Origin of the sequence: Streptomyces sp. NPDC094147, from assembly GCF_044764265.1 — a bacterium.
GTDB lineage: Bacteria > Actinomycetota > Actinomycetes > Streptomycetales > Streptomycetaceae > Streptomyces.
Genome location: NZ_JBIWHT010000005.1, coordinates 237,151 through 293,882, shown reverse-complemented (window position 1 = coordinate 293,882; position 56,732 = coordinate 237,151). Strand labels below are relative to the sequence as shown.

Genomic DNA, 56,732 nt, shown 5'->3' with positions numbered 1-56,732 from the left:
GCCGTCGTCAACACCTGTGGATTCGTCGAAGCCGCCAAGAAGGACTCCGTCGACGCCCTCCTGGAAGCCAACGATCTGAAGGATCACGGCAGGACCCAGGCCGTCGTCGCGGTCGGCTGCATGGCCGAGCGGTACGGCAAGGATCTCGCCGAGGCGCTCCCCGAGGCCGACGGCGTGCTCGGATTCGACGACTACGCCGACATCTCCGACCGCCTCCAGACCATCCTCAACGGCGGCATCCACGCCTCGCACACCCCGCGCGACCGGCGCAAGCTGCTGCCGATCAGCCCGGCCGAGCGACAGTCCGCCCCCGACGTGGCGCTGCCGGGGCACGCGCAGGACACCGCACCCGAGGACCTCCCCGACGGCCTCGCGCCCGCGTCCGGGCCGCGCGCCCCGCTGCGGCGCCGCCTCGACACCAGCCCGGTCGCCTCCGTGAAGCTGGCCTCCGGCTGCGACCGCCGCTGCTCGTTCTGCGCCATCCCGTCCTTCCGCGGCTCGTTCATCTCGCGCCGCCCCAGCGACGTGCTGGGCGAGACCCGCTGGCTGGCCGAGCAGGGCGTCAAGGAGGTCATGCTGGTCTCCGAGAACAACACCTCGTACGGCAAGGACCTCGGCGACATCCGACTCCTTGAGACGCTGCTGCCGGAGCTCGCGGCGATCGAGGGCATCGAGCGGGTCCGGGTCAGCTACCTCCAGCCCGCCGAGATGCGCCCCGGCCTCATCGACGTACTGACGTCCACCGACAAGGTCGTCCCGTACTTCGACCTCTCCTTCCAGCACTCGGCGCCCGGTGTGCTGCGCGCGATGCGGCGCTTCGGCGACACCGAGCGGTTCCTCGAACTGCTCGACACCATCCGCGCCAAGGCGCCGACGGCCGGTGTGCGGTCCAACTTCATCGTCGGCTTCCCCGGTGAGACCGAGGAGGACTTCAAGGAGCTGGAACGCTTCCTCACGGCCGCCCGCCTCGATGCCATCGGCGTCTTCGGCTACTCCGACGAGGAGGGCACCGAAGCGGTCGGCTACGAGCACAAGCTGGACGCCGACACCATCGCCGAGCGGCTCGCCCATCTGTCGCGCCTCGCCGAGGAGCTCACCGCGCAGCGCGCCGAGGAGCGTCTCGGCGAGACCGTGCGGGTCCTGGTCGAGACGGTCGACGACGAGGACGGCGCCGTCGGCCGCGCCGAGCACCAGGCGCCCGAGACCGACGGCCAGGTGATCTTCACGCAGAGCGCGGGGCTCGTGCCCGGCCGTATGGTCGAGGCCAAGGTCGTCGGCACCGAAGGCGTCGACCTCGTGGTCGAGGTGCTTGGCGGGGTTGAGGAGGCGGGCAGATGACCGGAGTCCCGGCATCGGCGCCGGGCGGAGCCGGCCGGGCGCCGGCGCCCGGCGGCAAGCTGGGTGCTGCGGCCGTCAACCAGGCCAGCCTCTGGAACATCGCCAACATCCTCACCATGATCCGGCTCGTGCTCGTGCCGGGCTTCGTCATGCTGCTGCTCGCGGACGGCGGGTACGACCCGGGGATGCGGGCCTGGGCGTGGGCGGCCTTCGCCGTGGCCATGATCACCGACATCTTCGACGGTCACCTGGCGCGCACGTACAACCTGGTCACCGACTTCGGGAAGATCGCCGACCCGATCGCCGACAAGGCGATCATGGGAGCAGCGCTGATCTGCCTCTCCCTGCTGGGCGATCTGCCGTGGTGGGTGACCGGCGTCATCCTGTTCCGGGAACTCGGCATCACGCTCATGCGTTTCTGGGTCATCAGGCACGGAGTGATTCCGGCCAGCCGGGGCGGAAAGCTCAAGACGCTGGCCCAGGGCACCGCGACGGGGATGTACGTGCTGGCGCTGACGGGTCCACTGGCCACCCTGCGCTTCTGGGTGATGGCCGTCGCGGTGGTGCTGACGGTGCTCACGGGGCTCGACTACGTGCGCCAGGCGATCGTCCTGAGGCGCAAGGGACTTGCCGCTCAGCGCGCCGTGGAGGGATCCGCGTTGTGAGCGAGGCGGCCCGGCTCCTGCGCATCCTCACCGAGCGTGACCAGACGCTTGCGGTGGCGGAGTCGCTGACAGGCGGTCTGGTGGCCGCCGAGCTGACCGCGGTGCCCGGTGCCTCGCGGGTTTTCCGCGGTTCCGTGACGGCGTACGCGACCGAGCTGAAGCGGGACGTCCTGCGGGTGGACGGGGCCCTTCTGGCCGAGCGCGGGGCGGTCGATCCCGAGGTCGCGTCGCAGATGGCGGCGGGGGTGCGCGAGCTCCTCGGGGCGAGCTGGGGGATCGCGACCACGGGTGTCGCGGGGCCCGATCCGCAGGACGGGCAACCGGTCGGCACGGTATACGTTTCGGCCGTTGGTCCGGCCGGAGCCAAGAAAACCGCCGCTTTGCGGTTGAACGGCGACCGGGCGGAAATTCGTAGGGAGAGTGTACGCAGCGTGCTCGAACTGCTCTCCAGTGAACTCCGCAAGGCTGGGCGGGCACAGGATACGGAACAGAACGGGGGGATTTGATGTTTGCAGCCCTGAGTGAACACGACATCGCTCCCCGCACGGCCGCGGCGCGAGGCGGTACGGTGGGGCGAGAAGGATGCGGCTACGCGGTCCGAGGAGGGAGCCACCGATGATTCTGCTCCGTCGCCTGCTGGGTGACGTGCTGCGTCGGCAGCGCCAGCGCCAGGGCCGTACTCTGCGCGAAGTCTCCTCGTCCGCCCGAGTCTCACTCGGCTATCTCTCCGAGGTGGAGCGGGGGCAGAAGGAGGCTTCCTCCGAGTTGCTCTCCGCGATCTGCGACGCGCTTGACGTACGGATGTCCGAGCTCATGCGGGAAGTGAGCGATGAGCTGGCACTGGCCGAGCTTGCTGCGTCTGCGGCAGCGAGCGATCCGGTGCGTGCGCCGGTACGTCCGATGCTCAATTCGATCTCCGTGACGTCGGTGACTGGTGTGCCGACGGAGCGGGTGACGATCAAGGCGCCCGCGGAAGCGGTGGACGTCGTCGCGGCCTGATCTTCCAGGCGCGCACCCAGGCTTGTACTGAGCCCCGGTTGGTCACTTGTGACCGGCCGGGGCTCAGCGCTTTTCCGCCGCGCCCCATTTGGGCCTTCTGTGGCAGGGTAGGGGGAGATCGCGCATACATCCGCATATGGGAACAGGCGTTCCCGCGGACGTTCCGTCCGGAATGGAGGAAGTGCATGTCCTACATCAAGAGCCCGCTGTCGCAGCCGGATCTGAAGGTGGTGGGCGACGCCCTGCAGGGCGCGCTGGTCGATCTCGTGGATCTGTCGCTGGTCGCCAAACAGGTGCACTGGAACGTGGTCGGGCCGCGCTTCAGGTCCGTGCACCTCCAGCTCGACGAGGTCGTCGCCACCGCGCGGCTGCACTCGGACGCCGTGGCCGAGCGGGCCTCGGCCGTCGGGGTCAGCCCGGACGGGCGCTCCGAGACCGTGGCGAAGTCGAGCGCGATCGGCGCCGTCCCGGACGGCTGGATCAAGGACACCGAAGCCGTACGGACCCTGGTGGCCGCGCTGGGCGTGGTGATCGACCGTATGCGCGAACGCATCAAGGCGACCGGCGACCCGGACCCGATCACCCAGGACATCCTGATCGGACTCACCGCCGACCTCGAAAAGCATGCGTGGATGTTCCAGGCGGAGACGGTCTGAACCGCGGTACGCGGCCGTGCGCCGCCGCGCACGGGTGCATGGCGTACTGGTGGGGTCGTACGAGATGAAGCGCGTGGGACATGGAGCGCGCCGGGCCCGCACCCGGTGCGCCCTCCCGGCGGGTTGTCCGGCCCTCTAGCGTCGGCCCGAGGAGGCGGCCCATGGCGGTGGCGGTGCGTTGGGTGCCCGCGCTCGTGGTCGCGGCGCTGTGGTGGTGGGCGGTGCTGCGGCTCGTGCTCGTGCCCGGTCAGACGGGGTTCGTGGAGGGGGCGATGGTCGCGGGCGGCTGGGGGCTGAGTCTGCTGCCGGTCCATGTGGCCTCGGTGTCGACCGCGCGGTCCGCAGCTACCAGGGCATCGAGACGCCGCCGTTCGGACGGAGGATCTGACCCGTCGTGAACGCCGAGGCGTCCGAGGCGAGATACAGCACGCTGTGGGCGATGTCCTCGGGCTCGCCGAGTCTGCCGAGCGGGGAGAGCCGGATCACCGCCGACTCCATCTGCGCCTGCTGCTCCGCGGCGTGATGGGTGGTCATGGGGGTGCGGACCCAGCCGGGGGCCACCGCGTTGACGCGGATCCCGTGCGGGCCCAGCTCCGAGGCGAGCGTCTTGGTGAGCTGGACGACCGCCGCCTTGGAGACGCTGTAGCAGAACAGGCCCGGCCGGGAGGAGTCGACGGCGCCGGAGGCCATCGTGATGACCGAGCCCCGGACGCCGTGGGCGATCATCGTGCGGGCCGCCTCCTGGCAGGCGTGGAGCACGCCCTTGAAGTTGACGGAGAGCACCCGGTCGAGGTCTCCGTCCTCGGTGTCCAGGACGGAGCTGGTGTGCATGACGCCCGCGATCGCGGCCAGGACATGGACCGGGCCGGCCGCTTCGATCGCCGCCTTGACCTCGCTGCGGTCCGAGACGTCCAGGGGGTGGACGTGGGCGGTGCCGCCCGCCTTGGTGATCAGCGCCCGGGTCTCGTCCAGGCCCGGCTCGTCGCGGTCCGCGCAGTGCACCGTGGCACCCGCTTCCGCGAGCAGTACGGCACTGGCGCGGCCGATCCCGCTGGCTGCGCCGGTGATGAAGGCGGTGCGGTCGGTGAGGTCGTACGCCGTGAGGGGCATGCGGGGACGGTACGACCGGACCTGACGGGTCGTCAATAAGCGTGCCGGGGTGTCAAGGAGAGGGCTCCGGCTGGCACTTGGGGCACCAGTAGGTGGGGCGTTCGCGGCCGGAGGGGTCGCGCTGGACGGTGGTGCGGATCGGGGTGCGGCAGCGCGGACAGGGCCGGCCGGCCCTGCCGTAGACGTAGGCCTGGCGGACCGGGCGGTCCTTGTTCGCCTCCAGGAGCTGCTTCGCGGCGGTCACCAGGCGTTCGGGAGCCGGGAGTTCGCCGATGGGCAGCCAGGGGACGGCCCGGACCGCGAAGCAGATCTCCGACTTGTAGACGTTGCCGACCCCGGCGAGATTGCGCTGGTCGAGCAGGGCCTCGCCGATGGTGCGGGCGGGGTCCTGGAGAAGGTTGCGCAGGGCCGCTTCCGCGTCCCAGTCCGGGCCGAGGAGATCGGGGCCCAGGTGCCCGACCGCCTTGAACTCGTCCTGGGTGCGGAGCAGTTCGAGCACGGGCAGCCGGTAGCCGACGGCTGTGTGCTCGGTGTTGCCGAGGATCGCGCGGATCTGGTGGGCGGGCCCGCCGCGCCAGGGCTCGCCGGGCCCGTAGATCCGCCAGGACCCGTCCATCCGCAGGTGGGAGTGGAGGGTCAGCCCGCCCTCGATCCGGGTGAGGAGGTGCTTGCCGCGCGGAGTCACATCCAGCACGCTCCGGCCGGTCAGATCCGCCGTGGCGAACCGCGGCACCCGCAGATCGGACCGGGTCAGTACCTGCCCGGCCAGCGCCGCGTGCAGCCGCCGCGCGGCCTGATGAACGGTGTCGCCTTCGGGCATGGGTCAATTCTGCCGGGAGTGGGGGCGCGGGGCTTGTCGTGAGGCGGAGTGGCGTGTGTGGGTGTGCGGGCTGACTCGATGTGTCGGGGGCGTGGGGGCGGGCGCCCCGGCGTGACCGTGGTTGGTGGGTTGGTGGGTTGGTGGGTTGGTGGGTTGGTGGGTTGGTGGGTTGGTGGGTTGGTGGGTCGGAAGGACGGAAGGACGGAAGGCCTGCGGCTCGGCGGGTGCGTGACGGATGCGTCAGGGTCTCAGGCGCAGCCCCCTCGGGGTCGGGATGAAGCCCGCTGTCTCCAGGGCCCGCGCGAGTGGTGACGTCAGGGCGGGGTCGCCGTTGGCCCGCTCCACGGTGACCGTGCCGAGCCGACCGGCCCGTGCCGCCCCCGCCAGGGCGCCCGCGGCGGCCGTCAGCGCCGGATCGTCCGGCTCGGCCGCCCAGGCCAGCAGGGACTTGCCCCCGCGTTCCAGATACAGCGTGAGCTCGCCGTCGACCAGGACGACCATGGAGCCGGCCTTGCGGCCCGGCTTGTGCCCGGCCCCGGTGGGCGGCTCGGGCCAGGGCAGCGCCGCACCGTACGCATTGGCCGGGTCGGCGGCCGCGAGCACGACCGCCTGCGGGGCGGTGTGCGCATCGGCGCCCCGGTCCCGGGCGGTGGCGGCCGCTCGCAGCCGGTCCACCGCGCCGTCCATCGCGAACTGGGCGGCGCCCAGCCCCTCGACCACATACCCGCGCCGCGCCTGCCCGCTGTCCTCGAACGCGGCGAGGATCCGGTACGTCGCCGAGAAGCCGCCCTCCACCCCTTCGGCCTGCACCGCACCCCGGGTGACCACGCCGTGCCGGTCCAGGAGGGTGCGGGCCAGGGCGTGGGCGCGATGGGTGGGGTCGGGCTCGCGGGGCGGGAGCAGGGACCAGCGGCCCGAGACGGTCGGCGGCCCGGTGCGCGAGACCGGGCGGGCCGCGGCGGTCAGGGTGCCGTACCGACCGCGCGGAACGGCCCGCCGGGCGCGGTGGGCGGTGGAACCCGCGGTGCGCCCGGAGCCGAGCAGCGAGCGCAGCGGCGCCAGGGTGTCGTTGGTCAGCCGCCCGGACCAGGCCAAATCCCAGATGGCATCGGCGAGTTGGGGGTCGGTCGCCTCGGGGTGGGTGGTGGCGCGGACCTGGTCGGCGAGCTGGCGGAAGAACAGGCCGTAGCCGGGGGCCAGCGCGGTGAGCACCGACTCGTGCAGCGCGGTCAGTTCGAGCGGCTGCGGGGGCGGCAGCAGCAGCGGGGCGGTGTCCGCGACGTACAGGGAGATCCAGCCGTCCTTGCCGGGCAGGGCGCCCGCGCCCGCCCAGACGACCTCGCCGGTCGTGGTGAGCTCGTCGAGGAGCGCCGTGCTGTAGTCGGCGACCCGGGACGGCAGGATCAGCTTTTCCAGGGCGGAGGCCGGGACGGCGGCACCCTGCAACTGCTCGACGGCGCGGGCGAGTCCGTCGATGCCGCGCAGGCCGTTGCCGCCGAGGTGCTGCCACTGGGGGAGGAAGGCGGCGAGCGCGGCGGGCGGCACCGGCTCCAGCTCCTGGCGCAGCGCGGCGAGCGAGCGGCGGCGCAGCCTGCGCAGGATCGTCGCGTCGCACCACTCCTGGCCGATGCCCGCCGGATGGAACTCGCCCTGGACGACCCTGCCCGAGGCCGCGAGGCGTTGCAGCGCCCCGTCCGTGACCGCGGCGCCCAGGCCGAGCCGGGCCGCCGCGGTGGCCGAGGTGAACGGGCCGTGCGTACGCGCGTACCGGGACAGGAGGTCGCCGAGGGGGTCCTTGACCGGCTCGGTGAACGCCTCGGGCACGCCGACCGGGAGCGCCGTACCGAGCGCGTCGCGCAGGCGGCCCGCGTCCTCGATCGCCGCCCAGTGGTCGGCGCCCGCGATCCGGACCCGGATGGCGCGGCGCGCCGCCGCCAGCTCCGGGGCCCAGCCGGGCTCGGCGCCGCGCGCCGCCAACTCGGCGTCGGTGAGCGGCCCGAGGACCCGCAGCAGGTCGGCGACGCCCTCGGCGTCCTTGACGCGGCGGTCCTCGGTGAGCCACTGGAGCTCCTGCTCCAGCTCGGTCAGCACGTCCGCGTCGAGCAGCTCGCGCAACTCTGCCTGGCCGAGCAGCTCGGCCAGGAGCCGGGAGTCGAGGGAGAGGGCCGCGGCCCGCCGTTCGGCGAGCGGCGAATCGCCCTCGTAGAGGAACTGCGCGACGTACCCGAACAGGAGGGAGCGGGCGAACGGGGACGGCTCGGGGGTGGTGACCTCGACCAGGCGCACCCGGCGGGTCTCCAGATCGCCCATCAGCTCGGTGAGGCCGGGGACGTCGAAGACGTCCTGGAGGCATTCGCGGACGGCTTCGAGGACGATCGGGAAGGACCCGAACTCGCTGGCCACCTGGAGCAGTTGGGCGGCTCGCTGGCGCTGCTGCCACAGCGGGGTGCGCTTTCCCGGGGTGCGCCGGGGCAGCAGCAGGGCGCGCGCGGCGCATTCGCGGAAGCGGGAGGCGAACAGCGCGGAGCTGCCGACCTGGTCGGTGACGATCTGCTCGATCTCGCCCTTGTCGAAGACCGTGTCGGCGGCGCCCACGGGGGCCTGTTCGCTGTCGTAGGTCGCGTCGAGGTGCTGGGGGTCCTGGTCGAGGAGGTCGAGGCCCATCAGGTCGGCGTCGGGCAGCCGCAGCACGATGCCGTCGTCGGCGTGCATCACCTGGGCGTCCATGCCGTAGCGCTCGGCGAGGCGGGCGCCGAGCGCCAGCGCCCAGGGGGCGTGCACCTGGGCGCCGAAGGGGGAGTGGATGACCACGCGCCAGTCGCCGAGCTCGTCGCGGAACCGCTCGACCAGGATCGTGCGGTCGTCCGGGATGTGACCGCAGGCGCGGCGCTGCTCGTCGAGATAGCCGATCACATTGTCCGCGGCCCAGGCGTCGAGGCCCGCGCTCAGCAGCCGCAGCCGGGCGTCGTCGGGGGTGAGCGAGCCGACCTCGCGCAGGAACGCGCCCAGGGCACGCCCCAGTTCGAGCGGACGGCCCAGCTGGTCGCCCTTCCAGAAGGGCAGCCTGCCCGGCACCCCGGGCGCGGGGGAGACCAGCACGCGGTCGCGGGTGATGTCCTCGATCCGCCACGAGGTGGTGCCCAGGGTGAAGACATCGCCCACCCGGGACTCGTACACCATCTCCTCGTCGAGCTCGCCGACCCGGCCGCCGCCCTTCTTCGGGTCGGCCCCGGCCAGGAAGACGCCGAACAGACCGCGGTCGGGGATGGTGCCGCCGGAGGTGACGGCGAGGCGCTGGGCGCCGGGGCGGCCGGTGACCGTGCCCGCCACCCGGTCCCACACCACGCGCGGCCGCAGCTCCGCGAAGGCGTCGGACGGATAGCGGCCCGCCAGCATGTCCAGGACCGCCGTGAACGCCGATTCGGGCAGCGCGGCGAACGGCGCGGCCCGGCGCACCAGCGCCAGCAGGTCGTCCACCTGCCAGGTGTCCAGCGCGGTCATCGCGACCAATTGCTGCGCCAGCACATCCAGCGGGTTGGAGGGGATGCGCAGCGACTCGATCGCCCCCGTGCGCATCCGCTCGGTGACCACCGCCGACTGGACCAGATCCCCGCGGTACTTGGGGAACACGACCCCGGTGGAGACCGCGCCCACCTGGTGTCCCGCCCGGCCCACGCGCTGCAGCCCGGAGGCGACGGACGGCGGGGACTCGACCTGGACCACCAGGTCCACCGCGCCCATGTCGATGCCCAGTTCAAGACTGGAGGTGGCCACCACGGCCGGCAGCCGGCCCGCCTTCAGGTCCTCCTCCACGAGCGCCCGCTGCTCCTTGGAGACCGAACCGTGGTGCGCCTTGGCGAGGAGCGGCGGGGCGCCGACCGCCGCGCCCGAACCGCCCATCAGCTGCGCCGGGGAGTGCGCCTCGGGAAGGGCGGCGCCCATGGCGCGCTCGTACGCGATCTCGTTGAGCCGGTTGCACAGACGCTCCGCCAGGCGGCGGGAGTTGGCGAAGACGATCGTCGAACGGTGGGCCTGCACCAGGTCGACGATGCGCTCCTCGACATGGGGCCAGATCGACGGCTTCTCGGCCCCCTCCTGGACGTCGGCCGCCGGTGATCCCGCCAACTCGCCCAGATCCTCCACCGGCACGACCACCGACAGGTCGAACTCCTTGGCGGAGGGCGGCTGGACGATCTCGACCTTGCGCTGCGGCGAGAGGTAGCGGGCCACCTCGTCCACCGGACGCACCGTCGCCGACAGGCCGATCCGGCGGGCCGGTTTCGGGAGCAGCTCGTCCAACCGCTCCAGGGAGAGCGCCAGATGGGCGCCGCGCTTGGTGCCCGCGACCGCGTGCACCTCGTCCAGGATCACCGTCTCGATGCCGGCGAGCGCCTCGCGCGCGGCGGACGTGAGCATCAGGAACAGCGACTCGGGCGTGGTGATCAGGATGTCCGGTGGCCGGGTGGTGAGGGCCCGGCGCTCCGCGGGCGGGGTGTCGCCGGAACGGATGCCGACCCGGACCTCCGGCTCGGGCAGCCCGAGCCGCACCGACTCCTGGCGGATCCCGGTCAGCGGGGAGCGCAGATTGCGCTCCACATCGACCGCGAGGGCCTTGAGGGGGGACACGTAGAGCACCCGGCAGCGCTTCTTCGCCTCGGCGGGCGCAGGCGTGGCCGCGAGCCGGTCGAGCGCGGCCAGGAAGGCGGCGAGGGTCTTGCCGGAGCCGGTCGGGGCGACGACCAGCACGTCCGAACCCTCCGCGATCGCCCGCCAGGCGCCTTCCTGCGCCGCGGTGGGCGCGGTGAAGGCCCCCGTGAACCAGCCGCGCGTCGCGGGGGAGAAGGATTCCAGTGCTGTCCCTGCCATGGTCCCCATCGTGCACCCAGCCACTGACAATGGCCCGGAGCTGCGAGAATGGGGGTGTGGACGAGGCCGGGGAATGGGCGCGGCACTGGCAGTACCCGGAGCTGCCGGGCCTCGATCTGTTGCGCGCCCGCTATGTGAGCCACTCCTTCGCGCGCCACGCGCACGAGGGGTTCGTCCTCGGCGCGGTGCGCACCGGGATCGAGGACGTGGTGATGCCCGGCGAGACGATACGGGCCCGCCCCGGCACCGTCGTCATGATCAACCCCGAGGTTCCGCACGCGGCCCACGCCGGGGTGCCCGAAGGATGGACGTACGCCACGCTCTACCCCTCGGCGGGGCTGGTGGCCGACATCGCGGCGGAGACCACCACGCTGCGCGGCACCGCCGGATTCGCCGAGACCATCGTCGAGGACCCGGACACCGCACTGCTCATCCAGGAAGTGCACCGCGCCGCCGAGCAGGGCAACGCGCTGGCCGCCGACAGCGTGTTCCGTATCGCCATCGCCCGGCTGCTGGTCCGGCACGGCCGCTCCCTGCCCGCCCGGACTGCCGGATCGGCGGGCTCCCGCGCCGCGGCCGCCGCGAGGGGACTCCTGACGGAGCGGCTGACCGCGCCGCCCTCCCTGGAACAACTGGCGCGGGAACTGGGCACGAGCCCGTTCGCGCTGCTGCGCGCCTTCAAGGCGGAGTACGGGCTGCCGCCGCACTCCTGGCTCACCGGCGAGCGCGTGCGCCGGGCCCGCCGCCTCCTGGACGAGGGAACGCCGCCGGCCGAGGCGGCCGTAGCCGTCGGCTTCACCGACCAGCCGCACCTCAACCGCCACTTCACCCGGATCGTCGGCGTCACGCCCGGCGCCTACCGCCGCGAGCGCGCAAGAACGTACAAGAACGACGGCACCGCCCTCTTTTAACGTCACGGGTGTGGCAGCAGAACAGACAGCACCCCCAGAGATACGCCCCCGGGCCGAGGACAAACCAGATGCGGCGGTCGTTCGCGACGCCCTGGGCGTCGGCGTCGCCGTAGGGCTCTCCGGCTTCGCCTTCGGAGTGACCTCGGCCGGATCGGGACTCACCGTCCTTCAGACCTGCGCGCTCAGCCTGCTGGTCTTCACCGGCGCCTCGCAGTTCGCGCTGGTCGGCGCGCTCGCGGCCGGGGGCAACCCGTTCACCGCGGCCGCCGGCGCCTTCTTCCTCGGCGTACGGAACGCCTTCTACGGGCTGCGCCTCTCCCAACTGCTCGCGCTGCCACGGGCGTTGCGCCCCTTGGCCGCGCAGTGGGTCATCGACGAGACCACCGCGGTCACCCTCGCCCAGCCGACCCGGCGGGCCGCACGCATCGGCTTCACCGTCACCGGACTCACCCTCTACGTGCTGTGGAACCTGACCACCCTCGCCGGGGCGCTGGGGGCCGAGGCCCTCGGCGACACCGACGCCTGGGGGCTCGACGCCGCGAGCCCCGCCGTCTTCCTCGCACTCCTCGCCCCGATGCTCAAGACCTCCACCGAGCGGATCACCGCCGCCTTCGCCGTCGTACTCGTCCTGGGCCTGCTTCCGGTGCTGCCCGCGGGGGTGCCCGTCCTGACAGCGGCACTCGCGGCACCTGTCGTGCTCTTCCTCAAGGGACGGAGCGGTCGCGGGGCGAGCGATGCCGGAGCCTGTGACGAAGCCGGGAACTCCCCGAAGGGGCAAGCGCGTTGAACATCTGGATCGCCATCGCAGCCACCGCCGTCGGCTGCTACCTCGTCAAGCTCCTCGGCCTGCTGGTCCCCGCCGGAGCCCTGGAGCGACCGCTGGTCAAGCGGCTGGCCGCGCTGCTGCCGGTGGCGCTGCTGGCCGCGCTCACCGCCCAGCAGACCTTCAGCACCGGCCACCAGGTGCTGCTCGACGCCCGGGGCGCGGGGCTCGCGGCGGCGGCCGTCGCGTTGGTGCTGCGTGCCCCGTTCCTGGTCATCGTCGGGGCCGCCGTACTCGTCACGGCGGGGGTGCGGGCTCTGGGCGGCTGAGCCCGGCGCCCGGGGCGGTGCGGAACGTACGCCGTGGGTAGTGTGACGCGTCACAACGATCCCTTCGGCCGTCCGGGGAGACGCCATGGCACTGTCCGACGCCGCCCGGTCCCTCGCGCTGCGCTGCGAGCCGCGCGTCAACGAACTGGCCCGGCGCATGGCCCGCGAGGCCTTCGAGGAACTGCCCGGCTACGCCCAGCTCCCGGGCGACGTGAAGGACCTGGAGATGGCCGCGACAGCCCGGCACGGGATGCGGCTGTTCCTGCGCCGCGTCAGTGAGCCCGACCCGGCCCCCGAAAGCTACCGGCTGTTCCGCGAGCGCGCCGCCCAGCGGGCCGAGGAGGGCCTCCCGCTGCACCTCCTGCTGCGTACCCACGCCCTGGGTCTGTACGTCCTGTGGCAGGCCCTCAGGGAGGCTGCCGGGCCGGGTGACGAGGCAGCCCTGGTCGAACTCGTCGACCTGCTGCTCCAGTCCCACCACGGCGTCGTCGGGGCCGTCGCCGAGACCTACCTGGACGAGCGCTCCGCTCTGGAGGCCGAGCAGCGCGCCACCCGGCGCTCACTGGTACGCGGGTTCCTCGACGGCATGCTGCCGCCCGGCCACGTACTCCTCGACCAGCTGAACCTCGAAGGGCCCGCGCTGGTCCTCGCCGTGGGGATCGGGCCGCTCGCCGGTGAGGGCTCGGTGGCGCTGCGCCGGCGGCTGCGGCGCATTCAGACCGTCCTGGACCACACCTTCGGTGTGGAGGTGCTCGCGCTGCTCGACTCGGACCTGGGCCGGGCCGTCGTACCGAAGGGCTGCGAGCCGCCGGACGACCTCGCCCGGCGCCTCTCCAGGGCCTGCGGTCTGGAAGTGCGGGTCGCGGCCGTACCGGCCGGGGAACCGGCCGCGGTGCCCGCCGCCTCGCGCACCGCCGGAGAGATCCTGCGCGTCAGCCGGGCCTGCGGACTGCCCGCCGCGGTGCACCGTCTCGACGACGTCCTGCTCGAATACCACCTCTCGCGGCCGAGCGAGACCAGCCACAAGATCGCCGCACTGCTCGACCCGGTCGCCGGCCGGCCCGAGCTCATCGAGACCCTGCGCACCCACCTCGCCCGCGGACAGGACCGCCGCGCCACCGCGCAGGCGCTCGGGCTGCACCCCAACACCGTCGACAACCGGCTGGCCAAGCTCGCCGAACGGACCGGGCTCGACCTCTCGTCGCCACGCGGTACGACGCTGGCGGTCGCGGCGCTGCTGCTGCGCGACGCCGCCTGACCGCCATGGTCAGCCGATGGCGCGGCCGTGGGCGCGCAGCGTCCTGAGCGCCTCGATCGTCACGATGGGGCGCCCCTCCAAGGACGTGCCGGGCGCCCATGCCCGCCACTGGATGGGCCAGCCGCCGTCCTCCTGCTGCGCCGCCTCCAGATGGTCGAGCGAACGCCGCATCTCCTCGTCGGTGAACCAGCGGCGGGCCAGCGACTCGGGCACCCGCGCGTAGTCGTGCGGAAAGTGGTGCTCGCCGGGGGCGTACCCCTCGGCGACGGGGAAGTCGGCGATCCGCGCGGGATCGAGCACCGCGAGCCGCTGCTCCCGGACGAGGCGGCCGAGCCGGTCCGCGGCCGCCTCGGCCCGGGAACGGTCGGGGGCGCCGTCCAGGAAGGTGACCGCGGCCTCGACCTCGTACGGATGCGACGTCTCCAGGGAGTCGACCGCGGCCCAGCAGAAGTCGGTGGCCCGGAACAGCCAGGCGTGCCACACCCGGTTGCGGTGCAGCAGCCCGACCACGGGGCCGGTGGCCAGCAGGGCGCTGGGCGGGTCGTCGACGATCGGGATGAACGGCGCCGCCGGATAGCCGCGCTGCGAAGGGTGGAGCGCGGGCAGCGCGCCGTCCTTGGTGGAGACGTCCGTCAGATAGCGGCACATCCGCTCCACCCGCTGCCCTGCGAGCCGCCCGATCGAGTCCAGGACCCGCAGCGCGTGCGCGGTGTGCAGGGGCTGGCTGACGGGGCCGCGCAGATCGGGTTCGAGGGCGTGGCCGTAGCCGCCGTCCTCGCCCTGGTAGGCGGAGAGTGCCACCTCGACGGGGTCGGCTTCCTTGCCGAGGAAGTGGTGGGCGAACCGGCGCTGCTCAAGCACCCGGGCCGTCAGCCAGATGAAGTGCTCGGCGCGCGCCAGCGGAGAGTCGGGGGAGTGGGGGGATGCTCCGGAACCAGCCATGTTCCAGACGGTAGGCCCCGCAGAGCCGCGGGCAAGCCCGATGGCCGGGGCTGCACTCTCAGGGGCGCGATACTTGCGTCATGCGGTTGACGATTTTCTGGGAGCGGATGGCCGACCACTTCGGCGCCGGGTACGCCGACTCCTTCGCGCGTGACCATGTGATGACGGAACTGGGCGGGCGCACCGTGCACGAGGCGCTCGACGCCGGCTGGGAGGCGAAGGACGTCTGGCGGGCGGTCTGCGCCGCCATGGACGTGCCCGCGCACCGACGGTGACGAAGGCCGCCTCCGGGGGACGTCCCCCTGGCGAGGCGGTGGTGGCGGCAGCCTCCGTATACCGGACGCCCCCTGAGCGCCCGGCACAGGGGAAGAGTCGTGCATCTCGATCCAGACGGCACGATCCGGCGCTCCTACGGGTCTCGGGGAGCATGACCCCGAGAGTCGGGTCAGGGGGTTGTCCCCCGGGAAGGTGTCGGGCCGGCCCCAGCGCGCCCGGGGCGCCTCGCGCGTGACGATCTTCTCAACAGCGCTTGACACCAAGCACGTTGAGGAGTGATCACACATGATCGGCAATGGGAAGCGGCTCGCGGCGGTGGCTGTTGCTCTGGCCGCGACGCTGGCCCCAGCGGCGGCCGCGTACGCAGCACCGGCGGCGTCCGCGTCGGCCCCCGTCGGCGCGCTGGACCGGATCGCCCATCCGCTGCGGTCGACGGAGCCGGGCACCGGCACGGCCGATCTGCGCGCTCTGGGGGTGATGGTCGGCGACGCCAAGGTGGTCGGCGTGGGCGAGGCCACGCACGGCTCGCACGAGTTCTTCGCCCTGAAGGACCGGGTCTTCCGCCACCTCGTCGAGCAGAAGGGATTCACCACCTTCGCCCTGGAGATCAGCTGGTCGGCGGGTCTGCGGATCGACGACTACCTCCAGCACGGCGACGGCGACCGCGACGCGCGGCAGGTCGTGCACGACGTGATGGCCGGATCTCCCTGGGACCGCGAGGAGTTCGTGACCCTCGTCGGGTGGATGCGCGACCACAACCTCCGACACCCCGATCGCCCGGTGCACTTCCTGGGCGACGACGTCGGCGCGCCCAGGCTCGACGAGCGGGTCTTCGACAGCGTCACCGACTACGTCCGGCGGACGCATCCGGAGTCCCTGCCGCGCCTGAACGAGCTCCTCACCGGCCTGCGCCCGCTCGACGACGCCATCGCCTACCTGGGGCGGCCGCTCGCGGATCGGCAGCACAATGCGGCCAAGGCGCAGCAGGTGCTGGAACTTGTACAAGGCCAGGGGCCAAGGGGCGGCGAGGACTTCGAGTTCGCTCTGCAGAACGCCCGCAACATCGCCCAGACCTACACCTTCCTGACCGTCGACCCCGGCGACCAGGAATCGTTGACCGCCATGGAGCGCTACCGCGACCAGGTGATGGCCGAGACCACGGCATGGTGGCAGCGGCGCACCGGCGGCAGGATCCTGCTGTCGGCCCACGACGACCACGTCGGCTACGCGGCCTCCGACCCCACGACGTACCCGAAGACCCAGGGCTCGTTCCTCCGCGACACCCTGGGCGCGGACTACCTCGCCATCGGCACCACCTTCGACCGGGGCTCCTTCCTCTCCAAGGGCGAGGCGCTCGGCGGCGAGTGGAAGAAGTTCACCGTCGGCCCGGCCGGTCCCGGCACGAACGAGTACACGCTCGACCAGGTCCGGTACCGCGACTACTACGCCGACCTGCGCAAAGCCCCTGCCGCCGCCCGCAGTTGGCTGGACATCTCGCGCCCGACGTACAACGTCGGCACGCAGTATCCGAACGACAAGACGCCCGAGACCGCCATCGGCAGGGCATACGACGTCCTGGTCCACCTCCACACCGTTCGGGAGGCGGGCAAGCTCTAGGGGGTGTCCGGTGGATCATGGCCGGGGCGCGACTCGGGGCCGGATCAGCCACGGCGGGACGCGCGGGGTGCGCTTGACATCAAAATCGAACATCCTTTCTCATGGGGTTCCGGCCCTGTGTTCGCACGGGTTCCACCGCGTTTCCGGTGGAGTTATCCACAGGCTGGAAGGACGTCGGGGCCCATTGTCAGTGGCAGGGGTTAGCGTCTTTGACGTGAAGCGATCGACTCAAGCAAATCGGGTGGAACCCATGGCAGGAACTGACCGCGAGAAGGCGCTCGACGCCGCGCTCGCACAGATTGAACGGCAATTCGGCAAGGGCGCGGTGATGCGCCTGGGCGAGCGGCCGAATGAGCCCATCGAGGTCATCCCCACCGGGTCGACCGCGCTCGACGTGGCGCTCGGCGTCGGCGGTCTGCCGCGCGGCCGTGTGGTGGAGGTGTACGGCCCGGAGTCCTCCGGCAAGACGACCCTGACGCTGCACGCGGTGGCGAACGCGCAGAAGCTCGGCGGCTCGGTGGCCTTCATCGACGCCGAGCACGCCCTTGACCCCGAGTACGCGAAGAAGCTCGGCGTCGACATCGACAACCTGATCCTGTCGCAGCCGGACAACGGTGAGCAGGCGCTGGAAATCGTCGACATGCTGGTCCGCTCCGGCGCGCTCGACCTGATCGTCATCGACTCCGTGGCGGCCCTGGTGCCGCGCGCGGAAATCGAGGGCGAGATGGGTGACTCGCACGTGGGCCTCCAGGCCCGTCTGATGAGCCAGGCGCTCCGGAAGATCACCAGCGCGCTCAACCAGTCGAAGACCACCGCGATCTTCATCAACCAGCTCCGCGAGAAGATCGGTGTGATGTTCGGCTCCCCGGAGACCACGACCGGTGGCCGGGCGCTGAAGTTCTACGCGTCGGTACGTCTCGACATCCGCCGGATCGAGACGCTCAAGGACGGCACCGACGCGGTCGGCAACCGCACCCGCGTCAAGGTCGTCAAGAACAAGGTCGCGCCGCCCTTCAAGCAGGCCGAGTTCGACATCCTCTACGGCCAGGGCATCAGCCGCGAGGGCGGCCTGATCGACATGGGCGTCGAGCACGGCTTCGTCCGCAAGGCCGGCGCCTGGTACACGTACGAGGGCGACCAGCTGGGCCAGGGCAAGGAGAACGCCCGCAACTTCCTGAAGGACAATCCCGATCTCGCCAACGAGATCGAGAAGAAGATCCTGGAGAAGCTGGGTGTCGGTGTCCGGCCGGAGGAGCCGGCCGCCGAGCCCGGCAAGGACGCTTCGGGTGCGACCGCCCCGGCGGCGGACGCGGCCGCGGTGCCGGCCCCGGCCACCAAGGCCAAGACGGCCAAGGCCGCCGCTGCCAAGAGCTAGCGGTGACCCGCAGGACCGAGTGGGCCGATCCCGAGGAGCCCGGCCCGAAGCGGGCCGGCTCCCGGCGGGCCGGCCCGGATGGAGCGGGCGACGGCACCGACTCGTCGAGGGCCGAGAAGGAGCCGCCGCCGCAGGACCCGGCTGAGCGGGCGCGGGCGATCTGTCTGCGCCTGCTCACCGGGACCCCCCGGACCCGCAAGCAACTCGCCGACGCCCTGAAGAAGCGGGAGATCCCCGACGAGGTCTCCGAAGAGGTCCTCTCCCGCTTCGAAGAGGTCGGACTGATCAACGACGCGGCGTTCGCCGACGCCTGGGTGGAGTCCCGCCACCACGGCCGCGGGCTCGCCCGTCGTGCACTGGCACGCGAACTGCGCACCAAGGGCGTGGACTCCTCGGTCATCGACGAGGCCGTCGCCCAGCTCGACTCCGACCGGGAGGAGGAGACCGCGCGCGAACTGGTGGCGCGCAAACTCCGCTCCACCCGCGGCCTGGACCGCGACCGCCGCCTGCGCCGCCTCGCAGGCATGCTCGCCCGCAAGGGCTACCCGGAAGGCATGGCCCTGAGAGTGGTCCGCCAAGCCTTGGAGCAAGAGGGCGAGAACGCGGACGACCTGTACGAGACCTGAGCTGCACCGAGTCGTACTGAGCTGTACGGGCGCGCTCGCCCCTGGCCGTCCGGCCAGGGGCGCCGCTGTTTCCTGGGGCACGCGCGGCCTGCCGCCAACTCCGGCGTGCTGAATCACTGCCCGCCCCCGGCGGAACAGCCCGTCACTCGGCGGGAGCCGTGACCGGCAGCCCCTCCGCGCGCCAGGCCTGGAAGCCGCCGATCAGATCAGTCGCCCGATGCAGCCCCAGCCGCCGCAGCGAGACTGCCGCGAGGGACGAGGCGTACCCCTCGTTGCAGATCACCACCACCCGCAGATCGTGGCTGGTCGCCTCGGCCGCGCGATGGCTGCCCTGCGGATCGAGCCGCCACTCCAGCTCGTTGCGCTCGACCACCAGGGCGCCGGGAATCAGCCCGTCCCGGTCGCGCAGCGCCGCGTACCGGATGTCCACCAGGAGCGCCCCTTCGGCAGCCTCGGCGAAGGCCTCCGTCGCCGTCACCCGGTTCAGGTCCGCCCTGACCCGGTCGAGGAATTCATCGATTCCCACCGGCCGCGTACGCTCAGTGCCCCCGCTCACTGCCAGTCCTCCGGACGCTCGACCTGCTCGATGCGGAGCACCGCGCCCGCCCGGCTGTAACGCCGGATGAGGGGCAGCGGGGGGTAGTAGGCGTGCACCGAGACGGCGTGCTCGGTCTCCGACTCGTTCCTGACCTCGTGCACATGATGCTGCCCGAAGGCCCGACCGCTGCCCGCCCCCAACTCCCTTGAACGGTCGACCCCTTCGGCGAGTTCCAGAGTCCTCCAGCCCTCGGTGGGCAGCCGGACCGCAAGGGAGTCCTCGCGCAGTGCGCCGGCCGCGGTGGCGAAGGCTCCGTGGGAACCGCCGTGGTCGTGCCAGCCCGTACCGGTGCCGGGCGGCCAGCTGATCAGCCAGGCTTCACTGCCCCCCGGGCCGTCGAGCCGGATCCAGGTGCGGCCCTCGGCATCGAGAGGCAACGAGGCGATCAACGCCGCGTTCGCTGCGGTACGGCGGGCGAAGTCGAGCAGCTCCGCCTCGGTCGGCGCGGCGTCGGAGCCGGACGTGGAGGCGGGAGCGGGCACAGAGGTGCTTACGGAGAGTGACACGGCAGACCGTCCTGAGGGAGTTCGCGAATACGCGCGTACGGCCGACGGCGGCACAAGGGCACGGCGGCAGGGCGCGAAGGGAAGGGCGAATCAGCAGGACGGGCGACACACGCAGCCCGCATAGCGGACCAGGTCCATATGGACCCTCCGCCACAGGCGCACATCGGTGTCGGTCACGTTCCGGAGTAGACCATGTGCGCCTGCGTCGGTCAATCGGCGTTCGGATGGCGGATGACGGTTCGAAGACGCCAGATGATGACGGATATCAGCGAGCAGACATCAATTGATGTCAGCCGTCCGCCCTTCCTCCGCCGCGGCCCGTTCCCCCTCCACAGCCCTCGGCACGCCCCCCTCACCCCTGCCCGGCCCCCCTCGCACCGCATCGGCCGCGTGGTACAGCTCCTCCGGCTGCACGCCGTTGAACGCGGCGACCAGGTGGCCGTCGGGGCGTACGAGGAGGACGGTGTGGGCCGGGGCGCCGGGGTAGTCCTCGGCGACCAGCAACTCGGCGTCCATGGGCAGAGCCGCCACCGCGGAGGCCAGACGGGGCATGACACCCGCGGTGAGCCAGTGGCGGCGGTCCCAGACCCCGGTGCCCGGGGCGATCAGGACGACCAGGAGAGCGCCCCGGCCGAGCCGGTCCCGCAGGGACACGGTCGAGCCGTCGGGGGCGGTGACACCGATGTCGGTGGCAGGCGCACCCAACTGGGTGCCGACGGGAGTGTGCGACTCGGCGTATTGGGGTGAGAGAGGGGAGTGCGGGTACGCGGGGGGCGCGCCGAGTGGGCCGCGTCCCACGTGGCCGTCGGTCACGAGGGCGTCGTGACCCCGTGCGGTGCCCGGGATCCAGCCGCGCAGCCCCGCGCCGCCGCGCAGGATCGGCAGCGACTGGTCGGCCGCCCGCAGCCGGGCGGCGACCGCCGGCCGGCGTTCCGTCTGGTAGCTGTCCAGGAGCACGTCGGAGGCGCCGTGGTGCCAGGCCTGGGCCAGTTTCCAGGCGAGGTTCTGGGCGTCCCGCAGACCCTCGTCCAGGGACTGGGTGCCCAGCGCGCCCAACAGGTGTGCGGCGTCACCGGCGAGGAAGGCGCGGTGCACCCGCCAGCGGCGGGCGAGACGGTGGTGCAGGGTGTAGACGCCGGTGTCGAGGAGTTCGTACGGCGGTGTCTGGCCGCACCAGCCCGCCAGTGTGTCGCGGATGCGGCCCACCAGGGCGTCCGGCGTGACGAGTTCGGCGCGGGGCGGCAGCAGCCAGTCCAGCCGCCAGACGCCGTCCTGAAGGGGACGGGCCGTCACCTCGTCGCCGCCGGCCCGCCACGGGGGCAGCCTGTGCAGCAACGCCTCGCCGGGCCACGGGAGTTCGGTCCGCAGGGCCACAACGGCCTGGCGTTCCACGGCAGTACGGCCGGCGAAGCGGATGTCCAGGAGTTTGCGGACGGTCGAGCGGGCACCGTCGCAGCCGACCGCGTAGCTGCCGCGCCACCAGGTTCCGCCGGGTCCCGAGGTGTGTACGGAGACGCCGTCCGCGTCCTGTTCCAGTGTGTCGAGGCGGCTCTGCGGGACCACCCGCACGAGACCGGAGGCGGCAATGGCGTCGCGCAGACCGCGCGCAAGGGCGTGTTGCGGCAGGTGGACCGGGGGCGGGCCGGCGTCGGAGCCCTCACCGAACCTGACGTGGCGCAGCAGTTGACCGCGCCTCATGGACCGCCAGGCAACCCAGTGGGCGCCCTCGTCACGCAGAGTCGTACATCCGAGGCCCGCCACGAACGCAGCGGTGTCCGGGCGCAGTACGGCCGTGCGGACCTGGCGGGGCTCGTCCCTGCCCGGCCCCTCGTCGAGCACCACGGAAGGCACGCCCTGGGCGGCGAGCGAGAGCGCGAGCGCCAGACCCACCGGGCCGGCGCCGACGACGATCACCGGGTCCACGGCGTGGCTCCCGACACGGGTCGGGACGGCTTGCAGGTGGCGCTGGGAACCCGGTGCACGATCACAGAACGTATGCAACCCACTGCGCGTGCTTGCGTCAAGTGACGGAGGCAGCGACGCGAACGCCACTGCCTCATATGCCGTCAGTTCGTCGTGCCGGGCGCCCCATCGGGCCCAACGGTCCCCTCGGGGGCCATGACGGCGGCCGGTCCTGCGGCCGTGATCGGCGCGGCCGCCGAGCCCATGGAGATGCCGGTCTTGGCCCGGCGCCCGCGCTTCTCGATCCAGGTGGCGAGGGCGGAGAGCACCAGACACATCGCGACATAGATGGTGCCGATGACAACAATGGTCGAGACGTACGGGTACTGGCCGTTGACCTGGGTGTTGCTCGCGATCAGACGGGCGGTCTGGAGCAGCTCCGGGTACAGGATGATAAAGCCGAGCGACGTGTCCTTGAGGGTGACGACGAGTTGGCTGATGATCGTCGGCAGCATCGCCCGTACCGCCTGCGGCATGAGGACGCTGGTCATGACCTGCGTCTTGCTCATGCCGAGGGCGTAGGCGGCCTCGCGCTGGCCCTTGGGCACGGAGTTGACGCCGGCTCGCAGCACCTCCGCCTGGACGCAGCCGTTGTAGATCGACAGGCCGAGCGCCAGCGCCCACATCGAGTAGTCGGTGAGGAAACCGATCCAGACCGCGTAGATCGTGATGAGCAGCGGGATGGAACGGAACAGCTCGATGAACGTGGTCGCCGCCCAGCGGACCGGCTTGTGGTCGGAGAGCCGGGCGACGGCCAGGAGCACGCCGAGCACCAGCGAGCCTACGGCGGCGAGACCGAAGGCCTTGAGGGTGGCGAGGACGGCATCGGCGATGTTCTGCCGGATACCGGCGTAGTTGAAGATGTCCCACATCGCGTAGTCGAGGTCGCCCTTGTCCGAGAGCCGGACGATCGCGACGGCGGCCAGGGCGAGCAGCGCGAGCGAGCCGAGGACGGCGTAGATCCTGTTGCGTACGACGGCCTTGGGACCGGGGGCGTCGTAGAGAACGCTGGCACTCATCGGGCGACCTCCATGCGGCGCTCAAGGAGACGGAAGAGACCGCTGATCGCGAAGGTGACGATCAGATAGCCTAGGGCGACCCAGATGAAGACGGGGACGATGTCGTACCCGTCCTCGCTCATCAGCTTCTGCCAGCCGAACAGTTCGGTGACGCTGAAGGCGCCGGCGATCGCCGAGTTCTTGGTGAGCGCGATGAAGATGGAGCTCAGCGGCGGGATCACCGTCCGGGTGGCCTGCGGCAGCACGATCAGCCGCAGGGTCTGCGTGAAGCTCATGCCGATCGAGCGGGCGGCCTCGGCCTGGCCCAGCGGGACCGTGCTGATGCCCGACCGGACGGCCTCGCAGACGAACGACGCGGTGTAGAAGCCCAGCGCGAGCGAACCCAGCAGGAACGGGCTCATCCCGGGGAAGAAGATCTCCGGTACGACGAAGAACGAGACCAGGAAGAGCAGCGTCAGCGGGGTGTTGCGCAGCAGCGTCACCCAGGCGGTGCCGAAGAAGCGCAGCGGCGGAACGGGGGAGACCCGGAAACCGGCGAGCAGCAGTCCCAGCACCAGGGCGATGACCGAACTGACGGCGGTGATCTCCACGGTGCCTATGAAGCCGTCGCGGAAGGCCGCGAAATGGTCGAGCAGTACGTTCATGGGGTCTCCGCGTCGGCGGGCAGCGGCTGGGTCATCGGGCGGGGGCAGGGCCGTGGCGCCCCGTACTACGTACGGGGCGCTTCAAGCGGCGTCGATCAGTAGCGGACGACGGCCGGCGGGGCCTGGTAGGTGGAGCCGGACAGGCCGAGCGTCGCGTCGTAGATCTTCTTGTAGGTGCCGTCCTGCTCGTGCTTCTCCAGCGAGGAGTTGATGAAGTCGCGCAGCGCCTTGTCGTCCTTGTTCATGCCGACGCCGTACGGCTCCTCGGTGAACGGCTTGCCGACCACGCGGAGCTTGCCGGAGTTCTTGGCGGCGTAGCCCTTGAGAATCGCGTCGTCGGTGGTCACCGCGTCGACCTGGTTGGTCAGGAGCTGCTGGACGCAGTCCGAGTACTTGGAGAGCTCCACGACGGAGGCGCCGTACTCGGGCTTCTTGATCTCCTGCAGGGGAGTGGAGCCGACGATCGAGCAGACCTTCTTGCCCTTGACGGAGTCCTTGCCGGTGATCGAGGTGTCGTCCTTGCGGACGAGCAGGTCGGCGCCGGCCTTGTAGTACGGGCCCGCGAAGCCGACGAGCTTCTTGCGCTTGTCGTTGATCGTGTAGGTGCCGACGTAGTAGTCGACCTGGCCCTTGGAGATCGCGGTCTCGCGCACGCCGGAGTCGACGGTCTTCCACTCGATCTGGTCGGCCTTGAAGCCCAGGTCGGCGGCGATCATCTTGGCGATCTCGACGTCGAAGCCGGACCGCTCCTTGGTCGACTGGTCCTCGAAGCCGAGGTAGGGCTGGTCGGCCTTGGAGCCGATGACGAGCTTGCCGCGCGCCTTTGCCGCCTTGAGGGTCGGCGAGTCAAGGGTGACGTTCGAGGCGACGGTGTACGTCGGCAGCTGGGGCGCGTCGCTGGAGCCCGGCTGGGCGGACTGCTTGTCGCCGGCGGAGCCGGACTTGCCGCCACAGGCGGTCGCGGACAGGGCGAGCACAGCGATCGCCGCGACGGCGGCGGACTTGCGGAGCATCATGCGAGCATTCCTTGCGTCGTTGGTCGTTGGTCGTCATTGGTCAGCCGACAATTGCCAGGCGTCGACGGTCAGTTGACATCGGCTGTCTGCCGTCTGTCATCTGGAATCCGCTATCCGTCAGTTGTCATCTGTCAGCCGACTGTCGTCAGTGGTGCAGGATCTTCGACAGGAAGTCCTTGGCCCGGTCGCTGCGCGGATTGCTGAAGAACTGGTCCGGCGTGGCCTCTTCGACGATCTTGCCGTCGGCCATGAAGACGACGCGGTTGGCGGCGGAGCGGGCGAAGCCCATCTCGTGGGTGACGACGACCATCGTCATCCCGTCGCGCGCCAGCTGCTGCATGACTTCGAGGACCTCATTGATCATCTCCGGGTCGAGCGCCGAGGTGGGCTCGTCGAAGAGCATCACCTTGGGGTCCATCGCCAACGCCCGCGCGATCGCCACGCGCTGCTGCTGACCGCCGGAGAGCTGCGCCGGGTACTTGTCGGCCTGGGTGCCGACGCCGACCCGGTCGAGCAGGTCCCGAGCCTTCTGCTCGGCGGCCTGCTTCTCGGTCTTGCGGACCTTCACCTGGCCCAGCATGACGTTCTCCAGCACCGTCTTGTGCGCGAAGAGGTTGAACGACTGGAAGACCATGCCGACGTCGGCACGCAGCCGCGCCAGTTCCCTGCCCTCCTGGGGCAGCGGCCTGCCGTCGATCGATATCGCCCCGGAATCGATCGTCTCCAGGCGGTTGATGGTGCGGCACAGCGTGGACTTCCCGGACCCGGAGGGTCCGATGACGACGACGACCTCGCCACGGGCGATGGTCAGGTCGATGTCCTGGAGCACATGCAGCGCGCCGAAGTGCTTGTTGACGTTGTTCAGCACGACCAGGTCACCCGACGCGGGTACGGCGTCCTCGGTCCCCTTGGCCACTGATACTCCGCTCATCGGCTTCTTGCTCCGTCCTCCTCGGTTGGGGAGGACCGTAGTGGGGAGCCACGACCAGCGTCATTACATCTGAGCGGAACTTGAGCATAACGATCCGGTTGCGCGGTGACACTCTGGGTGAGCGGGCACCCCGGGCGGAATACCGGCTCCGTAACGGATGATGCGCAGGGGCGAGCGCCCCCTTGACCGAAGTGGCGAACATGGGCGTGGATGCGGGGGTACATGCCGTGATGCGGCCGGTGAACATTCAGGGAGGGGGGCCATGAGACTGCTGCTGGTCGAGGACGACGACCACGTCGCCGCCGCCCTGTCTGCCGTGCTCGCCAAGCACGGCTTCGAGGTGAAGCACGCCCGCAACGGTGAAGAGGCGTTGCAGGCCCTTCTTCCTGACGACCGCTGCGCCAAACCACCCTTCGGAGTGGTCCTGCTCGACCTCGGGCTGCCGGACCAGGACGGTTACGAGGTGTGCGGCAAGATCCGCAAGCGGACCGCCATCCCGGTGATCATGGTGACGGCGCGCGCCGATGTCCGCTCGCGCATCCACGGGCTGAACCTGGGCGCCGACGACTACGTGGTCAAGCCGTATGACACCGGCGAGCTCATCGCCCGTATCCACGCGGTCATCAGGCGGCCCCCGCCGGGCGCGCAGCCCGACTCGGCCGAGAGCGAGCTGCGGCTCGGCCGGGTGCAGATAGAACTGCCCACCCGCCGGGTCAGCGTCGACGGCCAGAGCGTGCAGCTCACCCGCAAGGAGTTCGATCTGCTCGCGCTGCTGGCCCAGCGCCCCGGGGTCGTCTTCCGTCGGGAGCAGATCATCAGCGAGGTGTGGCGCACCAGTTGGGAAGGAACAGGCCGCACTCTCGAAGTGCACGTGGCCTCCCTGCGTTCCAAACTGGGCATGCCCGCACTGATCGAGACGGTGCGCGGCGTCGGCTACCGGCTCGTCGCGCCGGCCGCGCTCTGAGCGCCGAGAACCCGCGGTGCGCACCCGACTTCTCCCGCTCCTCATCTTCCTGCTCGCCCTCGTCCTGGTCGCGTTCGGCTTTCCGCTCGCCCTGAGCGTGGCCGGCGCGCAGCAGCAGAGGGTGGTCGTCGACCGCATCGACGACACCGCGCGCTTCGCCGCGCTGGCCCAGTTCGTCACCGCCGCCGACGGCAACGACACCAACAGCGCGGAACGGCTCACCACTTTGGAGGAGGAGCTCGCTCGCTATTCGAACCTGTACGGCATCAACGCGGGCGTCTTCTTCCGCAACGGCAGCGCCATGGCGAGCGCCCCCCAGGGCTGGCACGTGCCCGCCAAGGGAGAGGGGTACGTGGCCTTCAACGAGGCCCTCGCCGGGCGCCGCAGCCACGACCCGGCCCAGGTGTATCCGTGGCAGCGAGGGCGCCTGGTCGTGGCCTCACCCGTCGTGCGCGAGGGCGATGTGATCGCGGTCGTGGTCACCGACTCGCCCACCGGGCGCATGCGGTCCGACACCCTGCACGGCTGGCTCCTCATCGCGGCGGGCGAGCTCGCCGCGATGCTGCTCGCGGTGGGCGCGGCGTTCCGGCTGACCGGTTGGGTGCTCAGACCCGTACGCGTCCTGGACGCCGTCACCCACGACATCGCGACCGGGCGCATGAAATCACGCGTCGCGGCCGCCGGCGGGCCCCCGGAACTCAGAAGGCTGGCCCGCTCGTTCAACGAGATGGCGGACAACGTCGAAGAAGTGCTGGAGCAGCAGCGCGCCTTCGTCGCCGACGCCTCGCACCAACTGCGCAACCCGCTGTCCGCCCTGCTCCTGCGCATCGAGCTCCTCGCGCTCGAACTCCCCGACGGGAACGAGGAGATCGCCTCCGTGCGCACCGAGGGCAAGCGCCTGGCTCAGGTCCTCGACGACCTCCTGGGCCTGGCGCTGGCCGAGCATGCCGCCGCCGACCTTCAGCTCACCGACATCGGCGCGCTCGCGGGGGAGCGGGTCGCAGCGTGGCGGCCGCTCGCCGAGGACAAGGGCGTACGGCTGATCGCGGACGGTTCGGGCGCCGCCACCGGCTGGGCGGACCCGGTGGCGCTCTCCAGCGCCTTGGACGCCGTCGTCGACAACGCGCTGAAGTTCACCCCCCAAGGCGAGGAGGTACGGGTCACCGTCGCCGCCGACGGCTCCAGGACCACCGTGACCGTGACCGACCACGGCCCCGGTCTGTCCGATGAGGAACTGGCCCGGATCGGCGACCGCTTCTGGCGGGCGAGCCGCCACCAGAACGTCAAGGGCTCCGGCCTCGGCCTCTCCATCTCGCGCGCCCTGCTCGCGGCGGGCGGCGGCACGATCGCGTACGCCCATCACGACCCGCACGGTCTGCGCGTGACCGTGACGGTGCCGCGCACGCAGCCGGGCGCGTGAGGCCGGAGGCTGACGACTCCGGTCCGACGCCGCGCGTCCTGCCTCACGGCTTGACCGAGAGGTAGTAATCACGTGCCCCCTCATGCAGCGGCAGCGGATCCGTGTAGATCGCCGTCCGCAGATCCACCAGTTGCGCCGCATGCACCTCGCGCCCGATGCGGTCGCGGCTGTTTATCACCGTGCGGGTGAAGCCCTCGGTCAGCGCCGCGTTCGTGCGATCCGTGGTGACGAGTAGGTTCGCCACGGCGATCGTCGGCACGGGGACGCCCTGCTGAGCCTTGGGGTAGGCGTCGGCCGGCATGGTCGCCGCCCGGTAGTAGCCGGTGCTGCCGTCCGCCTTGTGCAGGGCCGACACCAGATCGGCGAGCGGGATCAGCCGGATCGCGTATTCCTCGGACAGCTTCAGAACAGCGGTGGTCGGCAGCCCGCCGGACCAGAAGAAGGCGTCGATCCGCTTGTTCCGCAGCAGGTCGGGCATGGTGTCGATGCCGGCGGGAACGGGGGTGATGTCCTTCGCGGGGTTCAGTCCCGCGGCTGTGAGCAGCCGCCCGGCGAGCAGCCGAACCCCGGAACCCTCCTGCCCGACGGCGACCCGCTCGCCCCGCAGATCCGCGACCGACCGCACCGGGGAGTCCCTGGGCACCACCAGCTGCACGTAGTCGTCGTAGAGCCGTGCGCAGCCGCGCAGCCGGTCCGCGCCCGCCGCGTTGTCCTTGCGGAACTTGTCGACGGAGTCCGCCGTGGCGATGGTGAAGTCGGAGGTGCCGTCGGCCAGGCGCTGGAGGTTCTGCGCCGAACCCTGGCTCGTCCTGAGGCCGACCCGGACGTCCGGCAGGTCACTGGCCAGCGCCTGCTGCAGCAGCTCGCCGTAACGCTGGTAGACCCCGGTGCGTACGCCCGTACTGAAGTCGATCGTGCCCGACGGCGACTGGCTGCCGAACGGAAACAGCCACCACAGCAGCAGCCCGAAGGCGACCACGGCGGCCGCGGCGCCTTGGACGGCGCGGTTGCGGCCGAGTCGGGACAGGGCGGGGAGCATGGCTGGATCCTGCCAGTTCATTCCCCGCGAGGACCAGGGGTCGCCGGGCCCCGTACCCTGGTGTACGAGATGAGCGCGAAGACTTACGAGGTGCGCACCTACGGGTGCCAGATGAACGTCCACGACTCCGAGCGGCTGTCCGGCCTCCTTGAGGGGGCCGGCTACGTCCGTGCGCCCGAGGGTGCCGATGGTGATGCCGATGTCGTCGTCTTCAACACCTGCGCGGTGCGGGAGAACGCCGACAACAAGCTGTACGGCAACCTCGGCCGGCTCGCGCCGATGAAGACGAAGCGGCCCGGCATGCAGATCGCCGTCGGCGGCTGCCTCGCCCAGAAGGACCGCGACACCATCGTGCAGCGGGCCCCCTGGGTCGATGTCGTCTTCGGCACGCACAACATCGGCAAGCTGCCGGTCCTGCTGGAGCGCGCCCGCATCCAGGAGGAGGCGCAGGTCGAGATCGCCGAATCCCTGGAGGCGTTCCCGTCCACGCTGCCGACCCGGCGCGAGTCCGCGTACGCGGCCTGGGTCTCCATCTCCGTGGGCTGCAACAACACCTGCACCTTCTGCATCGTTCCGGCCCTGCGCGGCAAGGAGAAGGACCGCCGTCCCGGCGACATCCTCGCCGAGATCGAGGCGCTGGTCGCCGAGGGCGTCTCCGAGATCACCCTGCTCGGGCAGAACGTCAACGCGTACGGCTCGGACATCGGTGACCGCGAGGCCTTCAGCAAGCTGCTGCGTGCCTGCGGGAACATCGAGGGTCTGGAGCGGGTCCGGTTCACCTCGCCGCACCCGCGCGACTTCACGGACGACGTGATCGCCGCCATGGCCGAGACCCCGAACGTGATGCCGCAGCTCCACATGCCGCTGCAGTCCGGTTCGGACACGGTCCTCAAGGCGATGCGCCGCTCGTACCGGCAGGAGCGTTTCCTCGGGATCATCGAGAAGGTGCGCGCCGCCATTCCGCACGCCGCCATCTCCACCGACATCATCGTGGGCTTCCCCGGCGAGACCGAGGAAGACTTCGAGCAGACCATGCACACCGTCCGCGAGGCCCGCTTCGCGAACGCGTTCACCTTCCAGTACTCCAAGCGCCCCGGAACTCCGGCGGCAACCATGGACGGACAGATTTCCAAGGATGTCGTTCAGGATCGCTACATGCGCCTGTCCGCCCTCCAGGAAGAGATCTCCTGGGAAGAGAACAAGAAGCAGGTCGGCCGCGTTCTCGAGGTCATGGTCGCCGAGGGCGAGGGCCGCAAGGACGGCTCCACCCAGCGGCTCTCCGGCCGTGCCCCCGACAACCGCCTCGTCCACTTCACGAAGCCGGACGAGGAAGTGCGCCCGGGTGACGTGGTGACCGTCGAGATCACCTACGCGGCCCCGCACCACCTGCTCGCCGAAGGGCCGACGACCGGTGTACGCCGCACCCGTGCGGGAGACGCCTGGGAGAAGCGGAACGCGGCCCCGGCCCAGAAGCCCGCGGGCGTCATGCTCGGCCTGCCGTCGATCGGCGCCCCGGCCCCCCTTCCGGAGCCCACGGGCGGCTGCTCGGTGCTCTAGGGGTGTCAGGGCGGATCATGTCCGGCCCTGAAGAACTGGACACCGCCTGGCCCGGACCCCAGGGCCGGTGTGCCGGAACGGGACTAGGCTGCGGATCATGCTCGTAGCCGCCGCCGTCTGCCCCTGCCCGCCCCTCCTCGTGCCCGAGGTCGCCGCCGGCGCCGCGCCGGAACTCGACGTGGCGCGCGACGCCTGCGCCGATGCCGTCGGGGTGCTCGCCGCGTCCCGGCCCGACCTCCTCGTAGTGGTGGGACCGGGACAGGGCGGCGGGTCCTACCGGCAGGGGGCGGTGGGGTCGTTCGCCGGGTTCGGCGTGGACCTTTCCGTACGCCTCGGTCCTGGCGAGCCCACGGAGTCCGAACTCCCGATGTCCCTGGCGGTCGGCGCCTGGCTCCTGGAGCGGGCGGGATGGGCGGATGCGCCCATGGAGGGGCTCGCCGTCGATCAGGAACTGGCTCCCCAGCTGTGCGTCGGCGCGGGAGAGGAACTCGCCGCTCGGGCCGCCCGAGTCGCCCTGCTCGTCATGGGCGACGGCAGCGCCTGCCGCACCCTCAAGGCGCCCGGCTACCTCGACGAGCGCGCCGCGAGCTTCGACGAACTCGCGTCCGCGGCCCTGGGCGCCGCCGACATCCGCACCCTGACGGGCCTCGACGACCGGCTGGCGTACGACCTGAAAGTGGCCGGACGCGCTCCCTGGCAGGTGCTCGCGGGCGCGGCACGGGACGCGGATCTCGTCGGACGGATGCTCTACGAGGACGCGCCTTACGGAGTCGGCTACTTCGTCAGCGTCTGGTCCTGAAACCCGCAATTCCTGAACGGTCGCCGCTACGAGGCGGCGGGACACGGCGGAGGGCCGTGGAGCGGACAGCTCCACGGCCCTCCGGCGCGCGTGGTTCAGGACGCGGACGCGGGCGGCGTGCCGCCGCCGTCGTCCTTGTGGGAGATCCGGCCCAGGGCTTCCTTGGCCTTGCCCGTACCCGACTCGATCTTGTCGCTGTACTTGCCCTTGGTCTTCTCGTCGACCAGTTTGGCGGCCTTCTCCAGACCGTGGTCGATCTTGTCCCCGTGCTGCTGCGCGAGGTCCGAGACCTTCTCCTTGGCCGGGGCCAGCTTGGCTTTCAGATTATCCAGGAAACCCATGGGGCACCTTCCATCGGGGACTACTTGCGGGCGCTCTCGCCGGCCTCACTGTCCGCCACGTCCTCGGCCGACTGCTGCTTGGGGATCTCGACCCCCTCCGCGGCCGCGGACTCGGCGGGTTCCGCCGCCTCGGCTTCCGAGACATCCTCGCTCACCTTGGAAGCCTCGGCCGAGGAGTCCGCCGTGTCGGCGGCGGCCTCGGCCTCCGGGTCTGCTGTCAGCGTGGCAGCCTTCACATCCTCGGTCGACTCCGCGACAGCCGCGTCGGCCTTACGGCGAAACCTTGAAAAAACGCCCATATCTACTCCATAGCGTACTCGTGTGGGCGAAATCCCGCGCCAACCGGAGCGCCTCATTGCGTCGCCCGGGGGCACCGGTCAACAAACCGGCGTTCGGAACCTCGCAACAGGCAACGAACCCAGCCGTGCCCCGTCACGTAGCTCGTTCGAGGAGGGCTGCCGAGGTTTGCGAGACTGTGACGGTGAGAAGCGCAGCTCCCGCACCGCGGGTCATCGCCGTCGTCGGCCCGACAGCGGCCGGAAAGTCCGATCTGGGTGTCTTCCTTGCCCAGCAGTTCGACGGCGAGGTCGTCAACGCCGACTCCATGCAGCTCTACCGGGGGATGGACATCGGTACCGCAAAGCTGACGCTCGAAGAGCGCGGCGGCGTCCCGCACCACCTCCTCGACATCTGGGATGTGACGGAACCGGCGAACGTCGCCACCTATCAGAAACTCGCCCGCGCCGAGATCGACCGGCTGCTCGCGGCCGGACGTACCCCGGTCCTCGTCGGCGGTTCCGGACTGTATGTCCGCGCGGCGATCGACGTGCTCGAATTCCCCGGGACCGACCCGGAGGTGCGCGCCCGCCTGGAGCGCGAACTGGACGAGCAGGGCTCCGGCGCTCTGCATGCGCGACTGGCGTCGGCCGACCCCGAGGCGGCCCGCGCGATCCTGGCCGGCAACGGCCGCCGGATCGTCCGCGCGCTCGAAGTGATCGAGATCACCGGGCAGCCGTTCACGGCCAATCTCCCCGGGCACGAATCGGTCTACGACACGGTCCAGATCGGTGTGGACGTCGGCCGGCCGGAGCTCGACGAACGGATCAGCCTGCGCGTCGACCGGATGTGGGAGGCGGGCCTGATCGAGGAGGTGCGGGCGCTGGAGGAGCGCGGACTGCGCGAGGGCCGTACGGCGTCACGGGCACTTGGCTACCAGCAGGTTCTCGCGGCGTTCGCCGGAGAGTGCACCGAGGACGAGGCACGCGCCGAAACCGTACGCGCCACCAAACGCTTCGCGCGCCGACAGGACTCCTGGTTTCGGCGCGATCCCCGCGTCCATTGGCTCAGCGGTGCCGTGGAGCACCGAGAGGAACTCCCGCGCCAGGCGCTGGCGTTGGTCGAACGAGCGGTCACAGCCTGATCACGTGATGGCATCGGGACGCTCAGCCGGTCATTGCGGCACTGTCGCGCGTGCCATCATCAAACTTCGATCGACCAGTGGAGTCCGAGTTGGGAGGGCGCGTGGCGATGGAGGCCGGCCCTCGCGACAGAGAGCAAGGATCGCGGGAGGACGCCGCGCTCCCGCGCTCGACCGATCACGATTCCGTGTCCCCGAAGGTTTCGGAAGCGGAATCCGCAGAAGGCACCGCCGGTGCCGGACGCTCCCCGGAAGCAGCGCCCTCGGTGCTGGGGTCCACGGTGCTTGGCGCGTCCGGACTGAGCCCGGACGGGCCGGAGGACGGCTCCGTCGGTGCCGTGTCCGACGGCGGTGAGGTCGAGGTCGAGCTGCGGCCCCAGCGTCGCCTGAGGATCTGGCAGCTCGCCCCCATCGTGATGCTCGCGGCGCTCGGCTCGCTGATGTTCGCGTTCCCCCTGGCCTTCGAATTCGGCGACGGCGGACCGGTCGTGGCCATGCTCGGCCTCCTCATCAGCTGCTGCGCCGCAGGCTGGGGCATGATGGCCGCCCGCCGCGTCGGCCACACCTGGCCGGGACTGCCCACCAGAGGCTCCGGCGAACGCCCTGACTGGCGGGTCCTCGCCCTCTACGTCGGCGTCGCCGGCGTACTGGTGGCGCTCGCGGTCTGGCGCGTCGCCCGGCTGCGCTGAGCCCGGCCGCCACGTAGGGCAGCCGTCCCCGGACGGGTGTCAGAGCGTCCCCGTACGATTGACGCGTGAACACCTCGCCGATCGCCTTCCTCAAGGGCCACGGGACCGAGAACGACTTCGTGATCGTGCCCGACCCGGACAACGCCGTCGACCTTCCCGCGTCCGCCGTCGCCAGGCTCTGCGACCGCCGGGCCGGAATCGGCGGCGACGGCCTGCTCCACGTCGTGCGCAGCGCCGCACACCCGGAGGCCAGGGCCATGGCCGACGAGGCCGAATGGTTCATGGACTACCGCAACGCCGACGGCTCGATCGCCGAGATGTGCGGCAACGGGGTACGCGTCTTCGCGGGCTACCTGGAGCGGGCCGGGCTCGCGGAAGAGGGCGACGTGGCCGTCGCCACCCGCGGCGGCGTCAAGAAGGTGCACATCGCCAAGGGCGGTGACATCACCGTCTCCATGGGGCGCGCCGTGCTCCCCGAGGAGGGCGTCACGGTCACCGTGGACGGACGCAGCTGGCCCGCGCGCAACGTCAACATGGGCAATCCGCATGCCGTCGCCTTCGTGGCCGACCTGGACCACGCGGGCAACCTGTTCTCGGCACCGCCGTTCGCCCCCGCGGAGGTGTATCCGGACGGAGTGAACGTCGAGTTCGTCGTGGACCGCGGCCCCGGACACGTGGCCATGCGGGTCCACGAGCGCGGCGCGGGAGAGACCCGCTCCTGCGGCACCGGCGCCTGCGCGGTCGCCGTCGCCGCCGCGCGCAGGGACGGAACGGACCCCGCGGTCACCGGCGCCCCGGCCACGTACACCGTGGACCTTCCCGGCGGCACCCTGGTCATCACCGAATACCCGGACGGCGAGATCGAGATGACCGGCCCCGCGGTGATCGTCGCCGAAGGCGTCATCGATCCGGCACTCCTGGCCGGCTGACCGGCCCGCCCGAGGAGCCCGCAGCATCCTGATCGGCCCCGGTCGGGACCGAAACGGTCGTGTCCTGAACCTTCGCTCGAATGGGTGATCCGTTTCACGCTGAGCGAGAGCGGGACTGCGCCACGTGGTGGGCTCGGTAGCATCAAGCACCGGTCCGGAGGGACACGCCGGTCCCTCCACCACCGGTCGACGCTGCCGGAGGTGCCCCATGAGTGCAGAGGCCACAAATCCTGGTGCTCAGAGCCGCCGACGCGGCCGCCCCCGGATCGACCTCCGCAGGCTGGGACGCGCGGCGCTGCTGGGACCCGTCTCCCGGGACCGGCTGCCGGATGCCATCGGCCATGTGGCCGACGCGCACCGCGCCCACCACCCCGACGCCGACCTGGCCGTACTGCACCGCGCGTACGTCCTTGCCGAAACGTCCCATCGCGGGCAGTTCCGCAAGAGCGGCGAGCCCTACATCACCCATCCCCTCGCCGTGACGCTGATCCTCGCCGAACTGGGCGCCGAGACCACGACGTTGACCGCTTCCCTCCTCCACGACACCGTCGAGGACACCGAAGTGACGCTCGATCAGGTGCGTGCCGAGTTCGGCGAGGAAGTCACCTATCTGGTGGACGGCGTCACCAAGTTGGAGAAGGTCGACTACGGCGCCGCAGCCGAACCGGAGACCTTCCGCAAGATGCTGGTCGCCACCGGCGACGACGTACGCGTGATGTCGATCAAACTCGCCGACCGGCTGCACAACATGCGCACCCTCGGTGTGATGCGTCCCGAGAAACAGGCCCGGATCGCCAAGGTGACCAGGGACGTTCTCATCCCGCTCGCCGAACGCCTCGGCGTTCAGGCCCTCAAGTCCGAGCTGGAGGACCTGGTCTTCGCGATCCTGCACCCCGAGGAGTACGAACGCACCCGGGTCCTGATCGCGGCCAACTCCGGCACAGTGGACCCGCTCACCGGGATCGCCGACGGCGTACGCGGGGTGCTGCGGGAAGCCGGGATCAACGCCGAAGTCCTCATCAGGCCACGCCACTTCGTCTCCGTGCACCGGGTGCAGCTCAAACGCGGTGAACTGCGCGGTACCGACTTCGGCCGCCTGCTCGTCCTGGTCGCCGAGGACGCCGACTGCTATGCCGTCCTGGGCGAGCTGCACACCTGTTTCACGCCGGTCGTCTCCGAGTTCAAGGACTTCATCGCGGCGCCCAAGTTCAACCTGTACCAGTCGCTCCACACCGCGGTCGTCGGCCCGAGCGGCGAGGTCGCCGAAGTCCTCATCCGTACGCACCAGATGCACAAGGTCGCCGAGGCCGGGGTGATCGCGCTCGGCAACCCCTATGCGGCGGGCCCCGGTGACGGGCCGCAGCAGGCGGGGGACGAGCGCGAGGATCCGACCAGGCCCGGCTGGCTCTCCCGGCTCCTGGACTGGCAGCAGAACGCGCCCGACCCCGACACCTTCTGGTCCTCGCTCCGCGAGGAACTGGCGGAGGACAGCGAGATCACCGTCTACGGCGCCGACGGCCGCACCCTGGGCCTGCCGGCCGGCGCGAGCTGTGTGGACGCCGCCTACGCGCAGTACGGGGAGGACGCCCACGGCTGCATCGGAGCGCGCGTCAACGGCCGCCTGGCGACGCTGAGTACGGTGCTGAGCGACGGCGACACCGTCCAACTGCTGCTGGCCCAGGACGCGTCCTCGGGGCCGTCGTCCGACTGGCTCGACCACGCCAGGACCCCGGCCGCCCGGATCGCGATCACCGGTTGGCTCGCCGCCCACCCGGAAGGCGCCAAAGTGCCGGCCGCGGCGCCCCGGCCGCAGGTCAACGTACCCGCCGGCCGGCGGGCAGCCGCCAACGCGATGACCGACCTGCCGGATGTGACGGTACGTCTCGCGGGGTGCTGCACGCCCGTGCCACCGGACGCGGTCACCGGCTTCTCGGTGCGCGGGGCGGCGGTGACCGTCCACCGCCAGGAGTGTCCGGCCGTCACCCGCATGAAGGCCGTGGGACGGGCGCCCGTGGAGGTGCGCTGGGGGGACGCGGCGGAATGCAGGGTGACCCTGGTCGCCGAGGCTTTCGGCCGCCCACGCCTCCTCGCCGACCTCACGGAGGCCATCGCGACCGCCGAGGCCGCCGTCGTCTCGGCCACCGTGGAACCCCCCAGCGAACAACGCGTCCGGCACACCTACACCCTCCAACTCCCGGACGCCGCAGGCCTCCCAGCGCTCATGCGGGCCATGCGTGATGTGCCGGGGGTGTACGACGTGAGCCGGGCGCAGCATCCGGCTGCGGCGGGGTGAGGGGTAACGGCTGACAGATATCAACCATCAAAGAGCCGCTGCTGACACCCGCCCTCCCCCGCCCCCCGTTAGAGTGGTTCAACGCGAGTGGCCGTCGTACCAGGCTGCCGCCTTGGTAGCGGTAGTGCATGCTGCTCATCTCGCGACACCGCCCCCACCCCCGCCGACTGCGTGCCGGGCTGCTGGTCGCTGCCGCAGCGTCCGTAGTCGCCGCAGCCCTGCCCGCCCCCGTGCCGCTGGGCATCGGGGACCCGCTGTTCCCGCATCTTGGCAATCCCGGGTACAACGTGTTCGCGTACGACATCGGGCTCACGTATCTCGGGGACAACAGGAAGCCGATGGAGGCCGTCACGACCATCGATGCCGTCGCGACGGACGGGCTTGAGCGGATCAATCTCGACTTCGCCCGGGGCAAGGTGCACGGCGTCGAAGTCAATGGCCGGACCGCCGAGTTCGCGAGCGCCGACGAGGACCTGGTGGTCACTCCGCAGCGTCCGGTGTACCCCGGTGAGCTGCTGCGGATCACGGTGCGGCACACCAGCGACCCCAATGGCGCGCATGACGGCGGCTGGGTGCGCACCAGTGACGGCCTGGTGATGGCCAATCAGGCCGACGCCGCCCACCGGGTGTTCCCCTGCAACGACCACCCCTCCGACAAGGCGTTCTTCACCTTCCACGTGGCCGCCCCGCCGGACGTGACCGTCGTCGCCAACGGTCTGCCGACCGCGCGTGAGCGCCGAGGCGACAGCATCGTGTCCACCTACCGCAGCAGCCACCCCATGGCGACCGAGCTGGCCCAGGTGTCGATCGGCCACTCGGCGGTGCGGCACCGGGAGGGGCCGCACGGACTGCCGATCCGCGATGTGGTCCCGGCGGCGGACAAGGCGAAGCTGGAGCGCTGGCTGGAGAAGACGCCCGCACACGTCGCCTGGATGGAGCGCCAGGTCGGGAGGTTCCCGTTCGAGACGTACGGGGTGCTGATCGCCGGGGCCGACACCGGGTTCGAGCTGGAGACGCAGACGCTCTCGCTGTTCGAGCGGTCGCTGTTCCTCCGGCCCGGGTTCCCCGAGTGGTACGTCGAATCGGTCATGGTGCACGAGCTGGCGCACCAATGGTTCGGCGACAGCGTCTCGCCCCACACGTGGTCGGACCTCTGGCTGAACGAGGGGCACGCGACCTGGTACGAGGCGCGGTACGCCGAGGAGTACGGCAACTGGTCCATGGAGCGGCGGATGCGGGACGCCTACGCCCTGTCCGACGGCTGGCGGGCGGCGGGCGGCCCCCCGGCGGCGCCCAAGCCGTCCACGCCGGGGAAGAAGATCGGCATCTTCCGCCCGATCGTCTACGACGGCAGCGCGCTGTTCCTCTACGCCCTTCGCCAGGAGATCGGGACGGCCGCCTTCGACCGCCTCGAACGCCGCTGGGTGCGCAGCCACCGGGACTCCACCGCCACGACCGCCGACTTCTCCGCGCTGGCTTCGCAGATCGCGGGGCGTGACCTGTCGGGGTTCTTCAAGGCGTGGCTGTACGGGGAGAAGACTCCACCGATGCCAGGCCACCCGGACTGGCACAGCCAGGCACCGAAGCACGCCTGACCGGCCAGGGGCTCTTCCCGCCCTGCCCAGGTCGCGCCGGACCGGGGGAGGGCGGTAAAACCGGGGTGACGGCCCTGGAGGCACCGTGCGACCATCGTTCACGTCGGCGGCGCCGCCGGGGCCGGATTCCGTTCGGGAATCATTCGGGTCCATTACGCGTTGTGACCGACACAGCCGGAATTCCCTCGGGGACTCCGGTCCGGAATTCCAACGACGTAAAGGATCCAATGACCTCCTCTTCATCCCCTTCCCAGGACGAGCAGAGCTTCGCGGACACGCACCGCACAGAGAGCCTTCGGGCCGATGCCCTGATGGAAGAGGACGTCGCCTGGAGCCACGAGATCGACGGAGCGCGGGACGGCGACCAGCTGGACCGCTCCGAGCGTGCCGCGCTGAAGCGCGTGGCGGGCCTCTCCACCGAGCTCGAGGACGTCACCGAGGTCGAGTACCGGCAGCTGCGCCTGGAGCGCGTGGTGCTGGTCGGCGTATGGACCACGGGGACGCTCAAGGACGCGGAGAACTCGCTCGCGGAGCTCGCTGCCCTCGCCGAGACGGCGGGCGCCCTGGTGCTCGACGGCGTCTATCAGCGCCGGGACAAGCCTGACCCGGCCACCTACATCGGCTCCGGCAAGGCGCAGGAGCTGCGGGACATCGTGCTGGAGTCCGGCGCGGACACCGTGGTCTGTGACGGTGAGCTCAGCCCGGGCCAGCTGATCCACCTGGAAGACGTCGTCAAGGTCAAGGTGGTCGACCGGACCGCCCTGATCCTCGACATCTTCGCCCAGCACGCCAAGTCTCGTGAGGGCAAGGCGCAGGTCTCGCTGGCGCAGATGCAGTACATGCTGCCGCGGCTGCGCGGCTGGGGTCAGTCGCTGTCCCGGCAGATGGGCGGCGGCGGGTCCAGCGGCGGTGGTGGCATGGCCACCCGCGGTCCCGGTGAGACCAAGATCGAGACGGACCGGCGGCGGATCCGCGAGAAGATGGCGAAGATGCGCCGGGAGATCGCGGAGATGAAGACCGGCCGCGAGATCAAGCGCCAGGAGCGGCGCCGCAACAAGGTGCCTTCGGTCGCCATCGCCGGTTACACCAACGCGGGCAAGTCATCGCTGCTCAACCGCCTCACGGGCGCGGGCGTGCTGGTGGAGAACGCGCTGTTCGCCACCCTCGACCCGACGGTTCGCCGTGCCGAGACGCCCAGCGGGCGGTTGTACACGCTGGCGGACACCGTCGGATTCGTACGGCATCTGCCGCACCACCTCGTAGAGGCGTTCCGCTCCACCATGGAGGAGGTCGGGGATTCCGATCTGATCCTGCACGTGGTGGACGGTTCGCACCCCGCGCCGGAGGAGCAGCTCGCCGCCGTGCGCGAGGTGATCCGCGATGTGGGCGCCGTCAATGTGCCCGAGATCGTGGTGATCAACAAGGCGGACGCGGCGGACCCGGTCGTGCTGCAGCGGCTGCTGCGGATCGAGCGGCACTCCATCGCGGTCTCGGCTCGCACCGGCGAAGGCATCGAGAAGCTGCTCTCGATCATCGACACCGAATTGCCGCGCCCCGAGATCGAGATCGAGGCCCTGGTGCCCTACACCCACGGGCAGCTGGTCGCACGGGCGCATGCCGAGGGAGAGGTGATCTCCGAGGAGCACACCGCGGAGGGCACCGTGCTCAAGGCGCGGGTGCACGAGGCGCTCGCCGCCGAGCTGGCCCCCTATGTACCGGCCACGCGCTGATCGTAAGTACCGCCGCTGAGCAGGCAGTTCGCCGGCCCGCATGACGACGAAAGGCCCGCCCCCTCGCAGGAGGGAGCGGGCCTCGCGTCGTATCCGGGTGTTACTGGCCGCCGTACTTCGCGCTCATCGAGTCGAAGAGCGCCTTGGCCCCGGCGCCGAGCTGCGGGCCGGCCAGCCAGCCCGAAGTGACCGGGCCGATGGACGTGTTGGAGACCAGCTGCGCCTTGCCGTCGGGGCCGTTCATGAACCAGCCGCCGCCGGAGGAGCCGCCCGTCATGGTGCAGCCGATGCGGTACATCGCGGGCGTGCCCGGACTGATGGAGAGCTGGCCGGGACGGTCGATGCACTTGAACATCTGGAGACCGTCGTACGGGGGCGCCGCCGGGTAGCCCCAAGCGCCCATCGTGGCAACGGACTTGGCCTGCGGTGCGGAGAAGTTGACCGTCAGCGCGTTGCCGACCGTCTCCTCAAGGGACTTGGTGCCGTTCTCCGGCTTCACGTGCAGAACCGCGTAGTCGTACGGGGCACCGGTGCCGCCCGTCGGGCCGCCGTCGCTGATCCACTCATTGGACGTCGAGGCCCAGTCCGCCCAGTACACGCCGTAGGGGGCGATCTCCTGCGGCTTCGCGTTGTTCAGCGCCGCCGCCGACTTGCCCTGGTCGTTGTACGACGGGACGAAGGCGATGTTGCGGTACCAGCCGCCGGTGCCGCCCTGGTGGACGCAGTGGCCCGCGGTCCACACCATGTTGGACTTGCCGGGGTGGGCCGGGTCCTTGACGACGGTGCCCGAGCACACCATGGGGCCCTCGGGGGAGTCGAAGAAGACCTTGCCGACCGGGGCCGCGAAGTCGTGGTACGGCAGCTTCTCCTGGACGGCCTTGACGGGCGCGGGCTCGGGGTCGGAGATGCCCGTACCGCCGTTGACGTCACCGGCCGCCATGGTCTTCTGCGGGTCCTTGGCGGACTTCATCCGGTCCGGCTTCCACAAGCCGCTGATCACCGGGTTGACGAAGTCCTTGGCCTCACGAAGCCACTTGTCCTTGTCCCAGTTCTTCCATCCGCCGTTCTTCCACTTGTCGAGGTCGACCCCGTGCTTCTTGAGGGTGTCGGCCAGGTCGGCGGGAGAGGCGGAGTCGCCCTTGGCCTGGGCGGAGCCGGAGGCGGACGGCTTGCTGTCCGCGTTGTCGCCGCCCGGACCGCACGCGGTGGCGGTGAGCGCGAGAGCCGCGGCGAGGCCGGAAGCGGCCAGCAACGGACGTATGGATCGCATGAAGACGATTCCCCCTGATGAGCCTGCCCGGCGAGGGCAGATTTTGCCATGAACTTGTCACTGCGGTGGGCGGACGTGTACACGGCCGCCCACCGCGCAGCCCCCTACTATGCCTGCTCGGCGCAGGGGGTACGAACGGGGGTCCCGGCGTTCACAGGACCCCCGCAACGCGTCTACTGACTCGCGTACTTAGTGCTCACCGAGTCGTAAACACCCTTGGCCTCCTTGCCCAGGCGCGGGCCGGCCAGCCAGCCCGCCGTGACCGGGCCGATGGAGGTGTTCGAGACGAGCGACGGCTTGCCGTCCGAGCCCGTGGCTATCCAGCCGCCGCCGGAGGAACCGCCGGTCATGGTGCAGCCGATGCGGTACATCGTCGGGGTGCTCGCGTCGAGTGAGAGCCGGCCCGGCTTGTCCCTGCACTGGTACAGCTTCTGGCCGTCGTAAGGAGGCGCGGCCGGGTAGCCGTTCGCCGTCATGGCGCTGATCTTCGGCACGGCCGGGGCGTTGAAGTCCACGGGAAGCGCGGCGCCGACCGTCTCCTCAAGGGACTTGCCGTTCGAGTTCTTCTCCGGCGTCACATGCAGGACCGCGAAGTCGTACGGGGCGCCGGTGCCGCCGGTCGGGCCACCCTGCTCGATCCACTGCTGTGAGGTCTGCGCCCAGTCGGCCCAGAAGACGCCGTACGGAGCGATCTGCTGCTTGGTGGCCTTCTGCAACTGCGCCATCGGCAGATTGGAGCTGTTGTAGGAGGGGACGAAGGCGATGTTGCGGTACCAGCCGCCCTTGGCGCCGGCGTGCACACAATGGCCCGCGGTCCACACCATGTTGGACTTGCCGGGGTGCGCCGGGTCCTTCACGACGGTCGCGGAGCAGACCATCGAGCCCTCGGGGCTGTCGAAGAACAGCTTGCCGAGCTCCGGAAGGCTCTGGTGGTACGGAGCCTGCACGGCCGCGGCCTTGACAGGGGCCGGCGTCGGGTCCGTCACGCCCTTGTCGCCGGAGATGTCGTTGGGGACGGCCTTCTCCGGGGGCTTGTCCGCCTTGCGCATCCGCTCCGGGTCCCACAGGTCCTGGATGATCGGGTTGACATAGTCCTTCGCCTCACGAAGCCACTTGTCCTTGTCCCAGTTCCTCCACTCGCCGTTCTTCCACTTGTCCAGGTCGATCCCGTGCTTCTTGAGCTGGTCCTTGACGTCGTCCGGGATCTGGAGCTTGTCGGCGCCGCCCGCGGTCGCCGAGGCCGACGGCTTGCTGTCGGCGTTGGAACCGCCGGGTCCGCAAGCGGTGGCGGTCAGTGCGAGCACGGCCGTGAGGCCGAGCGCGGCCAGCACGGGGGAGGCGCCGCGACGCGCTCTCCTCCCGGTGCGCTCGGCGCGTGTTGGGCGTGTCGGTCGCATGTCGTATTCCCCCTGGAACTTCGTCATCACAGCGTCTTCGTCTTCTGAACTCGTGAAACAGCGGCACCGCGGGCCGGTGCCGCAGCGCGGCCCCCACTATGCCGGTGCCGGAGGGGACGGTATCCGGCAGGGCCGCAGTTCCGTCCCGCCGGGATCGTCCGGCCGCCCCGGTAAGGCGAACCTTGCCCGGAGGCAAGGAACTTCCGGTCAGGCCGTGATCCTCCGATGGCGGCGTCGTTGGTACGTACGGGGGACATCAGGACAGCGTTCAGCGTGGGCGTACGCACCGCGCAACGGACGCGATACGGAACCGTCACAGCGGGAGGACCAGTAGTCGTGGCCGTGACCGAACCAGCTCCGACGGCACTGCCCGCCGGCCATGAGGGAATCCTGCGACGGCAGTCCCTCCGGGAGTCGGCGGCCCGGACGTATGCCCGCTCGCTGCCCATCGTGCCGGTGCGGGCGCGCGGGCTGACGATCGAGGGCGCGGACGGGCGGCGCTATCTCGACTGCCTCTCCGGAGCGGGGACGTTGGCGCTCGGGCACAACCATCCCGTGGTCCTCGAAGCGATCCGCAAGGTCCTCGACTCGGGGGCGCCGCTGCACATCCTCGATCTCGCGACGCCCGTCAAGGACGCCTTCACCACGGAGCTGTTCGCCACCCTGCCGCGCGAACTCGCCGAGAACGGGCGCATCCAGTTCTGCGGACCGGCCGGCACGGACGCGGTGGAAGCCGCCCTGAAACTGGTCCGAACCGCCACCGGGCGCACCGGAATGCTCGCCTTCGCGGGCGCCTACCACGGCATGACGGCCGGCGCCCTCGCCGTCTCCGGCGGCGCCCCGGACGTCCGGGTGACCCGGCTGCCCTATCCGCAGAACTACCGCTGCCCGTACGGAATCGGCGGCGAGCGCGGGGCCGAACTCGCCGCCCGCTGGACCGAGAACCTGCTCGACGACCCCAAGGGCGGTGTCCTGGCACCGGCCGGGATGATCCTCGAACCGGTGCAGGGGGAGGGCGGGGTGATCCCGGCGCCCGACGCCTGGATGCGCCGGATGCGCGAGATCACCGAGAGCCGCTCCATCCCGTTGATCGCCGACGAGGTGCAGACCGGAGTCGGGCGCACCGGCACCTTCTGGGCCGTCGAGCACAGCGGGGTGGTGCCCGATGTGATGGTGCTGTCCAAGGCCATCGGCGGCTCGCTGCCGCTGGCCGTGATCGTGTACCGGGACGGCCTCGACGCGTGGGTACCGGGCGCGCACGCCGGCACGTTCCGCGGCAACCAGCTGGCCATGGCGGCCGGGACGGCCACCCTCGCGTACGTCCGCGAGAACCGGCTCGCCGACCGGGCGGCCGTCCTCGGGGCCCGGATGCTCGGCCACTTGGAAGGACTCGCCGCCGATCACCCGTGCATCGGCGAGGTACGCGGCCGCGGCCTGATGATCGGCGTCGAACTCGTCGACCCGGAGCGCGAGGACCTCAGCTCCGGCAATCCTCCGCCCCCCGCGCCCGCGCTGGCCGCCGTGGTGCAGCAGGAGTGCCTGCGGCGCGGGCTCATCGTCGAACTCGGCGGCCGCCACTCCAGTGTCGTACGGCTGCTGCCGCCGCTCACCCTCACCGATGAACAGGCCATGGCCGTCCTGGAGCGGCTCGCCGACGCCCTGGCCGCCGCCGCGGGCTCCCCGCAGGTGCGGCCCGCCGCGCGCCGACGGACCGAGGCCGGACCGTCCCACTGACCCTGGATCACCACACGAGCTACCGAGGAAGACCTCCGTGAATCCCACTCCCGCACCCGATGCGCACAAGGCCGAGGGCCACCCCACCGCCCCCTGCGGCCCGCTGGTGGCCGAGCCGATGACGGTGCCGCACCAGAAAGCGGGGATCCACGACGAACGACCGACCACCCCCAACGATCCCGAACTCCCCGCCGCCGATCCGCTGGACGATCCCGATCCGCAGGCCGCCGCGGAAGCGGCCGCCGTGGAGAGCCTGCTGCGTTGCTGGGTACGGGAGAACGACCTCGCCGAGCCCGACGGCCCGGTGCTGCGCATCCCCCTCACCGCCAGCGGCACGGCCCTGCTGGTGCCCGTGCCGTACTGGTCGACCACCGGCTGGCACCGGTTCGGCAGGCCGTCCCTGGAGGGCGGCCGCCACGGCGCGCCGCCCGCCGACGCCGTCACGGTCGCCGCCCTCCTGGGGCGCGAGGCAGGCCAGAGCGAGGGCGCCGACCTGGTGGGCCGGGTCGCCGATTCCGTGCGCCGCACCGCCTGCTTCATCGCCGACCGGCGCACCCGCACCGGCCCCTGCGAAGCAGCCGATCTCTTCCTCACCGCCGAACAGTCCCTCCTCCTCGGCCACCCGCTGCACCCCACCCCGAAGAGCCGCGAGGGTCTCTCCGAGGCCGAAGTGCGCCGGTATTCGCCCGAGTTGTATGGCTCCTTCCCCTTGCACTGGATGGCCGTCGCCCCTTCCGTCCTCGCCACCGATTCGGCCTGGAGGGAGAGCGGCCGCACCATCGCCGCCACCCAGCTGGCCCAGCGCTTCGCGGCAGACCTCCAACTTCCGCCAGACACAGCCCCGTTGCCCTTGCACCCCTGGCAGGCCCGCGACCTCGTGCAGCGCCCCGCCGTCGCGGAACTGCTCGATGCCGGGCTCCTGCACGACCTGGGTCCGCACGGCGGCGACTGGTATCCCACCTCCTCCGTGCGCACCGTCCACCGCCCCGGCGCCGACGTCATGCTCAAGCTGTCCCTCGGTGTACGCATCACCAACTCCCGTCGTGAGAACCTCCGTAAGGAACTCCACCGGGGCGTGGAGGTCCACCGTCTGCTGCGGTCCGGTCTCGCCGAGGAGTGGCAGTCCGTCCACCCCCGCTTCGACATCGTCCGCGACCCGGCCTGGCTCGCCGTCGACACCCCGGACGGCGAACCCCTGCCGGGGTTCGACGTGCTGTTCCGCCACAACCCCTTCGGCCCCGGCGACGACGCCGTCTGTATCGCCGGACTCACCGCGCCATGCCCCATGCCGGGCCGTACCGGAACGCACTCGCGCCTCGCCGACATCGTGCGCCGACTCGCCGCCCGGACCGGCCGGCCCACCACCGCCGTCTCCGCCGAGTGGTTCCTGCGCTACCTCGACCAAGTAGTACGCCCCGTGCTCTGGCTGGACGGCACCGCCGGCATCGCCCTCGAAGCCCATCAGCAGAACACCCTCGTCCTGCTCGACCCCAACGGCTGGCCCGTCGGCGGCCGTTACCGCGACAACCAGGGCTACTACTTCCGCGAGTCCCACCGAGCCGCCCTCGACCGTCGCCTGCCCGGCATCGGCGCCGCCAGCGACACCTTCGTCCCCGACGCCGTCACCGACGAGCGCTTCGCCTACTACCTCGGCATCAACAACATCCTCGGTCTCATCGGCGCGTTCGGTGCCCAGCACCTGGCCGACGAACGCGTACTCCTCGCAGCGCTGCGCCAGTTCCTCACCCGGGCCACCGGCTTCGGTTCGCCCCTGCCCGCCCAGCTCCTGGACAGCCCGACCCTGCGCTGCAAGGCCAACCTGCTGACCCGGCTGCACGGCCTGGACGAACTCGTCGGCCCGGTCGACACCCAGTCGGTCTACGTCACCATCACCAACCCCCTTCACACTCCCGGAACATGACCCGTACGAATTGCTGAGAGAGGAGCGTCGCCGTGCCTCCCACCGATGCGAGCACCGACGCCGGCGCAGGCCCGACCCCCCAACCGGGGGAGGCGGCCGACGACACCCTGGACCTGCAGCTGCCCGACGAGTTCATCACCCTGTTTTGTGACGGGGCTGCCGGATCGGACGGTTCGGCCCCTGACGGGTCGGGCGAACCTCTTCGGGCCGACCTCGCCGACAGGCCGGGAGTCACCTGCGCACCCCTGGGTGATCCCGCCTCCCAGGGTCCTCTCCACGCGGGCAGCGCCCACCCTGGGCCCGACACCGCCGTGCGGCTGCTGCGAGGCGGCGCTGCTCGGCGGGTCACCGCCCCCCCCGTCGCGCGGGATCTGCTCGATTCCCCCGGCGACTGGGCACCGGCCACCACGCCGGTCGGCGTGTTCCGCCTCGTACCCGTACGACTCGAACGAGACCTCCCTCTCCTCACCAAGTGGATGAATGACCCTGCCGTGGCCGCCTTCTGGGACCTGGCCGGACCCGCGTCCGTCACCGCTGCCCATCTGCGCGGCCAGCTGGACGGCGACGGCCGCAGCGTGCCCTGCCTCGGCGTCCTCGGTGGAACTCCCATGAGCTACTGGGAGATCTACCGCGCGGACCTGGACCCGCTGGCCCGTCACTACCCGGCCCGGCCGCACGACACCGGCGTGCATCTGCTCATCGGCGGAGTCGCCGACCGCGGCCGGGGCGTCGGAACCACCCTGCTCCGGGCCGTCGCCGACTTGATCATCGACAACCGCCCGCACTGCCCCCGTGTGATCGCCGAACCCGATCTGCGCAACACCCCCTCCGTCTCCGCGTTTCTCAGCGCCGGCTTCCGCTTCCATGCGGAAGTCGACCTCCCCGACAAGCGAGCGGCCCTGATGGTCCGCGACCGCGCGCTCAGGAACCTGCTGTGATCGCCTCGCCGCTCCGCATACTCCACCCGCCCCGCATCGGTTCCACCCCGAGGAGTCTCCGTGCCGAACCCTCCTTCTCTCCATGACTCCTACGGCTCCCTCGACCCCGCAGCCCCGCCCGGACTGCTGGCCCCACCCGAGCTGAACCGCGAGGCCTGGGACCGCGCGGGACGTCTCCTCCTCGCGAAGATGATCGGTGCCTTCGCGTACGAGGAGATCGTGAAACCAACGGTAGGGCCCGCCACTGACAACGACGCTCCGACCGGGAAAACCGCAGGTCAGTACGCGTTAGTGCTGGACGATGGCGGCACGGTGACCTTTCGGGCCAAGCGGGGCGCGTACGGCGGCTGGCTGGTGGACCCCGATTCCGTACGGCTCATCGCCCGACCCGTCCAAAGCGACGGGGGCACCGCCCGCGGGTCTGTCGCACGCGTCGACGGTCCCGCTGACCAGACTGCCACTGGCATCGAGGGGCCTGGTGACCAAGGGGCAAGGGACCACCCCCGCACGGCCCCCGAAGGCCGGCCCTTCGGCGACCCGATCCGCTTCCTCGCCCTCGCCCGCCGAACCCTCGGCATCGACGGTGCCACCTTCGGCCACGTCGTACGGGAACTCTCCGCCACGCTGTCCGCCGACAGCCGGCTGCACGCCGCCGCGCTGCCCTCCGCCCAGCTCGCCGAACTCGGCTACGCGGAGCTGGAAGGCCACCAGACCGGTCACCCCTGGCTCGTGCTCAACAAGGGCCGGCTCGGCTTCTCCGCAGACGACGCCGCACGCTGGAGCCCGGAAGCCCGCACTCCGGCTCAACTGCCCTGGATCGCGGTCCGCAGGGACATCGCGACCTACCGCGGCGTAGAGGCGCTCGCGACGCCGGACCGCCTCTACGCCCTCGAACTCGACGAGCCCGTCCGAGAGTCGTTCGCCGCCGCGCTCCGAGCCAGAGGCCTGGACCCGGCCTCGTACCTCTATCTGCCCGTACACCCCTGGCAGTGGACGGAGATGATCCTTCCGCTCTTCGCCCCCGCTGTCGCCGACAACGCCATCGTGCCGCTCTCCACCGACGGCGACGAGAGGCTTCCGCAGCAGTCCATCCGCACCTTCCTCAACCTCGCGCGGCCCGATCGCCACACCGTGAAACTGCCGCTGTCCATCCTCAACACCCTGGTCTGGCGCGGACTCCCCACGGAGCGAACCGTCGCCGCCCCCGCCGTCACGGCCTGGGTCCAGGGCCTGTGCGAGGCGGACGCCTTCCTGCGGAACGAATGCCGGGTGATCCTGCTCGGCGAGGTGGCCTCGATCGCTGTCGAGCATCCGCTGTACGACCACATCGGCGAAGTCCCGTACCAGTACAAGGAGTTGCTCGGCGCGATCTGGCGTGAGCCGTTGCAGCCGAAGCTCGCCCCGGGCGAGCGGGCCCGTACGCTTGCCGCGCTGCTTCACACCGACCCCGAGGGACGCGCCTTCACGGCCGAACTCGTCGCCCGCTCAGGCCTCGCGCCCCATGTATGGCTGCGTCACCTGTTCGGCGCCATGTTGCCGCCGCTGCTTCATTTCCTCTACCGCTACGGAACGGTCTTCTCGCCGCACGGCGAGAACGCCATCGTCGTCTTCGACGACGAGGACGTTCCCGTGCGTCTCGCGATCAAGGATTTCGTGGACGACATCAATGTGAGCGCCGAGCATCTGCCCGAACACGATTCGATGCCGGAAGACGTTCGGAAGATCTTGCTCACCGAGGCGCCTTCCTTCCTCACGCAATTCATTCATTCGGGGCTCTTCGTGGGTGTCTTCCGGTTTCTGGCTCCGTTGTGCGAGGACCAACTGGGCGTCCCCGAGGCCGACTTCTGGGCACTCGTACGCGACGAGATCCTGCGGCATCAGGCGCGCTTCCCCCACGACAAGGACCGCTACGAAACCTTCGACCTCCTCGCTCCCAGGATCGAGCGCCTCTGCCTGAACCGGAACCGTCTGTACACCGACGGCTACCGGGACCGCTCCGAGCGGCCGCACGCCACGGTTCACGGCTCGGTCGTGAACCCCCTCGCCCCGGCGGAGTGATCCGATTGTCAGTGGCGAGCCTTAGGGTGGTCTGGCTATGACAAAGCCTTCACTCCCCGAGCTCCTGCACGCCGCCGTCACCGCCGTCGGCGGTGTGGAGCGGCCTGGCCAGGTCACCATGGCCACGGCTGTCGCCGACGCGGTCGACGACAGCTCCCACCTGCTGGTCCAGGCCGGGACGGGCACCGGAAAGTCCCTCGGCTATCTGGTGCCGGCCCTGGCGCACGGGGAGCGCGTCGTGATCGCCACGGCGACGCTGGCGCTTCAGCGGCAGCTCGTGGAGCGAGACCTGCCGCGCACGGTGGACGCGCTGCATCCGCTGCTGCGCCGCCGCCCGCAGTTCGCCATGCTGAAGGGCCGCTCCAACTATTTGTGTCTGCACCGCCTCCACGAGGGCGCTCCGCAGGACGAGGACGAGGGGCTCTTCGACCAGTTCGAATCGGCCGCGCCCACGAGCAAGCTCGGCCAGGACCTGCTCAGGATGCGGGACTGGGCGGACGAGACCGAGACCGGCGACCGCGACGACCTCACCCCAGGCGTCTCGGACAAGGCGTGGGGCCAGGTCTCGGTGTCCTCGCGCGAGTGTCTGGGCGCGACGAAGTGCGCGTACGGGGCGGAGTGCTTCGCCGAGATGGCCCGCGAGCGCGCGAAGCTCTCCGACGTCGTCGTCACCAACCACGCGCTGCTGGCCATCGACGCGATCGAGGGCGCCCCGGTGCTTCCGCAGCACGAGGTACTGATCGTCGACGAGGCCCATGAGCTGGTCTCGCGGGTCACCGGTGTCGCCACCGGTGAGCTCACCCCCGGCCAGGTCAACCGGGCCGTGCGGCGCAGCGCCAAGCTGGTCAACGAGAAGGCGGCCGATCAGCTCCAGACCGCCGCCGAAGGCTTCGAGCGGCTCATGGAGCTCGCCCTGCCCGGCCGCCTGGAGGAGATCCCGGAGGACCTCGGCTATGCGCTGATGGCGCTGCGTGATGCCGCCCGTACGGTGATCTCGGCGATCGGATCCACTCGCGACAAGTCCGTCCAGGACGAGGACGCCGTGCGCAAGCAGGCCCTCGCCATGGTGGAGAACGTGCACAACGTGGCGGAGCGCATCACCAACGGCTCCGAGTACGACGTCGTCTGGTACGAGCGCCACGACCGCTTCGGCGCCTCGTTGCGGGTGGCCCCGCTCTCCGTGTCCGGTCTGCTCAGGGAGAAGCTCTTCGCGGACCGCTCAGTCGTCCTGACCTCGGCCACCCTCAAGCTGGGCGGCGACTTCAACGGGGTGGGCGCCTCGCTCGGTCTCGCCCCGGAGGGCACCGGTGGCGAGGATGTGCCGCAGTGGAAGGGCCTCGACGTCGGCTCGCCCTTCGACTACCCCAAGCAGGGCATCCTCTACGTCGCGAAGCACCTGGCCACGCCGGGCCGCGAGGGCTCGCGCGGCGACATGATGGATGAGCTGGCCGAACTGGTCGAGGCGGCCGGCGGCCGCACCCTCGGCCTGTTCTCCTCGATGCGGGCCGCCCAGGCGGCCGCCGAGGAACTGCGTGGTCGGCTGGACCATCCGATCCTGCTCCAGGGCGAGGAGACGCTGGGCGAGTTGATCAAGTCGTTCGCCGCCGACCCGAAGACCTGCCTGTTCGGCACGCTGTCCCTCTGGCAGGGGGTGGATGTGCCCGGACCGAGCTGCCAGCTGGTGATCATGGACCGGATTCCGTTCCCGCGCCCCGACGACCCGCTGATGAGCGCCCGCCAGAAGGCGGTGGAGCAGGGCGGCGGCAATGGCTTCATGGCGGTGGCGGCCACCCACGCCGCGCTGCTCATGGCTCAGGGCGCGGGCCGTCTCGTACGGGCGACCGGGGACCGGGGCGTGGTCGCGGTGCTCGATCCGCGGCTGGCCAATGCCCGCTACGGCAGCTACCTGCGGGCCTCGCTGCCGGACTTCTGGTACACCACGGACCGTAACCAGGCGCGTCGCTCGCTCGCTGCGATCGACGCGGCGGCCAAGGCCGACGGCAAGTAGACGCCGACGGCAACTAGGGCTGGTCCCGCCTCCGGTGCACAAGCCGACGAGCGGGCGGGGCACCGGCCGATGCGGGCTTGCTGACACAACAGGACCCCGGGACCGGCGCAGGAGGTCCCGGGGCCTGGTCAGGGCCGGCGGTGTTCAGACCCGCCGGAGCACCGCCACGACCTTGCCCAGAATGGTCGCTTCGTCGCCGGGGATCGGCTGGTAGGCGGCGTTGTGCGGAAGCAGCCAGATGTGGTTGTCCTCGCGCTTGAAACGCTTGACCGTGGCCTCGCCGTCCAGCATCGCGGCGACGATGTCACCGTTCTCGGCGACGGGCTGGCGGCGCACCGTGACCCAGTCCCCGTCGCAGATAGCGGCTTCGATCATCGAGTCGCCGACGACCTTGAGGACGAACAGTTCACCGTCGCCGACCAGCTGGCGGGGGAGAGGGAAGACGTCCTCGACCGATTCCTCGGCGAGGATCGGGCCACCGGCCGCGATCCGGCCCACCAGTGGCACATACGAGGCGGCGGGCTTGCCGGTGGTGTCGGTAGGCTGGCTGCTCGGCTGGTCGGAGCCGCGGACCTCGTACGCGCGCGGCCGGTGCGGGTCGCGGCGCAGGAAGCCCTTGCGCTCCAGAGCCATCAGCTGGTGGGCGACGGACGAGGTGCTGGAGAGGCCGACGGCCTGACCGATCTCCCGCATCGACGGCGGGTAGCCACGCCGCTGCACGGAGTCCCGGATGACTTCGATGACCCGCCGCTGCCGGTCGGTGAGCCCGGAGCTGTCCGCCCTGATCCCTGGAGGTCGGCCGGGCAGGGAACGGGCAGGCCGCGCGGCGTCCGCCCCCGAGTTCGTGACTGCGTCATTCATGGCATGCACCGGCTCAAGTCGGGTCTGGGAGCGGTCCTGGGCAGTGATGGTGGCACTGTCTGCGGTGGTGGTCACGTCGGCCCCTCTCGAAATGGTCTCCCTAGCTGGACAACGGTAGTTGCTTTCGAAAGGTTGCGCCAAACACACGTTCGAGTGAAAAAATACAGAACGCATTACGTGGCCGTGCGGGTGGGTGTATGTGCGAGTCCCGACCGGGGGCCCGTCGAACGGCAATTCGGGCCATTACGGTACCCTTCACCGCCGGGGCCGACGCTTTGCGACCCCCCCAAAGGGCCTTTCCGGTGGCTGCCGCGAGTCGCTTGCGGCGGCGGTGCGGCGACGCACAGTCTGTCATCCGGCACCCCCTCAATCCACGGCTGCCACGCGCTTCCCGTAATCTCGTGGGCGGCCGGAACGGGCCGGGCCGCAGTCGGGATCCAGCGACACGCGGTAGGGCGTGCCAGGCGGCGAAACCCTAGATCTAGTGGTTGGATTGGTGCAGCTGCCCAGAAGTTGTGGTCCATGGTCCATCAAGACCCTGGCCATCGCCTATGCTTGTGGTCGCTTCGCGGGCGGATTTCCGGCCCTGCGAGGCTATTCAGTCGTGCTGTGAAGGAGGGTTGGGAACCATGCACTGCCCCTTCTGCAGGCACCCTGACAGCCGGGTCGTCGACAGTCGTACGACCGACGACGGAACGTCGATCCGCCGGCGCCGTCAGTGCCCCGACTGCTCCCGCCGCTTCACGACGGTGGAGACGGCCTCACTGATGGTGATCAAGCGATCGGGCGTGACCGAGCCCTTCAGCCGCACCAAGGTCATCTCCGGCGTCCGCAAGGCATGCCAGGGGCGGCCCGTCACCGAGGACGCCCTCGCCAAGCTCGGCCAGCGGGTCGAAGAGGCGGTGCGCGCCACCGGCAGCGCCGAGCTGACCACCCACGACGTGGGTCTCGCCATACTCGGCCCGTTGCAGGAGCTCGACCTCGTCGCGTACCTGCGCTTCGCGTCCGTTTACCGAGCTTTCGACACGCTCGAAGACTTCGAGGCCGCCATCGTGGAACTCCGCGAGCGGCGGCCTCCAGCAGGCCAATCAGACGAGTGCGTGGCCGGCGCGACCCCCGAGGTCCCCGTGCCCGCCACCGCTGCCGACTGACCGAAGGGCCGGACCGGCCCGCGGTCGCCGATCGGCGGCAATCCAGGACCTGTCAGGGGTGCTTCTGCTGCGCCCGTGGCACCAGACAAACACCGTGCCTTGGGAACATTCAGGCACTTTTGGGCGTTTTTGCCCGCGTATGGGAGGCGGCAATGACAGAGACGGCGAGCGGCCCGGCACGAGGTTCCCGAGCCAAGGGATCCAAGGCCACCAAGGGTCTGCGTATCGAGCGCATCCACACCACCCCCGGCGTGCATCCGTACGACGAGGTGGCCTGGGAGCGCCGTGACGTCGTCATGACCAATTGGCGCGACGGCTCGATCAACTTCGAGCAGCGTGGCGTCGAGTTCCCCGACTTCTGGTCGGTGAACGCGGTCAACATCGTCACCAGCAAGTACTTCCGCGGGGCCGTCGGCACCCCGCAGCGCGAGACCGGCCTCAAGCAGCTCATCGACCGGATCGTCAAGACGTACCGCAAGGCCGGTGAGGACTACAGCTACTTCGCCTCGCCCGCCGACGCCGAGATCTTCGAGCACGAGCTGGCGTACGCACTCCTGCACCAGATCTTCAGCTTCAACTCGCCGGTGTGGTTCAACGTCGGCACGCCCCAGCCGCAGCAGGTCTCCGCCTGCTTCATCCTGGCCGTCGACGACTCCATGGAGTCGATCCTCGACTGGTACAAGGAAGAGGGCATGATCTTCAAGGGCGGCTCCGGCGCCGGCCTGAACCTCTCCCGCATCCGCTCCTCCAAGGAGCTCCTGTCCTCCGGCGGCAACGCCTCCGGTCCGGTCTCCTTCATGCGCGGTGCCGACGCCTCCGCCGGAACCATCAAGTCCGGTGGCGCCACGCGCCGCGCGGCCAAGATGGTCATCCTCGACGTCGACCACCCCGACATCGAGAACTTCATCGAGACCAAGGTGAAGGAAGAGGAGAAGATCCGCGCGCTGCGCGACGCGGGCTTCGACATGGACCTGGGCGGCGACGACATCACGTCCGTCCAGTACCAGAACGCCAACAACTCGGTCCGCGTGAACGACGAGTTCATGAAGGCCGTCGAGACCGGCGGCAAGTTCGGTCTGCGCGCCCGCATGACCGGCGACGTCATCGAAGAGGTCGACGCCAAGTCCCTCTTCCGCAAGATGGCCGAGGCCGCCTGGGCCTGTGCGGACCCCGGCATCCAGTACGACGACACCATCAACCACTGGCACACCTGCCCCGAGTCCGGCCGCATCAACGGCTCGAACCCGTGCAGCGAGTACATGCACCTGGACAACACGTCCTGCAACCTCGCTTCCCTGAACCTGATGAAGTTCCTCAAGGACGACGGCAAGGGCCGCCAGTCCTTCGAGGTGGAGCGCTTCGCCAAGGTCGTCGAGCTCGTCATCACCGCGATGGACATCTCCATCTGCTTCGCGGACTTCCCGACCCAGAAGATCGGCGAGAACACCCGCGCCTACCGCCAGCTGGGCATCGGCTACGCCAACCTCGGCGCCCTGCTGATGGCCACGGGCCACGCCTACGACTCGGACGGCGGCCGCGCCCTCGCCGGCGCCATCACCTCCCTGATGACGGGCACCTCGTACAAGCGCTCCGCGGAGCTCGCCGCGGTCGTCGGCCCGTACGACGGTTACGCCCGCAACGCCGAGCCGCACCAGCGCGTCATGAAGCAGCACGCCGACGCCAACGCCGCGGCCGTCCACGTGGACGACCTGGACAACCCGATCTGGGCCGCCGCCACGGAGGCCTGGCAGGACGTCATCCACCTCGGCGCGAAGAACGGTTTCCGCAACGCGCAGGCTTCGGTCATCGCGCCCACCGGCACCATTGGTCTCGCGATGTCCTGCGACACCACCGGCCTGGAGCCCGACCTCGCCCTGGTCAAGTTCAAGAAGCTGGTCGGCGGCGGCTCGATGCAGATCGTCAACGGCACGGTGCCGCAGGCGCTGCGCCGCCTCGGCTACCAGGAGGAGGCGATCGAGGCGATCGTCGCCCACATCGCCGAGCACGGGAACGTCATCGACGCCCCCGGCCTGAAGACCGAGCACTACGAGGTCTTCGACTGCGCCATGGGTGAGCGTTCCATCTCCGCGATGGGCCACGTCCGCATGATGGCGGCCATCCAGCCGTGGATCTCGGGCGCGCTCTCCAAGACGGTCAACCTGCCCGAGACCGCCACGGTCGAGGACGTCGAAGAGGTCTACTTCGAGGCGTGGAAGATGGGCGTCAAGGCGCTCGCCATCTACCGCGACAACTGCAAGGTCGGCCAGCCCCTCTCCGCCAAGACCAAGGAGAAGGAGAAGGAGGCGGTCACCGCCAAGGCCGAGGACACCATCCGTACCGCGGTCGAGAAGGTCGTCGAGTACCGCCCGGTCCGCAAGCGCCTCCCGAAGGGCCGCCCGGGGATCACCACCTCCTTCACCGTCGGTGGCGCCGAGGGCTACATGACCGCCAACTCCTACCCGGACGACGGTCTGGGCGAGGTCTTCCTGAAGATGTCGAAGCAGGGCTCGACCCTCGCGGGCATGATGGACGCCTTCTCCATCGCCGTCTCCGTCGGCCTCCAGTACGGCGTGCCGCTGGAGACGTACGTCTCGAAGTTCACTAACATGCGCTTCGAGCCGGCCGGCATGACGGACGACCCGGACGTGCGGATGGCGCAGTCGATCGTCGACTACATCTTCCGCCGCCTGGCGCTGGACTTCCTGCCGTTCGAGACCCGCTCGGCACTCGGCATCCACTCCGCCGAGGAGCGTCAGCGTCACCTGGAGACCGGTTCGTACGAGCCGACCCTTGAGGACGACGAGATGGACGTCGAGGGGCTGGCGCAGTCCGCGCCGCGCCAGACGGAGATTCTGAAGGCTGTCGCCGCCCCGAAGCCGCTCCCGGTCGAAGCCCCCAAGGTCGCGCACACCTCGGCGGAGCTCGTGGAGATGCAGCTCGGCATCAGCGCCGACGCGCCGCTCTGCTTCTCCTGCGGTACGAAGATGCAGCGGGCCGGCTCCTGCTACATCTGCGAGGGCTGCGGCTCCACCAGCGGTTGCAGCTGATACTGAGCGGAATCGCGCGGGACGGATCGTCCGGCGTAGCGCGCATGTTTAGCTGAGCAGCAGTGCACTAAGGGGATCGGCAAGCGCCGGTCCCCTTAGTCGTGCCCGTGACGCGCCAAGAACAGGGCCGTCCCAGGCGTCAGGCGGTCGCGGCACCCATAGCGGCGATGAAGGCATCCGGGTCAAGGTCGAATCCGTGGATGTTCTCCCGGAATTCCCAGGCGCCGGACTCGCCTCGACTGAACTCCGCCACCGTTGCGGCCTTGGCGTCGGCGACCTCTCGGAAGTCGTGGTTCGACAGTTCGACGTATCCGTCACGGAGACGGACCCCCGGGTTGGCCACATCA

50 protein-coding genes and 1 pseudogene (2 of these 51 only partly in view) are annotated in these 56,732 nt (G+C 70.6%); 31 read left to right on the top strand and 20 right to left on the bottom strand.

Going from position 1 to position 56,732, the window contains the following annotated elements; all coding sequences use genetic code 11:
* The 6 genes from rimO to ACIQ8J_RS11805 form a co-directional block, all read left to right on the top strand.
* Positions 1 to 1,338, top strand: partial view of a 30S ribosomal protein S12 methylthiotransferase RimO gene (gene rimO, locus ACIQ8J_RS11830; protein WP_403270534.1) — the 3' portion only. Its footprint begins 132 nt before the window's first position; only the last 1,338 of its 1,470 coding nucleotides appear in the window; its start codon lies off the left edge, out of view; it ends in the stop codon at positions 1,336 to 1,338.
* On the top strand, positions 1,335 to 2,003 hold the full coding sequence (gene pgsA, locus ACIQ8J_RS11825; protein WP_403270537.1) for a CDP-diacylglycerol--glycerol-3-phosphate 3-phosphatidyltransferase: 669 nt from the start codon (positions 1,335 to 1,337) through the stop codon (positions 2,001 to 2,003). The genes rimO and pgsA overlap by 4 nt, the downstream gene beginning before the upstream one ends.
* Entirely contained in the window at positions 2,000 to 2,509 is a 510-nt protein-coding gene (locus tag ACIQ8J_RS11820) for a CinA family protein (RefSeq protein ID WP_403270540.1), read from the top strand. The genes pgsA and ACIQ8J_RS11820 overlap by 4 nt, the downstream gene beginning before the upstream one ends.
* Positions 2,510 to 2,618: 109 nt before the next feature.
* Entirely contained in the window at positions 2,619 to 3,002 is a 384-nt protein-coding gene (locus tag ACIQ8J_RS11815) for a helix-turn-helix domain-containing protein (protein WP_120721030.1), read from the top strand.
* 185 nt (positions 3,003 to 3,187) lie between these two features.
* Positions 3,188 to 3,658, top strand: coding sequence for a Dps family protein (locus ACIQ8J_RS11810; RefSeq protein WP_403270544.1), 471 nt, complete (start codon positions 3,188 to 3,190; stop codon positions 3,656 to 3,658).
* A gap of 167 nt (positions 3,659 to 3,825) precedes the next feature.
* The gene (locus ACIQ8J_RS11805; RefSeq protein ID WP_403271093.1) at positions 3,826 to 4,056 is read left to right on the top strand and encodes a hypothetical protein; all 231 of its coding nucleotides are present in this window, start codon (positions 3,826 to 3,828) and stop codon (positions 4,054 to 4,056) included.
* Here ACIQ8J_RS11805 and ACIQ8J_RS11800 read toward each other — a convergent pair.
* From ACIQ8J_RS11800 to ACIQ8J_RS11785, 4 genes are read right to left on the bottom strand one after another with little or no spacing between them, the layout of a single operon-like run.
* A complete protein-coding gene (locus tag ACIQ8J_RS11800) occupies positions 4,004 to 4,768 on the bottom strand; it encodes an SDR family NAD(P)-dependent oxidoreductase (protein WP_403270547.1) in 765 nt (254 codons plus the stop codon). The two genes, ACIQ8J_RS11805 and ACIQ8J_RS11800, sit on opposite strands and share 53 nt — an antisense overlap.
* 52 nt (positions 4,769 to 4,820) lie before the next feature.
* Positions 4,821 to 5,588: an Fpg/Nei family DNA glycosylase gene (locus ACIQ8J_RS11795; RefSeq protein WP_403270550.1), complete on the bottom strand. Its 768-nt coding sequence runs from the start codon at positions 5,586 to 5,588 to the stop codon at positions 4,821 to 4,823.
* Positions 5,589 to 5,591: 3 nt separating this feature from the next.
* Entirely contained in the window at positions 5,592 to 5,825 is a 234-nt protein-coding gene (locus tag ACIQ8J_RS11790; protein ID WP_403607802.1) for a PT domain-containing protein, read from the bottom strand.
* Positions 5,826 to 5,828: 3 nt separating this feature from the next.
* Entirely contained in the window at positions 5,829 to 10,454 is a 4,626-nt protein-coding gene (locus ACIQ8J_RS11785; RefSeq protein ID WP_403270553.1) for an ATP-dependent helicase, read from the bottom strand.
* A gap of 29 nt (positions 10,455 to 10,483) precedes the next feature.
* On the opposite strand from ACIQ8J_RS11785, the gene ACIQ8J_RS11780 reads away from it, so the two are divergent.
* The 4 genes from ACIQ8J_RS11780 (at position 10,484) to ACIQ8J_RS11765 (ending at position 13,715) form a co-directional block, all read left to right on the top strand.
* Positions 10,484 to 11,365, top strand: coding sequence for an AraC family transcriptional regulator (locus ACIQ8J_RS11780; RefSeq protein WP_403270556.1), 882 nt, complete (start codon positions 10,484 to 10,486; stop codon positions 11,363 to 11,365).
* 10 nt (positions 11,366 to 11,375) lie between these two features.
* Positions 11,376 to 12,152 carry an AzlC family ABC transporter permease gene (locus tag ACIQ8J_RS11775; RefSeq protein ID WP_403270558.1) on the top strand — a complete coding sequence of 259 codons (777 nt, stop codon included), beginning with the start codon at positions 11,376 to 11,378 and terminating at the stop codon, positions 12,150 to 12,152.
* Entirely contained in the window at positions 12,149 to 12,457 is a 309-nt protein-coding gene (locus ACIQ8J_RS11770; protein ID WP_403270561.1) for an AzlD domain-containing protein, read from the top strand. The genes ACIQ8J_RS11775 and ACIQ8J_RS11770 overlap by 4 nt, the downstream gene beginning before the upstream one ends.
* Positions 12,458 to 12,542: 85 nt before the next feature.
* The gene (locus tag ACIQ8J_RS11765) at positions 12,543 to 13,715 is read left to right on the top strand and encodes a PucR family transcriptional regulator (RefSeq protein ID WP_403270564.1); all 1,173 of its coding nucleotides are present in this window, start codon (positions 12,543 to 12,545) and stop codon (positions 13,713 to 13,715) included.
* A gap of 9 nt (positions 13,716 to 13,724) precedes the next feature.
* Here the strand turns inward: ACIQ8J_RS11765 and ACIQ8J_RS11760 are convergent, their stop codons facing one another.
* Positions 13,725 to 14,657 carry a hypothetical protein gene (locus ACIQ8J_RS11760; protein WP_403270567.1) on the bottom strand — a complete coding sequence of 311 codons (933 nt, stop codon included), beginning with the start codon at positions 14,655 to 14,657 and terminating at the stop codon, positions 13,725 to 13,727.
* 80 nt (positions 14,658 to 14,737) lie between these two features.
* On the opposite strand from ACIQ8J_RS11760, the gene ACIQ8J_RS11755 reads away from it, so the two are divergent.
* The 4 genes and pseudogenes from ACIQ8J_RS11755 to recX form a co-directional block, all read left to right on the top strand.
* The gene (locus ACIQ8J_RS11755; protein ID WP_403270570.1) at positions 14,738 to 14,932 is read left to right on the top strand and encodes a DUF3046 domain-containing protein; all 195 of its coding nucleotides are present in this window, start codon (positions 14,738 to 14,740) and stop codon (positions 14,930 to 14,932) included.
* A 286-nt stretch (positions 14,933 to 15,218) separates the two neighbouring features.
* Positions 15,219 to 16,550: an erythromycin esterase family protein gene (locus ACIQ8J_RS11750; protein ID WP_403270573.1), complete on the top strand. Its 1,332-nt coding sequence runs from the start codon at positions 15,219 to 15,221 to the stop codon at positions 16,548 to 16,550.
* Positions 16,551 to 16,800: 250 nt separating this feature from the next.
* Positions 16,801 to 17,925: a recombinase RecA gene (gene recA / locus ACIQ8J_RS11745; protein WP_403270576.1), complete on the top strand. Its 1,125-nt coding sequence runs from the start codon at positions 16,801 to 16,803 to the stop codon at positions 17,923 to 17,925.
* A pseudogene (gene recX, locus ACIQ8J_RS11740) lies at positions 17,880 to 18,551 on the top strand (recombination regulator RecX); the annotation flags it as partial. The gene recA and the pseudogene recX, both read left to right, overlap by 46 nt.
* 142 nt (positions 18,552 to 18,693) lie before the next feature.
* Here the strand turns inward: recX and ACIQ8J_RS11735 are convergent.
* The 8 genes from ACIQ8J_RS11735 to ACIQ8J_RS11700 all read right to left on the bottom strand — a co-directional run bounded on the left by ACIQ8J_RS11735 (position 18,694) and on the right by ACIQ8J_RS11700 (position 25,227).
* A complete protein-coding gene (locus ACIQ8J_RS11735; RefSeq protein WP_403607800.1) occupies positions 18,694 to 19,113 on the bottom strand; it encodes a rhodanese-like domain-containing protein in 420 nt (139 codons plus the stop codon).
* Positions 19,104 to 19,655, bottom strand: coding sequence for a cysteine dioxygenase (locus ACIQ8J_RS11730; protein ID WP_403270582.1), 552 nt, complete (start codon positions 19,653 to 19,655; stop codon positions 19,104 to 19,106). The genes ACIQ8J_RS11735 and ACIQ8J_RS11730 overlap by 10 nt, the downstream gene beginning before the upstream one ends.
* A gap of 90 nt (positions 19,656 to 19,745) precedes the next feature.
* Positions 19,746 to 19,817: a putative leader peptide gene (locus tag ACIQ8J_RS11725; protein ID WP_309544753.1), complete on the bottom strand. Its 72-nt coding sequence runs from the start codon at positions 19,815 to 19,817 to the stop codon at positions 19,746 to 19,748.
* A 117-nt stretch (positions 19,818 to 19,934) separates the two neighbouring features.
* On the bottom strand, positions 19,935 to 21,578 hold the full coding sequence (locus ACIQ8J_RS11720; protein ID WP_403270585.1) for an FAD-dependent monooxygenase: 1,644 nt from the start codon (positions 21,576 to 21,578) through the stop codon (positions 19,935 to 19,937).
* A gap of 143 nt (positions 21,579 to 21,721) precedes the next feature.
* On the bottom strand, positions 21,722 to 22,636 hold the full coding sequence (locus ACIQ8J_RS11715) for an amino acid ABC transporter permease (RefSeq protein WP_403270588.1): 915 nt from the start codon (positions 22,634 to 22,636) through the stop codon (positions 21,722 to 21,724).
* Complete coding sequence (locus ACIQ8J_RS11710) at positions 22,633 to 23,280, bottom strand: amino acid ABC transporter permease (protein WP_403270590.1); 648 nt, start codon at positions 23,278 to 23,280, stop codon at positions 22,633 to 22,635. The genes ACIQ8J_RS11715 and ACIQ8J_RS11710 overlap by 4 nt, the downstream gene beginning before the upstream one ends.
* A gap of 95 nt (positions 23,281 to 23,375) precedes the next feature.
* Positions 23,376 to 24,296, bottom strand: a complete 921-nt coding sequence (locus tag ACIQ8J_RS11705; RefSeq protein ID WP_403270592.1) for a glutamate ABC transporter substrate-binding protein — start codon at positions 24,294 to 24,296, stop codon at positions 23,376 to 23,378.
* A gap of 145 nt (positions 24,297 to 24,441) precedes the next feature.
* Positions 24,442 to 25,227: an amino acid ABC transporter ATP-binding protein gene (locus ACIQ8J_RS11700; protein ID WP_403270594.1), complete on the bottom strand. Its 786-nt coding sequence runs from the start codon at positions 25,225 to 25,227 to the stop codon at positions 24,442 to 24,444.
* A gap of 262 nt (positions 25,228 to 25,489) precedes the next feature.
* Here ACIQ8J_RS11700 and ACIQ8J_RS11695 point away from each other — a divergent pair, with 262 nt between their 5' ends.
* Both ACIQ8J_RS11695 and ACIQ8J_RS11690 read left to right on the top strand, forming a co-directional pair.
* A complete protein-coding gene (locus ACIQ8J_RS11695) occupies positions 25,490 to 26,191 on the top strand; it encodes a response regulator transcription factor (protein WP_403270597.1) in 702 nt (233 codons plus the stop codon).
* A 16-nt stretch (positions 26,192 to 26,207) separates the two neighbouring features.
* Positions 26,208 to 27,611, top strand: a complete 1,404-nt coding sequence (locus tag ACIQ8J_RS11690) for an ATP-binding protein (RefSeq protein WP_403270600.1) — start codon at positions 26,208 to 26,210, stop codon at positions 27,609 to 27,611.
* A gap of 43 nt (positions 27,612 to 27,654) precedes the next feature.
* Here ACIQ8J_RS11690 and ACIQ8J_RS11685 read toward each other — a convergent pair whose 3' ends face one another.
* Positions 27,655 to 28,650 carry a TAXI family TRAP transporter solute-binding subunit gene (locus tag ACIQ8J_RS11685; protein WP_403270603.1) on the bottom strand — a complete coding sequence of 332 codons (996 nt, stop codon included), beginning with the start codon at positions 28,648 to 28,650 and terminating at the stop codon, positions 27,655 to 27,657.
* Between the two features lie 69 nt (positions 28,651 to 28,719).
* On the opposite strand from ACIQ8J_RS11685, the gene miaB reads away from it, so the two are divergent.
* Positions 28,720 to 30,207, top strand: a complete 1,488-nt coding sequence (gene miaB / locus ACIQ8J_RS11680) for a tRNA (N6-isopentenyl adenosine(37)-C2)-methylthiotransferase MiaB (protein WP_403270607.1) — start codon at positions 28,720 to 28,722, stop codon at positions 30,205 to 30,207.
* Positions 30,208 to 30,304: 97 nt separating this feature from the next.
* A complete protein-coding gene (locus ACIQ8J_RS11675; protein ID WP_403270610.1) occupies positions 30,305 to 31,006 on the top strand; it encodes a class III extradiol dioxygenase subunit B-like domain-containing protein in 702 nt (233 codons plus the stop codon).
* Positions 31,007 to 31,101: 95 nt separating this feature from the next.
* Here the strand turns inward: ACIQ8J_RS11675 and ACIQ8J_RS11670 are convergent, their stop codons facing one another.
* Both ACIQ8J_RS11670 and ACIQ8J_RS11665 read right to left on the bottom strand, forming a co-directional pair.
* The gene (locus ACIQ8J_RS11670) at positions 31,102 to 31,347 is read right to left on the bottom strand and encodes an antitoxin (protein ID WP_403270612.1); all 246 of its coding nucleotides are present in this window, start codon (positions 31,345 to 31,347) and stop codon (positions 31,102 to 31,104) included.
* 20 nt (positions 31,348 to 31,367) lie between these two features.
* Positions 31,368 to 31,646 carry a hypothetical protein gene (locus ACIQ8J_RS11665; RefSeq protein ID WP_403270614.1) on the bottom strand — a complete coding sequence of 93 codons (279 nt, stop codon included), beginning with the start codon at positions 31,644 to 31,646 and terminating at the stop codon, positions 31,368 to 31,370.
* Positions 31,647 to 31,828: 182 nt separating this feature from the next.
* Between ACIQ8J_RS11665 and miaA the strand changes: the two genes are divergently transcribed.
* From miaA to hflX, 6 genes are all read left to right on the top strand, one after another.
* Positions 31,829 to 32,767 (top strand): tRNA (adenosine(37)-N6)-dimethylallyltransferase MiaA, encoded by a 939-nt coding sequence (miaA, locus tag ACIQ8J_RS11660; RefSeq protein ID WP_403270616.1) that lies wholly within the window; start codon positions 31,829 to 31,831, stop codon positions 32,765 to 32,767.
* A gap of 107 nt (positions 32,768 to 32,874) precedes the next feature.
* The gene (locus ACIQ8J_RS11655) at positions 32,875 to 33,453 is read left to right on the top strand and encodes a hypothetical protein (protein WP_403271096.1); all 579 of its coding nucleotides are present in this window, start codon (positions 32,875 to 32,877) and stop codon (positions 33,451 to 33,453) included.
* 65 nt (positions 33,454 to 33,518) lie between these two features.
* A complete protein-coding gene (dapF, locus tag ACIQ8J_RS11650) occupies positions 33,519 to 34,382 on the top strand; it encodes a diaminopimelate epimerase (protein WP_403270618.1) in 864 nt (287 codons plus the stop codon).
* 208 nt (positions 34,383 to 34,590) lie between these two features.
* Positions 34,591 to 36,675: a RelA/SpoT family protein gene (locus tag ACIQ8J_RS11645; RefSeq protein WP_403270621.1), complete on the top strand. Its 2,085-nt coding sequence runs from the start codon at positions 34,591 to 34,593 to the stop codon at positions 36,673 to 36,675.
* Positions 36,676 to 36,803: 128 nt separating this feature from the next.
* Positions 36,804 to 38,270 carry a M1 family metallopeptidase gene (locus ACIQ8J_RS11640; protein WP_403270622.1) on the top strand — a complete coding sequence of 489 codons (1,467 nt, stop codon included), beginning with the start codon at positions 36,804 to 36,806 and terminating at the stop codon, positions 38,268 to 38,270.
* Between the two features lie 227 nt (positions 38,271 to 38,497).
* Positions 38,498 to 40,000: a GTPase HflX gene (gene hflX / locus ACIQ8J_RS11635; RefSeq protein WP_403270623.1), complete on the top strand. Its 1,503-nt coding sequence runs from the start codon at positions 38,498 to 38,500 to the stop codon at positions 39,998 to 40,000.
* 100 nt (positions 40,001 to 40,100) lie between these two features.
* Here the strand turns inward: hflX and ACIQ8J_RS11630 are convergent, their stop codons facing one another.
* Positions 40,101 to 41,270, bottom strand: coding sequence for a trypsin-like serine peptidase (locus tag ACIQ8J_RS11630; RefSeq protein WP_403270625.1), 1,170 nt, complete (start codon positions 41,268 to 41,270; stop codon positions 40,101 to 40,103).
* A gap of 173 nt (positions 41,271 to 41,443) precedes the next feature.
* Positions 41,444 to 42,667 (bottom strand): hypothetical protein, encoded by a 1,224-nt coding sequence (locus tag ACIQ8J_RS11625; RefSeq protein WP_403270627.1) that lies wholly within the window; start codon positions 42,665 to 42,667, stop codon positions 41,444 to 41,446.
* A 336-nt stretch (positions 42,668 to 43,003) separates the two neighbouring features.
* On the opposite strand from ACIQ8J_RS11625, the gene ACIQ8J_RS11620 reads away from it, so the two are divergent.
* Genes ACIQ8J_RS11620 through ACIQ8J_RS11600 form a run of 5 tightly spaced genes read left to right on the top strand, consistent with a single transcriptional unit; the run spans position 43,004 to position 51,326 of the window.
* The gene (locus tag ACIQ8J_RS11620; protein WP_403270630.1) at positions 43,004 to 44,401 is read left to right on the top strand and encodes a diaminobutyrate--2-oxoglutarate transaminase family protein; all 1,398 of its coding nucleotides are present in this window, start codon (positions 43,004 to 43,006) and stop codon (positions 44,399 to 44,401) included.
* A gap of 37 nt (positions 44,402 to 44,438) precedes the next feature.
* Positions 44,439 to 46,322 carry an IucA/IucC family protein gene (locus ACIQ8J_RS11615; RefSeq protein WP_403270633.1) on the top strand — a complete coding sequence of 628 codons (1,884 nt, stop codon included), beginning with the start codon at positions 44,439 to 44,441 and terminating at the stop codon, positions 46,320 to 46,322.
* A gap of 32 nt (positions 46,323 to 46,354) precedes the next feature.
* Entirely contained in the window at positions 46,355 to 47,260 is a 906-nt protein-coding gene (locus ACIQ8J_RS11610) for a GNAT family N-acetyltransferase (protein WP_403270636.1), read from the top strand.
* 60 nt (positions 47,261 to 47,320) lie between these two features.
* Entirely contained in the window at positions 47,321 to 49,318 is a 1,998-nt protein-coding gene (locus ACIQ8J_RS11605) for an IucA/IucC family protein (protein ID WP_403270639.1), read from the top strand.
* 37 nt (positions 49,319 to 49,355) lie between these two features.
* Positions 49,356 to 51,326 carry an ATP-dependent DNA helicase gene (locus tag ACIQ8J_RS11600; RefSeq protein WP_403270642.1) on the top strand — a complete coding sequence of 657 codons (1,971 nt, stop codon included), beginning with the start codon at positions 49,356 to 49,358 and terminating at the stop codon, positions 51,324 to 51,326.
* 144 nt (positions 51,327 to 51,470) lie between these two features.
* Here ACIQ8J_RS11600 and lexA read toward each other — a convergent pair whose 3' ends face one another.
* Complete coding sequence (gene lexA / locus ACIQ8J_RS11595; RefSeq protein WP_403270645.1) at positions 51,471 to 52,262, bottom strand: transcriptional repressor LexA; 792 nt, start codon at positions 52,260 to 52,262, stop codon at positions 51,471 to 51,473.
* Between the two features lie 554 nt (positions 52,263 to 52,816).
* Here lexA and nrdR point away from each other — a divergent pair.
* A complete protein-coding gene (nrdR, locus tag ACIQ8J_RS11590; RefSeq protein ID WP_114040936.1) occupies positions 52,817 to 53,338 on the top strand; it encodes a transcriptional regulator NrdR in 522 nt (173 codons plus the stop codon).
* 152 nt (positions 53,339 to 53,490) lie between these two features.
* Positions 53,491 to 56,385: a vitamin B12-dependent ribonucleotide reductase gene (locus ACIQ8J_RS11585; RefSeq protein WP_403270647.1), complete on the top strand. Its 2,895-nt coding sequence runs from the start codon at positions 53,491 to 53,493 to the stop codon at positions 56,383 to 56,385.
* Positions 56,386 to 56,524: 139 nt separating this feature from the next.
* Here ACIQ8J_RS11585 and ACIQ8J_RS11580 read toward each other — a convergent pair whose 3' ends face one another.
* Positions 56,525 to 56,732 carry the final stretch of a TerD family protein gene (locus ACIQ8J_RS11580; protein WP_403270649.1) on the bottom strand. The gene runs 323 nt beyond the window's last position, so the window shows 208 of its 531 coding nt (coding positions 324-531); the start codon falls outside the window, past its right edge — the gene reads right to left on this strand; its stop codon occupies positions 56,525 to 56,527.

Excerpts from the sequence above, each read along its gene's own strand:
- pgsA (WP_403270537.1), top strand. The coding sequence starts at position 1,335 with ATGACCGGAGTCCCGGCATCGGCGCCGGGCGGAGCCGGCCGGGCGCCG.
- ACIQ8J_RS11815 (WP_120721030.1), top strand. The coding sequence starts at position 2,619 with ATGATTCTGCTCCGTCGCCTGCTGGGTGACGTGCTGCGTCGGCAGCGC.
- ACIQ8J_RS11810 (WP_403270544.1), top strand. The coding sequence starts at position 3,188 with ATGTCCTACATCAAGAGCCCGCTGTCGCAGCCGGATCTGAAGGTGGTG.
- ACIQ8J_RS11800 (WP_403270547.1), bottom strand. The coding sequence starts at position 4,768 with ATGCCCCTCACGGCGTACGACCTCACCGACCGCACCGCCTTCATCACC.
- ACIQ8J_RS11795 (WP_403270550.1), bottom strand. The coding sequence starts at position 5,588 with ATGCCCGAAGGCGACACCGTTCATCAGGCCGCGCGGCGGCTGCACGCG.
- ACIQ8J_RS11785 (WP_403270553.1), bottom strand. The coding sequence starts at position 10,454 with ATGGCAGGGACAGCACTGGAATCCTTCTCCCCCGCGACGCGCGGCTGG.
- ACIQ8J_RS11780 (WP_403270556.1), top strand. The coding sequence starts at position 10,484 with ATGGCCCGGAGCTGCGAGAATGGGGGTGTGGACGAGGCCGGGGAATGG.
- ACIQ8J_RS11765 (WP_403270564.1), top strand. The coding sequence starts at position 12,543 with ATGGCACTGTCCGACGCCGCCCGGTCCCTCGCGCTGCGCTGCGAGCCG.
- ACIQ8J_RS11760 (WP_403270567.1), bottom strand. The coding sequence starts at position 14,657 with ATGGCTGGTTCCGGAGCATCCCCCCACTCCCCCGACTCTCCGCTGGCG.
- ACIQ8J_RS11755 (WP_403270570.1), top strand. The coding sequence starts at position 14,738 with ATGCGGTTGACGATTTTCTGGGAGCGGATGGCCGACCACTTCGGCGCC.
- ACIQ8J_RS11750 (WP_403270573.1), top strand. The coding sequence starts at position 15,219 with ATGATCGGCAATGGGAAGCGGCTCGCGGCGGTGGCTGTTGCTCTGGCC.
- recA (WP_403270576.1), top strand. The coding sequence starts at position 16,801 with ATGGCAGGAACTGACCGCGAGAAGGCGCTCGACGCCGCGCTCGCACAG.
- ACIQ8J_RS11715 (WP_403270588.1), bottom strand. The coding sequence starts at position 22,636 with ATGAGTGCCAGCGTTCTCTACGACGCCCCCGGTCCCAAGGCCGTCGTA.
- ACIQ8J_RS11710 (WP_403270590.1), bottom strand. The coding sequence starts at position 23,280 with ATGAACGTACTGCTCGACCATTTCGCGGCCTTCCGCGACGGCTTCATA.
- ACIQ8J_RS11705 (WP_403270592.1), bottom strand. The coding sequence starts at position 24,296 with ATGATGCTCCGCAAGTCCGCCGCCGTCGCGGCGATCGCTGTGCTCGCC.
- ACIQ8J_RS11700 (WP_403270594.1), bottom strand. The coding sequence starts at position 25,227 with ATGAGCGGAGTATCAGTGGCCAAGGGGACCGAGGACGCCGTACCCGCG.
- ACIQ8J_RS11695 (WP_403270597.1), top strand. The coding sequence starts at position 25,490 with ATGAGACTGCTGCTGGTCGAGGACGACGACCACGTCGCCGCCGCCCTG.
- ACIQ8J_RS11685 (WP_403270603.1), bottom strand. The coding sequence starts at position 28,650 with ATGCTCCCCGCCCTGTCCCGACTCGGCCGCAACCGCGCCGTCCAAGGC.
- miaB (WP_403270607.1), top strand. The coding sequence starts at position 28,720 with ATGAGCGCGAAGACTTACGAGGTGCGCACCTACGGGTGCCAGATGAAC.
- ACIQ8J_RS11675 (WP_403270610.1), top strand. The coding sequence starts at position 30,305 with ATGCTCGTAGCCGCCGCCGTCTGCCCCTGCCCGCCCCTCCTCGTGCCC.
- ACIQ8J_RS11670 (WP_403270612.1), bottom strand. The coding sequence starts at position 31,347 with ATGGGTTTCCTGGATAATCTGAAAGCCAAGCTGGCCCCGGCCAAGGAG.
- ACIQ8J_RS11665 (WP_403270614.1), bottom strand. The coding sequence starts at position 31,646 with ATGGGCGTTTTTTCAAGGTTTCGCCGTAAGGCCGACGCGGCTGTCGCG.
- ACIQ8J_RS11655 (WP_403271096.1), top strand. The coding sequence starts at position 32,875 with ATGGAGGCCGGCCCTCGCGACAGAGAGCAAGGATCGCGGGAGGACGCC.
- ACIQ8J_RS11645 (WP_403270621.1), top strand. The coding sequence starts at position 34,591 with ATGAGTGCAGAGGCCACAAATCCTGGTGCTCAGAGCCGCCGACGCGGC.
- ACIQ8J_RS11640 (WP_403270622.1), top strand. The coding sequence starts at position 36,804 with ATGCTGCTCATCTCGCGACACCGCCCCCACCCCCGCCGACTGCGTGCC.
- hflX (WP_403270623.1), top strand. The coding sequence starts at position 38,498 with ATGACCTCCTCTTCATCCCCTTCCCAGGACGAGCAGAGCTTCGCGGAC.
- ACIQ8J_RS11630 (WP_403270625.1), bottom strand. The coding sequence starts at position 41,270 with ATGCGATCCATACGTCCGTTGCTGGCCGCTTCCGGCCTCGCCGCGGCT.
- ACIQ8J_RS11625 (WP_403270627.1), bottom strand. The coding sequence starts at position 42,667 with ATGCGACCGACACGCCCAACACGCGCCGAGCGCACCGGGAGGAGAGCG.
- ACIQ8J_RS11600 (WP_403270642.1), top strand. The coding sequence starts at position 49,356 with ATGACAAAGCCTTCACTCCCCGAGCTCCTGCACGCCGCCGTCACCGCC.
- nrdR (WP_114040936.1), top strand. The coding sequence starts at position 52,817 with ATGCACTGCCCCTTCTGCAGGCACCCTGACAGCCGGGTCGTCGACAGT.
- ACIQ8J_RS11585 (WP_403270647.1), top strand. The coding sequence starts at position 53,491 with ATGACAGAGACGGCGAGCGGCCCGGCACGAGGTTCCCGAGCCAAGGGA.